49 protein-coding genes and 1 riboswitch (2 of these 50 cut by a window edge) are annotated in these 57,671 nt (G+C 53.1%); of the genes, 36 read left to right on the top strand and 13 right to left on the bottom strand.

From position 1 onward, the window contains the following. From ACLD72_RS02720 to ACLD72_RS02730, 3 genes are all read left to right on the top strand, one after another. Positions 1-136, top strand: partial view of a GNAT family N-acetyltransferase gene (locus tag ACLD72_RS02720; RefSeq protein ID WP_458475519.1) — the 3' portion only. It extends 341 nt beyond the left edge of the window; the window shows 136 of its 477 coding nt (coding positions 342-477); its start codon lies off the left edge, out of view; its stop codon occupies positions 134-136. A gap of 71 nt (positions 137-207) precedes the next feature. Further along, entirely contained in the window at positions 208-714 is a 507-nt protein-coding gene (locus tag ACLD72_RS02725; protein ID WP_410998056.1) for a GNAT family N-acetyltransferase, read from the top strand. Between the two features lie 470 nt (positions 715-1,184). Next, on the top strand, positions 1,185-1,607 hold the full coding sequence (locus tag ACLD72_RS02730) for an NUDIX hydrolase (protein WP_410998054.1): 423 nt from the start codon (positions 1,185-1,187) through the stop codon (positions 1,605-1,607). 72 nt (positions 1,608-1,679) lie between these two features. Here ACLD72_RS02730 and ACLD72_RS02735 read toward each other — a convergent pair whose 3' ends face one another. Then, on the bottom strand, positions 1,680-2,975 hold the full coding sequence (locus ACLD72_RS02735) for an APC family permease (protein ID WP_410998052.1): 1,296 nt from the start codon (positions 2,973-2,975) through the stop codon (positions 1,680-1,682). A gap of 108 nt (positions 2,976-3,083) precedes the next feature. On the opposite strand from ACLD72_RS02735, the gene ACLD72_RS02740 reads away from it, so the two are divergent. The 13 genes from ACLD72_RS02740 to ACLD72_RS02800 all read left to right on the top strand — a co-directional run bounded on the left by ACLD72_RS02740 (position 3,084) and on the right by ACLD72_RS02800 (position 16,724). Then, a complete protein-coding gene (locus ACLD72_RS02740) occupies positions 3,084-4,019 on the top strand; it encodes a LysR family transcriptional regulator (RefSeq protein ID WP_410998050.1) in 936 nt (311 codons plus the stop codon). 86 nt (positions 4,020-4,105) lie between these two features. Further along, positions 4,106-5,587, top strand: coding sequence for an amino acid permease (locus ACLD72_RS02745; protein WP_410998048.1), 1,482 nt, complete (start codon positions 4,106-4,108; stop codon positions 5,585-5,587). 130 nt (positions 5,588-5,717) lie between these two features. Continuing rightward, positions 5,718-6,236 (top strand): HXXEE domain-containing protein, encoded by a 519-nt coding sequence (locus tag ACLD72_RS02750; RefSeq protein WP_410998047.1) that lies wholly within the window; start codon positions 5,718-5,720, stop codon positions 6,234-6,236. 31 nt (positions 6,237-6,267) lie between these two features. Beyond that, complete coding sequence (locus ACLD72_RS02755) at positions 6,268-6,882, top strand: class I SAM-dependent methyltransferase (RefSeq protein ID WP_410998045.1); 615 nt, start codon at positions 6,268-6,270, stop codon at positions 6,880-6,882. 149 nt (positions 6,883-7,031) lie between these two features. Beyond that, positions 7,032-7,535: a GNAT family N-acetyltransferase gene (locus ACLD72_RS02760; protein WP_410998043.1), complete on the top strand. Its 504-nt coding sequence runs from the start codon at positions 7,032-7,034 to the stop codon at positions 7,533-7,535. Positions 7,536-7,574: 39 nt separating this feature from the next. Beyond that, the gene (locus ACLD72_RS02765; protein ID WP_410998041.1) at positions 7,575-8,204 is read left to right on the top strand and encodes an NUDIX hydrolase; all 630 of its coding nucleotides are present in this window, start codon (positions 7,575-7,577) and stop codon (positions 8,202-8,204) included. Positions 8,205-8,241: 37 nt separating this feature from the next. Continuing rightward, positions 8,242-8,553 (top strand): hypothetical protein, encoded by a 312-nt coding sequence (locus ACLD72_RS02770; protein WP_410998039.1) that lies wholly within the window; start codon positions 8,242-8,244, stop codon positions 8,551-8,553. Positions 8,554-8,580: 27 nt separating this feature from the next. After that, positions 8,581-9,114, top strand: coding sequence for a GNAT family N-acetyltransferase (locus ACLD72_RS02775; RefSeq protein WP_410998037.1), 534 nt, complete (start codon positions 8,581-8,583; stop codon positions 9,112-9,114). 385 nt (positions 9,115-9,499) lie between these two features. Then, complete coding sequence (locus ACLD72_RS02780; protein WP_410998036.1) at positions 9,500-10,471, top strand: ABC transporter permease; 972 nt, start codon at positions 9,500-9,502, stop codon at positions 10,469-10,471. A gap of 41 nt (positions 10,472-10,512) precedes the next feature. Beyond that, complete coding sequence (locus ACLD72_RS02785; protein WP_410998035.1) at positions 10,513-11,400, top strand: carbohydrate ABC transporter permease; 888 nt, start codon at positions 10,513-10,515, stop codon at positions 11,398-11,400. 95 nt (positions 11,401-11,495) lie between these two features. Continuing rightward, positions 11,496-13,166 (top strand): extracellular solute-binding protein, encoded by a 1,671-nt coding sequence (locus tag ACLD72_RS02790; RefSeq protein WP_410998033.1) that lies wholly within the window; start codon positions 11,496-11,498, stop codon positions 13,164-13,166. 95 nt (positions 13,167-13,261) lie between these two features. Then, positions 13,262-15,175: a sensor histidine kinase gene (locus ACLD72_RS02795; protein WP_410998031.1), complete on the top strand. Its 1,914-nt coding sequence runs from the start codon at positions 13,262-13,264 to the stop codon at positions 15,173-15,175. Beyond that, positions 15,150-16,724, top strand: a complete 1,575-nt coding sequence (locus ACLD72_RS02800) for a response regulator (RefSeq protein WP_458475521.1) — start codon at positions 15,150-15,152, stop codon at positions 16,722-16,724. Before ACLD72_RS02795 ends, ACLD72_RS02800 begins: the two co-directional genes overlap by 26 nt. A 48-nt stretch (positions 16,725-16,772) precedes the next feature. Here ACLD72_RS02800 and ACLD72_RS02805 read toward each other — a convergent pair whose 3' ends face one another. Next, positions 16,773-17,624: a helix-turn-helix transcriptional regulator gene (locus ACLD72_RS02805; RefSeq protein WP_410998029.1), complete on the bottom strand. Its 852-nt coding sequence runs from the start codon at positions 17,622-17,624 to the stop codon at positions 16,773-16,775. A gap of 126 nt (positions 17,625-17,750) precedes the next feature. Between ACLD72_RS02805 and fabF the strand changes: the two genes are divergently transcribed. The 6 genes from fabF (at position 17,751) to splB (ending at position 24,638) form a co-directional block, all read left to right on the top strand. Beyond that, positions 17,751-18,998, top strand: a complete 1,248-nt coding sequence (fabF, locus tag ACLD72_RS02810; protein ID WP_410998022.1) for a beta-ketoacyl-ACP synthase II — start codon at positions 17,751-17,753, stop codon at positions 18,996-18,998. A gap of 258 nt (positions 18,999-19,256) precedes the next feature. Further along, positions 19,257-20,159, top strand: a complete 903-nt coding sequence (locus tag ACLD72_RS02815; RefSeq protein ID WP_410998011.1) for a transposase — start codon at positions 19,257-19,259, stop codon at positions 20,157-20,159. A 514-nt stretch (positions 20,160-20,673) separates the two neighbouring features. After that, the gene (locus ACLD72_RS02820; protein ID WP_410998009.1) at positions 20,674-21,951 is read left to right on the top strand and encodes a DUF4349 domain-containing protein; all 1,278 of its coding nucleotides are present in this window, start codon (positions 20,674-20,676) and stop codon (positions 21,949-21,951) included. A 175-nt stretch (positions 21,952-22,126) separates the two neighbouring features. After that, positions 22,127-23,251: a VanZ family protein gene (locus ACLD72_RS02825; RefSeq protein WP_410998007.1), complete on the top strand. Its 1,125-nt coding sequence runs from the start codon at positions 22,127-22,129 to the stop codon at positions 23,249-23,251. A gap of 101 nt (positions 23,252-23,352) precedes the next feature. After that, the gene (locus ACLD72_RS02830; protein ID WP_410998005.1) at positions 23,353-23,616 is read left to right on the top strand and encodes a transcriptional regulator SplA domain-containing protein; all 264 of its coding nucleotides are present in this window, start codon (positions 23,353-23,355) and stop codon (positions 23,614-23,616) included. Continuing rightward, a complete protein-coding gene (gene splB / locus ACLD72_RS02835) occupies positions 23,613-24,638 on the top strand; it encodes a spore photoproduct lyase (protein ID WP_410998003.1) in 1,026 nt (341 codons plus the stop codon). Before ACLD72_RS02830 ends, splB begins: the two co-directional genes overlap by 4 nt. Positions 24,639-24,668: 30 nt before the next feature. Here splB and ACLD72_RS02840 read toward each other — a convergent pair whose 3' ends face one another. Further along, entirely contained in the window at positions 24,669-25,559 is an 891-nt protein-coding gene (locus ACLD72_RS02840) for a LysR family transcriptional regulator (RefSeq protein ID WP_410998350.1), read from the bottom strand. Positions 25,560-25,685: 126 nt separating this feature from the next. On the opposite strand from ACLD72_RS02840, the gene ACLD72_RS02845 reads away from it, so the two are divergent. From ACLD72_RS02845 to ACLD72_RS02875, 7 genes are all read left to right on the top strand, one after another. Continuing rightward, on the top strand, positions 25,686-27,050 hold the full coding sequence (locus ACLD72_RS02845) for an MFS transporter (protein WP_410998001.1): 1,365 nt from the start codon (positions 25,686-25,688) through the stop codon (positions 27,048-27,050). An 81-nt stretch (positions 27,051-27,131) separates the two neighbouring features. Then, a riboswitch (cyclic di-GMP riboswitch) is annotated at positions 27,132-27,213 on the top strand. A 16-nt stretch (positions 27,214-27,229) separates the two neighbouring features. Continuing rightward, positions 27,230-28,036 carry a transglutaminase-like domain-containing protein gene (locus ACLD72_RS02850; RefSeq protein WP_410997999.1) on the top strand — a complete coding sequence of 269 codons (807 nt, stop codon included), beginning with the start codon at positions 27,230-27,232 and terminating at the stop codon, positions 28,034-28,036. Between the two features lie 126 nt (positions 28,037-28,162). After that, a complete protein-coding gene (locus ACLD72_RS02855; protein WP_410997997.1) occupies positions 28,163-29,302 on the top strand; it encodes a response regulator in 1,140 nt (379 codons plus the stop codon). A 277-nt stretch (positions 29,303-29,579) separates the two neighbouring features. Then, complete coding sequence (locus ACLD72_RS02860; protein WP_410997995.1) at positions 29,580-33,404, top strand: collagen binding domain-containing protein; 3,825 nt, start codon at positions 29,580-29,582, stop codon at positions 33,402-33,404. A gap of 162 nt (positions 33,405-33,566) precedes the next feature. Then, positions 33,567-34,223: a class D sortase gene (locus ACLD72_RS02865; protein ID WP_410997993.1), complete on the top strand. Its 657-nt coding sequence runs from the start codon at positions 33,567-33,569 to the stop codon at positions 34,221-34,223. Between the two features lie 36 nt (positions 34,224-34,259). Next, complete coding sequence (locus ACLD72_RS02870) at positions 34,260-34,925, top strand: GGDEF domain-containing protein (RefSeq protein ID WP_410997991.1); 666 nt, start codon at positions 34,260-34,262, stop codon at positions 34,923-34,925. Positions 34,926-35,048: 123 nt separating this feature from the next. Further along, positions 35,049-37,241 (top strand): alpha-galactosidase, encoded by a 2,193-nt coding sequence (locus tag ACLD72_RS02875; RefSeq protein WP_410997989.1) that lies wholly within the window; start codon positions 35,049-35,051, stop codon positions 37,239-37,241. A 517-nt stretch (positions 37,242-37,758) separates the two neighbouring features. Here the strand turns inward: ACLD72_RS02875 and ACLD72_RS02880 are convergent. The 3 genes from ACLD72_RS02880 to ACLD72_RS02890 form a co-directional block, all read right to left on the bottom strand. Continuing rightward, positions 37,759-38,205: a carboxymuconolactone decarboxylase family protein gene (locus ACLD72_RS02880; protein ID WP_251588724.1), complete on the bottom strand. Its 447-nt coding sequence runs from the start codon at positions 38,203-38,205 to the stop codon at positions 37,759-37,761. Positions 38,206-38,303: 98 nt separating this feature from the next. Next, positions 38,304-39,182 (bottom strand): sigma-70 family RNA polymerase sigma factor, encoded by an 879-nt coding sequence (locus ACLD72_RS02885; protein ID WP_458475522.1) that lies wholly within the window; start codon positions 39,180-39,182, stop codon positions 38,304-38,306. Between the two features lie 94 nt (positions 39,183-39,276). Then, on the bottom strand, positions 39,277-40,527 hold the full coding sequence (locus ACLD72_RS02890; protein ID WP_410997985.1) for a methyl-accepting chemotaxis protein: 1,251 nt from the start codon (positions 40,525-40,527) through the stop codon (positions 39,277-39,279). Between the two features lie 168 nt (positions 40,528-40,695). Here ACLD72_RS02890 and ACLD72_RS02895 point away from each other — a divergent pair, with 168 nt between their 5' ends. Beyond that, on the top strand, positions 40,696-42,213 hold the full coding sequence (locus tag ACLD72_RS02895) for a DHA2 family efflux MFS transporter permease subunit (RefSeq protein ID WP_458475523.1): 1,518 nt from the start codon (positions 40,696-40,698) through the stop codon (positions 42,211-42,213). 177 nt (positions 42,214-42,390) lie between these two features. Next, positions 42,391-43,857: an N-acetylmuramoyl-L-alanine amidase gene (locus ACLD72_RS02900; RefSeq protein ID WP_410997981.1), complete on the top strand. Its 1,467-nt coding sequence runs from the start codon at positions 42,391-42,393 to the stop codon at positions 43,855-43,857. Positions 43,858-43,899: 42 nt separating this feature from the next. On the opposite strand, the gene ACLD72_RS02905 is transcribed toward ACLD72_RS02900, so the two are convergent. The 3 genes from ACLD72_RS02905 to ACLD72_RS02915 all read right to left on the bottom strand — a co-directional run bounded on the left by ACLD72_RS02905 (position 43,900) and on the right by ACLD72_RS02915 (position 48,721). After that, positions 43,900-46,344 carry a GH36-type glycosyl hydrolase domain-containing protein gene (locus tag ACLD72_RS02905; RefSeq protein WP_410997979.1) on the bottom strand — a complete coding sequence of 815 codons (2,445 nt, stop codon included), beginning with the start codon at positions 46,342-46,344 and terminating at the stop codon, positions 43,900-43,902. Between the two features lie 120 nt (positions 46,345-46,464). Continuing rightward, entirely contained in the window at positions 46,465-47,517 is a 1,053-nt protein-coding gene (locus ACLD72_RS02910) for a LacI family DNA-binding transcriptional regulator (protein WP_410997977.1), read from the bottom strand. A gap of 298 nt (positions 47,518-47,815) precedes the next feature. Further along, positions 47,816-48,721, bottom strand: a complete 906-nt coding sequence (locus tag ACLD72_RS02915; protein ID WP_410997975.1) for a molecular chaperone DnaJ — start codon at positions 48,719-48,721, stop codon at positions 47,816-47,818. A gap of 158 nt (positions 48,722-48,879) precedes the next feature. On the opposite strand from ACLD72_RS02915, the gene ACLD72_RS02920 reads away from it, so the two are divergent. Together ACLD72_RS02920 and ACLD72_RS02925 are read left to right on the top strand one after the other, a co-directional pair. After that, positions 48,880-50,145 (top strand): MFS transporter, encoded by a 1,266-nt coding sequence (locus ACLD72_RS02920; protein ID WP_410997973.1) that lies wholly within the window; start codon positions 48,880-48,882, stop codon positions 50,143-50,145. A 106-nt stretch (positions 50,146-50,251) separates the two neighbouring features. Next, positions 50,252-51,244, top strand: a complete 993-nt coding sequence (locus ACLD72_RS02925) for an aldose 1-epimerase (protein ID WP_410998348.1) — start codon at positions 50,252-50,254, stop codon at positions 51,242-51,244. Between the two features lie 103 nt (positions 51,245-51,347). Here the strand turns inward: ACLD72_RS02925 and ACLD72_RS02930 are convergent, their stop codons facing one another. Continuing rightward, positions 51,348-51,704 carry a LytTR family transcriptional regulator DNA-binding domain-containing protein gene (locus ACLD72_RS02930; RefSeq protein WP_410997971.1) on the bottom strand — a complete coding sequence of 119 codons (357 nt, stop codon included), beginning with the start codon at positions 51,702-51,704 and terminating at the stop codon, positions 51,348-51,350. Positions 51,705-51,931: 227 nt separating this feature from the next. Here ACLD72_RS02930 and ACLD72_RS02935 point away from each other — a divergent pair, with 227 nt between their 5' ends. Beyond that, positions 51,932-53,014, top strand: a complete 1,083-nt coding sequence (locus tag ACLD72_RS02935; protein WP_410997969.1) for a lactonase family protein — start codon at positions 51,932-51,934, stop codon at positions 53,012-53,014. A gap of 246 nt (positions 53,015-53,260) precedes the next feature. Here ACLD72_RS02935 and ACLD72_RS02940 read toward each other — a convergent pair whose 3' ends face one another. Both ACLD72_RS02940 and ACLD72_RS02945 read right to left on the bottom strand, forming a co-directional pair. Continuing rightward, on the bottom strand, positions 53,261-53,545 hold the full coding sequence (locus tag ACLD72_RS02940) for a hypothetical protein (protein WP_458475525.1): 285 nt from the start codon (positions 53,543-53,545) through the stop codon (positions 53,261-53,263). A gap of 167 nt (positions 53,546-53,712) precedes the next feature. Further along, the gene (locus ACLD72_RS02945) at positions 53,713-54,786 is read right to left on the bottom strand and encodes a bifunctional 3-deoxy-7-phosphoheptulonate synthase/chorismate mutase (RefSeq protein ID WP_410997967.1); all 1,074 of its coding nucleotides are present in this window, start codon (positions 54,784-54,786) and stop codon (positions 53,713-53,715) included. A 546-nt stretch (positions 54,787-55,332) separates the two neighbouring features. On the opposite strand from ACLD72_RS02945, the gene ACLD72_RS02950 reads away from it, so the two are divergent. Next, a complete protein-coding gene (locus tag ACLD72_RS02950; protein WP_410997965.1) occupies positions 55,333-56,397 on the top strand; it encodes an AI-2E family transporter in 1,065 nt (354 codons plus the stop codon). Positions 56,398-56,465: 68 nt separating this feature from the next. Here ACLD72_RS02950 and ACLD72_RS02955 read toward each other — a convergent pair whose 3' ends face one another. Then, a complete protein-coding gene (locus ACLD72_RS02955) occupies positions 56,466-56,990 on the bottom strand; it encodes a hypothetical protein (RefSeq protein WP_410997963.1) in 525 nt (174 codons plus the stop codon). Positions 56,991-57,142: 152 nt separating this feature from the next. On the opposite strand from ACLD72_RS02955, the gene ACLD72_RS02960 reads away from it, so the two are divergent. Beyond that, a protein-coding gene (locus ACLD72_RS02960) for an FUSC family protein (protein WP_410997961.1) crosses the window boundary here: on the top strand, positions 57,143-57,671 show its 5' portion. 500 nt of this gene lie beyond the right edge of the window; the window shows 529 of its 1,029 coding nt (coding positions 1-529); its start codon is at positions 57,143-57,145; its stop codon lies beyond the right edge, outside the window.

Here is a 57,671-nt window from a genome sequence, read left to right on the forward strand (position 1 = left end):
TGAGATCGTGCTGGCCGTCAACCATCAAAACTACGCCGCGCAGAGGCTCTACGCTAAAGCGGGCTTTGAAGATCGCGGCTTAACTAAAATGGGCCCCAAAGGACTGCAGCATATTTATCATTACCGGATCGGGTGAACGACGACTGGCGGGAGCGGAAATCCGGGCGCCAGCCGCAGGCGAACAGTCATAAATGGAGGATTAACAAATTGATTACATATCGGGAAATCAAGGAAGAGGATGCCGAGCGGCATTTGAAATTATGTTTGAAGTTGGATCAGGAAACGAAATTTATGCTGTTGGAGCCGGACGAACGCAAAACATCCGACAAGGCGCATCAAGAACGGATTCGTGCAATCACCGGATCGCCCAATTCCACGATCATCGTGGCAGAAGATAACGATGAGTTGGTCGGCTATCTGGCAGTGAACGGTGGAGGGGCCAATAAGATAAAGCACCTGGGCCACATCGTAATCGGCATTTTGAAGGACTACACCGGGAAAGGCGTCGGGACGGCTCTTTTTCAAGCTGCCGAGGCTTGGCGAACTCAATCCGGTTCCGGCATCACGAAGTTCGAACTTACGGTCATGGTGCCGAATGAGGCTGCCATTGCGCTGTATAAAAAAATGGGGTTTGAAATCGAAGGGACGAAGAAAAATTCCATTCGGATGGACGGAAAATACGTCGACGAGTATTATATGGGCAAGATGTTTTAGCTGATTCCCCGTAAGGAGGCTCCCATGATTTAATGTCCGTGATGTGGAGCGCGGGTGGTACTGATTGACAATGTTTGCCCCTAGTACAAGTATGAGGTCTTGCCGGGGACCAGGCTGCCTGAGAAACTCCAACGAAAAAAATAAGGACAAAAAAGGGCGTTATTCCATGATCCCTCCCATTCCAAGAGAGATAGAGGAAATTTATGTCGCTATTTTCCCCAATTGCAAGAAAATGCCCATATTCTGGACCATTTATAGGAAAATAATGACAAAAAATGCCGCTAATGGGGATGAACATGCCTGGCTCCGGATAATAAGTCCATAAAGTGTCGCTATTTTGATGGCCGACGGTTGGTCGTTCCGGTAGCCGATGGTTTTCGTTCCGCTGGCCTACGGTTCGTATTCCAACAGCCGGCGGTCAAGCACCGATTTCCAGGTTGAGCCATAAATTCGAGGAAAGTTGGCCTGTTATGAAACGAACGGATGTTGTGTACCTGCTGATCACAAACGAGGCGAAGACGCAGGTGCTGATGGTGAAAAACGAAAATGAAGCCTGGACGCTGCCGGGAGGCGCGGTGGAAGCGGGCGAAACGCTCCAGACGGCGGCGGTCCGGGAAGCAAAGGAAGAAACCGGGTTGGATGTTGACGTGTTTGGCGTTGTCGCCGTCAATGAATTCGTGCAAACGGAAAAAATGGAGCATGTCGTGCTGCTGACCTTCCGCGCTGAAATTAAGGGCGGCAGACAGGAAATTACCCGGCCGGAGGAAATATTGGACATCGCCTGGGTCGACGTGAAGCAGGCTGATGAACTGATGCCTTATTATCCGGAAGGAATCAGTTCCATTGTCGCCAAAGGCGTGGAGGTTACTTATTTTGATGAAGGAAAAATTTAAGCAAGCCTGACGAGAAAAAGAGGCCTGCCGGGATGGGATGATGACCATCACCGGAAGGCCTTTTTTCAATTTCTAGTGCTCCAATGTAGTTTCTTTGCGCCGGCCGAAGCGCTGCCCGATCGCCAGGAACAGCAACGCGATCAGCAGCGGATACAGCATTGCCCAACCGGTGAACGGAAAGACAACGGCCGTGGCGATAAAGGAAATCCAGCTGATGATAACGCCGGCACGGCTGCCTTTGAGAAGCTTGATGCCGGCCGCGCACCCGCCCATATACGTCAAAATGAACGTGGCATTCGGGAACTGGATTAACGTAGCCAATGAAAGCGCGCCGCTGCCATAGAGCAGGATCACCACCGCAAAGCAGAAGGCGAGGAAGAACAGCGCCCCAACCGGCGTATGAAACCGGGGCGAAAGGCCGCGCCACCATTTGGGCGCGTTCCCTTCCCGCGCCATCGCATAAGCGACGCGGGCGGCCGCACCGGTGTATGCGATCATGCCGGCCATGCAAATGAACAACCCGGTCACCCCGGCGACAATTCCGCCCCAAGCGCCAAGCGGCTGGCTGATGATCCACACCATCGAGGAATCCGAACCGCCCTTTAAATAGCTTTGCGTGCCGACCGTGGCCAACGCGGAGAGGAAATACAAAATCCCCACAATGATCGCAGCGGTGGTCACACCTTTGATCGCCGCTTTTTGCGGATCCTTAAACTCTTCGGACATATGCGACACGGCCTCCCAGCCGATAAAGCACCAGAACAGCATAGAAGCCGCTTGACCGACGCTAAGCCAGCCGTGCGGCAGAAACGGAGTAAAGTGGGCGCTCTCCATCCGCGGCATTGCCGCCGCAAAGGAAAAAATCAACACGGCCGCGATCGCGATCACGACGGCGATTTGGATTTTGCCGGCAAGCTGCATGCCGATCCAGTTGGTGAACAGCGCAGCGGCCAGCATGGCCGCGGCTATGGCGATTTTGGCTCCTTCGCCCCAGCCCAGCGCGGCGGTCAGATAACCGGCTCCCGTCAGGGCCGCCACGGGCGCTCCAATCGGCACCGACATCAGAAAAAACCAGCCGACCAGCGTTCCGGCCCGCTTGCCGTATGCAAGCGTAACGAAGTGGGAGACGCCTCCGGCATTCGGATATTTGGCGGACAGCAAACCCATGGACAAAGCCATCGGCAAAATCAGCAAGACCATAAAGCCCCACGCGAGCAATGAGGCCGGTCCGGCCAGTTCGGCCGCCAGTCCGGGAACGATCAGCACACCCGAGCCCAGCACGGAGCCGATATAAAGGGCGATGGCCTGCGGCAGGCCGATGCCCTGCTTGAGTTTAGGTGAGTTTGAGTTTTCGTGCATTGATGTCATCCTGCTTTCCTTGCGTTTTTTATAAGCGTATCAGATAATTGATCCATAGGAAAAACAGAATTATTGAATATTATCTATTCGATTTTTCGATGGAAGGAGATTTGGGCGATGGAATCCCGCCATTTATTTACGTTTTTGACCGTGGTGGAAGCCGGCAGCTTTACCCGCGCCGCGCAAAAGCTGGACTACGCGCAATCCAGCATTACGGCGCAAATCCAGGCGCTGGAGTCCGAGTTGGGCTTGCCTTTGTTCGACCGGATCGGCAAAAAAATCATTCTGACCGATGCCGGGCGCCGGCTGCTGCCGTATGCACAGGAGATCGCCAAAATCCACTCCATGGCCAAGGATGCCCTGCATGCGGAGGCGGAGGTGACCGGCTCGCTGAAAATTGGGGCCCCTGAATCGCTGGCCGCTTTTCGCTTGCCGGAGATTATTCGCGATTTCCGCCTCCGGTATCCGGAGGTGCAGATCGTTTTGCAGCCGGGACAATGCTTGGAGTTAAGGGAACGGGTGCGCTCGGGGGAACTTGATGTCGCTTTTCTGCTGCAGCCGGAGGTGGAGGACCGGGACCTGCATATCGAGACGCTCGTCCAGGAGCCGATGGCCCTGGTGGCGCCAGCCGATCATCCGCTGCAAACGAAGAAGGAGGTCCAGCCTGCGGACCTAAATGATCAAACGATATTGCATACCGAAAGCGGCTGCTCCTATCGGACATTGTTTGAGCATTATTTGAATAGCCACGGCGTTTTTCCCGACCCAAACCTCGAGTTTTGGAGCATTGAAGCGATCAAGCAGTGCGTCATTTCGGGCTTGGGTTTGTCGTTCCTGCCGCTGATTGCCGTCCGCAGCGAGCTGCGTGAGGGAAAGTTGGTTAAGCTGAGCTGGGACGACGAATCGCAGCGCGTGGCCACGCAGCTTGCCTATCATCAAAAAAAGTGGAGATCCCCGGCGCTCGCGGAGTTTTTGGATTTAATCCAGACGTACGCAAAGCGGTGGCGGAGCGAAGGGGAAAAGGACGCTAAGACGGCCAAAAGAGGCGCGTAACATTTCGAGGCCAGGCACTAACATACTTTTGCGGCAATTCGCAAATACTTCCAGTGATCTTAAGTCAGATGCTGGAGGGAGTTATTATGGCAAAGACGGGTGAAGTTAAGGCCGGCATATCGACCTTTCATTTAACGATGATGGCGCTTGGCACGGTGGTCGGAGGTTCCTTTTTCCTCGGTTCCGGGGTAGGAATCAAAGCGGCGGGGCCTTCGATTCTCATATCTTATATCATCGGCGGAGCATTGGTTTATATTATTTTGTATGCTTTATCGGAAATGACGGTAGCCGATCCGGTCTCCGGCTCGTTCCGGACCTATGCCGAAAGAAGTTTTGGAGCTGGGGCCGGGTTCGTCACCGGCTGGGTGTACTGGATCGGGTTGATTTTTGCGATGTCCAGCGAATCGATTGCGGCGTCGACGTTTCTGCGGGTGTGGTTTCCGAAGCTTTCCCCAGGGTTTATCGGGACGGCGATCATTGTTGCCGTTACGCTCCTTAATTTGTTGGGCGCCAAATATTTAAGCAACCTGGAAAGCGGGCTGGCGGCGATCAAGCTGGTCGCTATTGCCGGTTTTATCGTGATCGGCCTCGCGATCATAGCGGGCCTGATGCCCGGCGTACCCGCTGTTGGAGCCGGCGAACTGCGCTACGAACCGTGGCTTCCCGGAGGGATCGCGGGAATTGCCGGGAGTATGATCACGGTCGTTCTTACCTATGCCGGTTTTGAAGTGATTGGGCTGGCTGCCTCAGAGGTGCGCAATCCGCGAAAAACGATCCCGCGCGCCATTAACCTGACATTAGTCAGCTTGATCGGGCTTTACATCGCGTCGATCACGGTGATTTTGCCGCTGTTTCCGACCGGGGGGATCACCGCCGACGAAAGCCCGCTTGTGCTTGCGTTAACCCGCTGGGGAATGGGCTGGGCCAGCACGCTGATGAACATCGTCATGATCACCGCGATCTTGTCCACCATGCTGGCCGCGATGTTCGGGCTCGGCCGGATGATTCGTTCTCTGGCGGCGGAAGGGCACGCTCCCAATTGGCTAAAAGACAGGACGGATGTTCCTTACCGGGGGATTCTTTTTTCGGGGGCGGCTATGCTGGCCGGTTTAGGTCTCGGCTACCTGCTGCCGCAGCAGGTCTATCTGTTTCTGCTCAGCTTGGGGGGATTTGCCCTCCTGTTTTCCTATTTCGTAATCCTTGCTTCCCACTACAAGTGGCGCCGGCACACCCCTTGTTCTCCGGAGGCCGCCTGCCAGCTTCCCGGATATCCCTATACTTCCTGGGCGGGGCTGATCGCCATGATCGCGATTATCGTCAGCATGCCGTTTATTCCGGGACAGGGCACGGGCCTCGTCATCGGCCTCGTCCTGGTTGCTTTGCTTTCGGGAACGTATTATCTGAAAACGAGACTGGCGGGACGGCGAGCGCTGAGGTTGAGGAAATACACCGGCAACACCGCGGGGCGAACAGGCCGAATTCGCAGGCCGCTGGCGCAAATGGAAGCCGCCGAAGAAGCCGCGCCCCCCGAGCAGTCCGCCGACAAACGTCCGGACGAACCGAAGTAACCAAGCGGCGGCCGGCTAATCGCCGGTTTCCTTTGCATCCAACAATCTCATAGAACAATCTAGCTGCAAATGATATAGTAAGTGTCGTGCTATGCTTTGCAGCTTTTTTGCGCCGGAAAGGAGTCCTCATATGGAGGCGATGAGTCTTCAGACATTGGTATGGTTGTTTATCGTCGCTTTTGTCATTCATGATTTGGAAGAAATTATTTGGGTGGAGCCGTGGATGAAAAGAAATGCACGCCAGGTTGCCCCTTTGCTTCCAGCCGGCATTAGGCCGACGTTCGAAAAAATGTCGCGGTTGACCAGCAGCCAATTTGCCGTGGCGGTACTTATGGAATTCATCATCTTTATTCCCTTTACGTACATGGCTGCGGAGAAGGGCCGCTTTTTTATGTTTTTGGCGTTTAACAACTTGTTCTTTTTGCATGTGTTTACGCACCTCGGACAGTCCCTTTATTTGAAAAGATACACGCCAGGCGTCGTAACCGCGGTGTTGGTCGTGCTGCCCTATACCACTCACCTCTTTTCTCGGCTGCTCGCCGAAAAATGGGTAACCTGGGGCGAGATTTTGTTAAGCGTCCCCGTCGGGTTCATCCTGGCCCCCTATGTTCTGCTTGGGCATGAGGTAGGGAGAAGGATAGTGAAATAAAAAAAGTCCATAAGGAGGCATTTTTGAAAAAATGCAGGATATTTTTAAACAAATTCCCTTATATCGATTTTTAATGTACTGTCAGGAAACGGAGATGCCAAGACGAATACTGGATTGCGGGGCAGGGGGCGATATGCCGCCTTTAAGTTTGTTCCGTTCCTATGGATACACAACTTACGGTATAGATGCTGACCCGAAGCAATGCGAAATTGCCGGCGAATATGCCAAACAAAGAGGGCAGGAGTTGAACATCCGCCAGGGGGATATAAGACGGTTGGATTTTGCGGATGATTCGATGGGGTTCGTTTATTCTTACAACACGATTTTTCATATGCGAAAAAAGGATGTTGAACAAGCTTTGAATGAAATGAAGCGCGTATTGATACCCGGGGGCCTTATGTTCGTTAACTTTCTCACCACCAATGATTTCCGCTGCGGTCAAGGTCCTCATCTGGGAAATCATGAATATGAGCAATTTGACGGTGACTTGCCGGTGATTCATTCCTATTACGATCCGCAGGAACCTGACAGTTTGCTTCATGATATGGAAGTTGTATACAAAGAAGACAGGGTGCTAGAACGTATTTATGAAGGTGAAAAAATCAGACAGGGCTTCGTGGATTACATTGTTAAAATGCCTAATTGATTTCATCGGATTGGGGTAGCGCTTACCGTAGGCGGCGGTGTATCATAGTTTTGTAAACATAGGTTAAAGCGTAAGGAGCAACGACCCGGCTGGAGATAGGCTTATCTGTTGGCTGGGTCAAGTTATTTACAGAGAAAGGATTGAAGCAGATGGAGGCATTGCAGATCCGTCCGGCAAGGTTTGACGATATCGACGGGATTCGCGAGGTTGCGGTCGAAACGTGGAACAGCACTTATGAAACGATTTATCCGGAGCATTTTATCGCCACTTTCCTGAATCACGCCTATTCGAAAAGCAGTCTGGAGCACAGCATCACCCAGGATGAAGCCAGCCCGGAACGGAAGTTTCTGGTCGCTGAGTTGGCTGGGGAAATTGTCGGATTCGGGCAACTAGCTGATCCCGTGAACGGGGAAAGCGAGCTGACCCGATTGTATATTTTGAAGGAGCATCAGAGGAAAGGGATCGGCAAATTGTTGCTTGGTGAATTGATCCGGCTCAATTCTTCCTTAAAGGAGATATTTGCTTGGTGCGAACGGGAAAACGGAATCGGCACTTTATTTTATAAATCAAACGGGTTTGCATTTACCGAAGAAAGCGAAAAAGTGGAATTTGGCTACCGCATGACGCTAGCCAAATACGTGAAGAAAATTTGACCCGCCGGCGCGGGCCGGCCAGAAAGGAAGCGATGGACGATGGCGGAGCATGTTCCGCAGCCGTTATGGCTGGAGTGGGCGAAGCAGATCCAGGCGATCAGCCAAGCGGGGCTGGCCTACTCCAAAGATATGTACGACCTTGAGCGCTTTGAAATGCTGCGAGACCTCAGCGTGGACATCCTGAACCGGTACACCGAGGTGGAGACGGAGAAGATCCGGTCGCTGTTTGCCGCAGAAACCGGGTATGCGACCCCAAAGGTGGACGTCCGCGGTGTCGTGTTCCAGGACGATCGGATCCTGCTCGTTAAAGAACGGATCGACGGGGCTTGGGCCCTTCCCGGCGGGTGGGCCGACATCGGACTGTCGCCGAAAGAGATCGCCGTCAAGGAGGTCAAGGAGGAATCGGGACTGGAAGTCGTGCCGGTCCGCTTGATGGCGGTGTTGGACAAAAAATTCCATCAACATCCCCCGGAGCCTTGGCATGTCTATAAGCTGTTTATTTTATGCGGGATCGCCGGCGGTGAGGCGGAACCTGGCATGGAAACGCTGCAGGTTGGTTTTTTCGGGAAGGACGAACTGCCGCCGTTATCTGTCGAAAGGAACACGCTGCAGCAAATTCAAAAGCTGTTTGCCTTGCGGCATCAGCCCAATGAGGTATGGTTCGATTAGGTTGGCGGACAAGAAACCTTAGAAAGGGTGGCAAGAGATGGCCAAACGGAAAACGATGCTTTTTCTCATCTTGTCGCAGATCGTATATGTGTTGTTTTTGGCCGTTTGGCTCGTCGTGCTGGGCATTTCCGCGTTTCTGTCCGATTCGCCCGGCTCGGCTGGCGATAAGGGAATAAGGATCTTTTTATATTACCTTGAGGCTTATCCTGTCGGACTGCTGCTGGCGCTGATACTGAGCTGGATGTTTTTCGCCAAAGGCAAATGGAAGCGCTCGGTATGGTGGAATATGCTTCCCCTGCTGTGGGTGATCCCTTATATTGGAATTATGATCTATGCCAAGTTTTCTTAATGATCGGGAAGGAAGAAGGTTTGAAGTATGCCGCATATTCACGGAAACCGGATCACGTTAAGGGACTACCGGATGGAGGACCTGCCTTATATCCGGCAATGGGTGAACGATGAGGAAATTACCGGCACGCTGAGCGGTATTTTTACGTTTCCGCATACGCTTCACGAGAGCGAGTCTTTTCTGAAAATGACGATGGAAGGGAAGACCGGGAGCAAAGGCTTTGTCATTGCCGAAAAGGATACGCTAGAGTACATCGGTCAAATCGATCTGCACAAAATCGACTGGCAAAACCGTTCGGCGGTGCTCGGCATCGTCATCGGACGCAAGGAACTGCTTGGACAAGGGTATGGCCGGGAAGCGATCGAACTGATGAAACGGTTCGTGTTCGAACGGCTGAACCTGAACCGGCTGGAGCTGGAGGTTCTTGATTTTAACGAACGGGCTTACCGTTGTTATCTCAGCTGCGGCTTTAAGGAAGAAGGACGGCTAAGGCAAAAAGAGTTCAAAAACGGGAGATACAGCGATATCATTATCATGAGCGTGCTGGCGGAAGAACAATAGGTAAGCAAAGAATGACGACACGGAGAGAGTTCCGGTCGTCATTTTTTTTAAGAGCTAAGGGACACCAGAGCCGTTATTTTCGGAAAAACGAAGGTTTGCAAAATGTAAACGGACACAGATGGCCTTATTTACCTCAAATCGTCCAGGATGAACTGGTTTAGAGCAAAATAGGGTCGCCTGTGTCCGTTAGGCTGGGAAATATCCGGGAAATGGGCGGATAAGGTCGCTGGTGTCCGTTAGGGCGGCGATGTTTTTCCTAGCCGAAAAATGAGCCCCTGATACGAAATCTGAAACCTTACCCTTGCCCCTGCCCCAGTTTACAATGGATACAGGAAGTTGGAAGTGCTTACATAATTAGCTTATGAACAGCTTGGAGGTCAGAGGAATGGATATAGGGCAGATGACGGAACCGGCGGACGCTCCGGAAAGAAGCGCGCCGCCATCGGTATGGAGCAAACGTTTCAAGCGCCTGTTCGCGCAAAGACATATTCAAATCATGGCGCTGCTTGGCGTCGCCTGGATGATCGTCTTTAACTACGTGCCGATGTACGGCATTATCATCGCTTTTAAGGAGTACAACATCGTCAAATCGATCGCCGAGGCGCCGTGGGTGGGCTTTGACCATTTTAAGGAGTTTTTTCAGGACGACAATTTTGTCAATGTGATGAAAAATACGCTGGGCATCAGCTTGATCAAGCTGATCGTCGGTTTTCCGCTGCCGATCATCTTTGCGCTGTTTCTGAACGAGATGCGTTCGGTCCGGTTCAAAAAGGCGGTACAAACAATCTCGTACCTGCCGCACTTTCTGTCCTGGGTCGTCCTCGGCGGGATTTTGACCACCTGGCTGTCGGACGTCGGGATTATCAACGCTGTTTTGCTGGCTTTGCACCTGATACAAGAGCCGATCTCGTATCTGGCTGAGCCGAATTATTTCTGGGGCATCGTTATCGCTTCGGATGTCTGGAAGGAACTGGGCTGGTCTGCCATCATTTATTTGGCCGCCATCACGAGCATATCGCCGGAAATGTATGAGGCGGCCACGATCGACGGAGCCGGGAGATTTCAGAAAATGTGGTATATCACCCTGCCTTCCATCAAGGCGACGATTTCGATTTTGTTCATTCTTGCGGTGGGCGGCGTGCTGAACTCCAACTTCGATCAAATCCTGGTGCTGCGCAACGCGCTGAACGAAAGCGCCAGCAACGTCATCGACATCTACGTTTACCAAACCGGGATGTTGTCCGGGCGCTATTCCTATTCGACGGCGGTGGGGCTGTTCAAGTCGGTGATCGCGCTGATTCTGCTGCTGCTGGCCAACCGGGTGACGAAGAAGCTGAACGATACGTCCCTGTTTTAGCCGGTGAGTCCAAGTCCAATTCATGAAGGAGCCCTGAGAACATGCTTACCTTAAAAAGAAGAACCCGAGGAGAAGCGATCTTCGACCTGCTCAACAATCTCGGAATGCTGCTGATCTGCTTTGTGACGCTTTATCCGGTCTGGTACGTGCTGGTTAATTCCCTGAACGAAGGGATGGACGGAATGCGCGGCGGGATCTATTGGTGGCCCCGCGTGTTCAGCTTCGAAAACTACGGCGCCGTGTTCCAAAGCTCCGGCATCATGCTGGCGATGGGCATCACCGTGGCCAAAACGCTCATCGGGACGCTGCTGCACGTGCTGTTCACGGCAATGGTGGCGTACGCTTTCTCCCGCAAGGATTTGATCGGCGGCAAACTTTACATCCTGATCGGGACGGTCACGATGTTTTTCGGCGGCGGATTGATCCCGACGTACCTGCTGATGAGGGATTTGCACCTGTTGGATAATTTCCTGATCTACATCATCCCCGCGTTGTTCAGCTTTTTCGATCTGATCATCTTCATGACCTTTTTCCGCGAAATCCCGGACGGGCTTGAAGAAGCGGCGAAAATCGACGGCGCCAACGACTGGGCGATCTTTCTCCGCGTCGTGCTTCCGGTATCGCTGCCGGTGGTGGCGACGATCGCGTTATTCCATGGTGTATATCAATGGAACGACTATTTTACCGGGGTCATTTACCTCAACAATATGGACCTGCAGCCAATCCAAACCTACTTGTACCGGGTCGTGGCCCAGTCCAGCTCCAACCAGATGGCGGCCCAAGTGCCGGGAGGCATTTCCAAGACGGTCACCTCGCAGTCGATCAAGCTGGCGACGATGGTGGTCACGACGCTGCCGATCGTGTTCGTCTACCCGTTCCTGCAGCGTTATTTCGTCAAAGGCATGATGATCGGCTCGATCAAGGGATAACACGATTTGCCAAATAAGCAAGGTAGCTGCTTCTTGCCTATTCCGGCAAGGGTTCTATATAATCATATTTCTAAACGAGAAAAGGGGAAAAAGACATGAGCAAGATGCTTAAGCCAAAGAGCCTTCTGCTGTTAATGTTCGCACTGATTGTGGCTTTTACGACGGCATGCTCGTCCGGCGGGGCCAACAACGCACCCGCGAAGGGAGGGGAAGAGCAGCCTGCGGCGGAGGAAGTGAAGCTGACCCAGGACGATCCGGGCTGGAAGGTGGATACATCGCCGATCACGTTCGACTGGTACATCAACTTTGCCTGGTTTCCGAACAAATGGGGTGAGGACATTACCTCCCAATACGTGACGGAGAAAACCGGCGTGAACCTCAACCTAATCGTGCCTGCCGGCAACGAGACCGAAAAGATGAACGCGATGATCGCCTCGGGTTCGCTGCCGGATTTCATCACGATCGCCTGGAGCGAGGACGCGGTCAAAAAAATGATCGAAGGCGGCTTGGTCTTGCCGCTCAATGAGCTGGCAGATCAGTACGATCCGTATTTCTTTAAAGCGACCGACCCGGCCAAGGTATCGTGGTATACCCAAGAGGACGGCAACGTTTACGGCTATCCGAATGCGTCCTCTTCACCGAAGGATTACGAGAAATTCGGCGACAATTTCACGTCCACCCAGACGTTTCTCGTGCGCAAGGATATGTACGAAGCGCTTGGCAAGCCGGATATGCGCACGCCCGAAGGTTTCTTGAAAGCGCTTGAAGACGCGAAGAAAATGTTCCCTGACGTAAATGGGCAGCCGCTGATTCCGTTTGGGATGCACGATTTCCACGAGAAAGGCAACTACTCGCTCGAGGCCTACATCCAGAACTTCTTGGCGATTCCGTGGGAGAAGGACGGTAAGCTGTACGACCGCACCACCGATCCGGAATACGTCAAGTGGCTGAAGACGCTGCGCCAGGCCAATGAGAAAGGACTGCTGTCCAAAGATATCTTCGTGGATAAACGTCCGCAGATGGAAGAGAAAATTGCGCAAGGCCGCTACTTCGCGATGTTGTATCAGCGCAACGACATGGCCAACCAGCAAAACGTGCTGTACGCGAACGATCCGAACTCTGTCTACATTGCGGTTGATGGACCGGCAAACGCAGCTCTGGATCAACCGACGCTATCCGGACCGTCCATTTCCGGCTGGACGGTGACGTTGATCTCCAAGAACGTCAAGGACAAAGCGCGGGCGATCCGCTTCCTGAGCTATATGATCTCCGAGGAAGGACAACGCGACACGTACCTGGGCAAGCAAGGCGTCACCTGGGACACGATTGACGGCAAAGACCAGTTCCTTCCTGAAGTTGCGGAGCTGCTCAACAGCGACCGCGGCGCGTTCGACAAGAAGTACGGCGCGTCCCACACCTTCTGGATGCTGATGGATACGAACACTACCATGGCTTGGGCGCCTCCGGCCGTCGAACCGTTCAAGCAGACGGAAGATTGGACCCGCGGCAAGTCGCATAGCTTCTCGCAATTCGACCAAATCGATCCGCAAGGCAACTCCACGGAAGGCGTGATGAATACGAAAATTTTGCAGGAGTGGGGCAAAGTGGCGCCTAAGCTGCTGTTGGCCAAATCCGATGCCGAGTTCGATCAAGTCTGGAACGCTTACTTAAAGAAACGCGATGAGCTCGGATATGCCAAAGTATGGGAGTACAAACAGAAGAAATACGAGGAGCACATGGCGAAACTCGCCGAGTTCATCAAATAAACCATATTTCATGAGGACAAAACTGGGGTTCCTTGCGGCGGCTTGCCCGCCCGCGAGGTTCCCCTTTGTCCGCATTCCCGGGAGAAATAGCAGCGATGGAACGATGGATTCAGTCAACCGCGGATCATTTTCTATATTGGCTTGGACGCAGATCGATGCAAAGCCGTCTTGTGACGGCTTATATCGTTATTTTTTTTATTCCGAGTATTATTGTATCGAACTATCTGTTTAACCAGATTCATCAAAACTACACCGCCGATGCGCTCAAGAAAAGCCAATTCACGATCGAACTGGAAAGCATCCAAATCCAAAAGCAGATCGAGGCGATGGAGCTGGCGGCCCAAATCTCCATATCCCATCAGGATTTGATGAATTATTTGACCCTGGACCGGGAGCCGGAGACCAGCGAGCTGATCGACTGGAATATGGGGAAGTTCGCTGATTTCAGCCTGATTCAACTGAGCACGCCGCAAATCGTTCACTGGCGGATGTTCACGAACAATCCGCTGATTCATGAAATATGGCCAACCGTGTTCCGGGAGAGCCGGATCGCCGCTGAGCCGTGGTACCCTGAGGTCAATGAACTGGATGGCGGTCAACTTTGGGTGCTGCAGCAGACCGACCGCGATATCATGAAAAGGTACACGGCCGAGCCTGCGGAAAACCAGCCGAAAATTTCGCTGTTTCAAGAGATCAACTCGGGTGGAGCGCATGTCGGAATCATCGGGGTGGAAATGCTGCTGAAGGATTTTTCGCCCAGGGTGTATACGGGCATTGCGGACCATGAATCCCAGATGGCTTTGCTCGATGCTCATGGCGCGATGTATATGGATCGCGGGCAACCTGTGCTCGGCAGCAGCGAAATCATGCAGCAAAAGGTGCGGCAACTGCTCCGGGAACAGCGTGCGGACGGCGCCTTTCAAACTCAATTTGAACTGGAGGGGGCGAGGTTTTTGCTCATTTCCGCCCCCATCGAACGGATTGGCGCCCGCCTGCTGTACGTGGTGTCCCTTGAAGGCGTACTCGATGACATCTTGCGCTCCAAGCAGCAAATCATGGCCGCCAATATCCTGTTGATCGTGCTTTTGTCGATCATTACCTTTTTTCTGAACTCGATCATTCTGAAAAATCTGCGGCGTTTGACCGAAGCGACGAAAAAAATGCGCAAAGGCGATTTTCATATCGATATCCCGCGCATCAAGGGGGGAGGGGAAATCGGGGAGCTGGCGCATCATTTCAATAAGCTGATCCAAAAAATCAACGAGCTGATTGCCCAGGGAATCCGCAAACAGGCGACGACCAAAGAAGCCGAGCTGAGGACGCTGCACAGCCAGATCGACTCGCACTTCTTATATAACACGCTGGAGAACATCAAAATGATGGCTGAAATCGAGGGACAACGCGCAATTTCCGACGCACTGACCTCCCTGGGCGGCATGATGCGCTATAACTTCAAGTGGTCGGGGGAGTATGTCAAGCTGCGCGATGAAATCCGCCATATCGAAAACTATTTGGAGGTTATGAACATCCGGTTTGACGAGCCGATTGTGCTGATCACGGAGATTAGCAACGGTGATCTGGAGCTGGAGGTGCTGAAAATGTCCCTGCAGCCGATCGTGGAAAACGCGGTGAAACATGCCTGGCCGGGGGAGGCCGAGGGAAGGCGGGAGATTCGGATCAGCGTCGCCGCTTGGGAAGAAGACCGGATTCAGATTGCCGTAATGGATAATGGCTGCGGGATCGAAGCCGGACCGCTCGCCACATTAAATGCGGAATTGGCTGCGGTAGGGGTTAAAGAGAAGCTTCCGGGGGCTTTTGAGCCGGGATTCAAACCTCGCGGCATCGGGCTGCGGAACGTTCAGGAGCGGGTGAAACTGTTTTTCGGCGCGGCTCAGGGGCTTGAGGTATTCAGCGAACCCGGGCGTTATACCCGGGTCGTGATGACGATTCCGCGGATGTTATTGACAGAAGGGATGGGTGAACGTGCGAACACTCTTGATCGTAGATGATGAGAAAAATATCCGGTTGGGGTTAAAAACGATGATTGAGCGCGAGTTTCCAGGCCGGTACCGGCTGATCACTGCGGGCCAGGGCGAAGAAGCGCTAGAGCTTTACCGTTCCGAAGGGGCTGATATTGTCATCACGGACATCCGCATGCCGCGGATGGACGGGATCGCCTTGATCGGCAAATTGGCTGCGGAACCCCCGGATGTAGGGCAACCTGAACCTATGGTCATCATTCTAAGCGGATATGAGGATTTCGAATATGCCAAAGCGGCGATCCAGTATCAGGTGAAGGACTACTTGCTTAAACCGATCCGCCGGGACGAACTGTTTGCGGCTTTGCGGAAATGCGAAGCACATTTGGACCAGCTTGCCCGAATGGAGGAGCAGATGGTGATCTCGGAGATGTACCGTGCGGAACTGCAGTCGAGAAGTTTGCAGGAGCTGTTGCAAATTGGGGAAATAAGCGGGGAGGACGCCCGGAAGCTGGGGCAGGAGATCGGGTTTGACCGTTATGCCGTGCCGTTTTCGGTGGCGGTGCTACTGTACAAGTACGATGACGGACGGTGCATGAACAAGGAGGAGCTGAAATCGTTGGCGGTGCACATGCTGCTAAGCGTGAATGGCCGCCTGAACGCCGCGATTTTCGACCGCGAAGGCCGGGTGGTACTGATCGGGGGGCCGCAAGCCAAGTTTGCCGAGCTGTCGCAGCTTGCCGCGGAGAAGGGCCTGGAAGGCCTGCTGATAGGCGTCAGCCGGGAAGGCCGCCTTCCGGAGGATATCCCCCGCTGTTATGCGGAGGCCAAAAGGTCGCTGGAGCACACGTTTATCTATCCGGGAACGAGCTTGATTTGGTACAGTGAGCTGCATGACCGCAAACGTGTTTTTCCCGTACCGGAGGAGGAACTCCGCAAGCTGGGCAACATCCTCGGCACGAAGCGGGAAAAGGAAATCGGGGCGCTGCTTCGCGCGATCTTCCGTGTCGACGAACTGCCGGATGTCGATATTTCCTATCTGGAAACGGTTGGCCGGCGCATGAACGAACAGGTGCTGGACGAGGTGTTCCGGTTGTACGGCGAAGCTTCGGTGGAGGTGCTGAAGCTGTACCGTCAGGTGGGGACGATGAACAACTTCCGCCATTTTCACGACTATTTTCGCGCGTTGGAGCAACTGCTGCTTAATTTGGACGACTACATCGGGGGAATCCGCTCCGCCCACAGCGAGCACGGGGACATGAAGGATGCCATCGCCTACATCGAAGAGAACTATCACCGGCCGCTCAACATGGCGATGGTCAGCAATCATGTCTCGCTGAACTACTCGTATTTTAGCGAGGCCTTTAAGGCTTACACCGGGGAAAGCTTTGTGCTGTACTTAAAAAAGGTGCGCATCCGCATAGCGAAGCAGTTGATCGGCGGCGGAAGCCTGAAATTGTTCGAGGTCGGCGCGGCGGTCGGCTTCGAAAATACGAAGCAATTTTCCCGCGTCTTTAAGGAACTGGAAGGGATTTCCCCTGTGGAATACCGCGACAAGGTGTTTGCTGGCCAAAGATAAACATCGGGCCTAGCCGTTTTCATTTGGAGCTGCGGCTTGGCCCGATATTCAATGTTTCTGTGCCGTTCCCTCGAGCAGCTTCTTCAATTTGGTTTCCGTGGCCGTGCCTTCAATCGGTGTATAGATGCTGCAGCGCAAATCGCTCTCTCCCTGCACCTGCAATGAGGTGAGGTTAAACAGCATTTTTCCGGCTTTGGCGTGGCGGAATTCGATCAGGACTTCGGGAGCGGCCTTGACTTCGCTTTGCTCCCACAAATCATGAAAATCGGGGTAGCTTCGCGTCATTTCCTCGATAAACCCGGCATACCACGGATCGGCCACGTACTGGCCGTAATACGCGCGAAAAATCGCCAAAAATCCTTTCACGAAATGCGGCCAGTTGACCGCCAGGCTGCGCAGCTCTTTTTTGGCGAACACGAGGTAGATCAGATTCCGCTCTTCGCCTTTAAGATGCTCAAAGTCGACAAACACATGGGACGCGGCGGCGTTCCAGCCGACGATATGGCAATGGCGATCGGAAATGATCGTGGGGCAAAACTTCAGCTCCTGCAGGATTTTATGCAGCGAAGGGCTGATCGCGGTTTTTGGCTCCTGGGTGAAGGAAGGGTGCAAGCCGCTGTCCATCGCCAGATCAAACAAGTATTTGCGTTCATCGGCATTCAGCTTGAGCGCGCCGGCAATGGCGTCCAGGACCGAAGCGGACACCTTGATATCCCGGCCCTGTTCCAGCCAGGTATACCAGGTTGTGCTGACCCCGGCCAACTGGGCAACCTCTTCCCGCCGCAGTCCCGGCGTTCGGCGGCGCCCGCCCGCAGGCAAACCGACGGCCTGCGGATTCAGCTTGGCCCGCCGGGTTTTTAAAAATTCGGAGAGCGCTTTAAGCCTTGGTTCCGTACTCATGGGGACACTCCTTTGATGGTCGCTTATTGTATTACCTATTATACTAGGATAATTAAAAACTTGTAATAGGATAAAGAACGGATAAAATAGGGGACAACAGATGTTTTTTTGAAGGAGGATTTTGGTATGGAACGGGTTGTCATTACCGGTATGGGTATTTTGTCTCCGCTCGGCAACGATGTGGATACGTTTTGGAACGGACTTAAGGAAGGGAGATCGGGAATTTCCCGGATCGATCGTTTTGATGCGTCGGGATTCGGCGTCCAAATCGCCGGCCAAGTGCGGGATTTCGATGCGGAGGGGCTGTTTGGCCGGAAGGAAGCGCGCAAGATGGACCGCTTTTGCCAATATGCGATGTTTGCCGCCGAACAGGCGATACAGGATGCAGGGCTGCAGCCGGAACAGCTTGACCGGGAACGGTTTGGCGTTTACGTCGGCTCGGGCATCGGCGGGATTGAGACGTTGGCCGAAAACTTGAGGGTCCTGGATGCCCGCGGCCCAGGCCGGGTAAGCCCCAGCCTTGTCCCGATGATGATTACAAATATGGCCGCAGCGCAAATCAGCATCCGCTACGGCGCGCTTGGGCCTACCCTGTCGCCGGTGACGGCCTGTTCGATCGGCAACACGGCGATCGGCGAAGCATGTCGGCTGATTAAGAGCGGCGAGGCGGATGTGATGATCGCCGGCGGGACGGAGGCGGCGATTCATCCTTTGGCCCTGGCCAGCTTCGGCAACGCCACGGCGCTGTCGAAGCGCATTGGCGAGCCGGAGCAGGCCAGCCGTCCGTTTGACGCGGGCCGCGACGGCTTTGTGATGAGCGAAGGCGCCGGCATCGTCATCCTGGAATCGCTGGAACACGCGCTGCGCAGAGGCGCCCGGATTCATGGCGAGGTGATCGGGTACGGGGCCAGCTCGGACGCCTTTCACGTGGTCGCCTCCCATCCGGAAGGGGAAGGCGCCGCCCAGGCGATGAAGCGGGCGCTCCAGTCCGCTGGGGTGTCCCCGGAGCAGGTGGACGTGATCAGCGCTCATGCCACAAGCACGGGGGTGGGCGACCGCGGGGAGACCATGGGGATCAAAAAAATGTTTGGCGAACGCGCCGGCCAAATTCCGATCACGGCGAACAAATCGATGATCGGCCATATGTTTGGCGCGGCGGGCGGCGCGGAAGCGATCGCTTTGATGCAGACGCTGAACGAAGGGGTGATTCCGCCGACGATCAACCTGACGCATCCCGATCCCGAATGCGATCTGGATTACGTGCCGAACGCAGCGCGCAAGGCCGACCTGGACATCGGCTTGTCCAACTCGTTTGGGTTCGGCGGACATAACGCCGTCATTGTGCTGCGGAAATATCACGAATCATTTCATTAAACTTTAAAGAGACCCTGGCCGTATAGCAGGGTCTCTGTTGGTTTTACATACATATGTGATTGATCGTCCTTGCACGATTATCCCATTCGTTCAGGGGGCAGGAGGTGGGGCTATTGTACCAATAAAGAAAAAAAGAGATAAGAAAAAAATGAGGCGGTTCAGATAAGATTTTTGGCTTGATAGGAGAACGCTTGTTTGGTATAATAAAGTAAAGCGAACGTATGTACGTGAAATCTTAATTCGGGGGGACGAGCGAACATGGAGGTCAATGCGGGAACGGAACTTCAACCATTCAGCAGCCGTTATAACAGCGAGCAGGCCTGCATGGAGGCGCTGATCGCGATGAAGTGGCCAAACGGCTTCGTCTGCCCGCGCTGCGCTCACACCCGGTGCAGTCGTTTGACCTCTCGGCATATCCCCTTGTTCGAGTGCGGAAAGTGCAAGCATCAAACGTCGGCTTTGGTCGGCACGATTTTTGAACGGACGCATCTGCCCCTGCTCAAGTGGTTCGAGGCCCTGGATTTATTCCTGCTTGAGGACGGTATCTCGGCGATACGACTGAGCCAGGTGATCCGGGTCACCTACAAAACCGCCTGGTTGATGCTGCACAAAATACGCCATGCCGCCGGGGAGTTCGATGCCCGTGAACTGCTCAGCGGAGACGTGAAGGTGAACAGCGATCAGTATGGGCGTAACCCGTCCCGGTGTCAGTTTTCGCATCCGTATGCCTCGGCGGTAGTAGCGGGGTGCACAGTCACGGAGTCGGGCGAGCCGGAGCAGGTCAAAATCCGGCTGGTACCGCACAAGAGAGGAGACGGACAAAGGGCAAACCGTCACGAACTCGCCGCTTTCATCAACGAGCATGTGGATGTTCGTACATCGGTGGTACAGTCGTTTCCTCTAGCCTTTCGGCTGTATGCGCCCTTACGGAAAGTGGTGAGAGAGGCGTGGGAATCGCTGAAGAGTACATATATAGCCCTGGGTTTGAAGCATCTGCAGGCGTACCTGAACGAGTACACCGTACGCCGTTCGCTGCGCCGGCCCGGAGCGAAAGAAACGATACGGCAGAAGTTGCTGCGCATGTGTGTGGTAATTCCGGCGCTCCCTTACCACCGGCTGATCGCGCGCCAACCGAACCAGCCCCTTGCGGCTGCAGCATGATAGAAATGCTTGAACGGTACGGACGTTGCTGTAAACGGATTCAGGATTCAGCCTGATCACGGTCTTTTCATTTTTTTCGGTGTTTGGCCCCATCCCTCCCGTCAGGTCTTCTAAACCCGTCTAATAATCTCGAACATGTCTACTTCACCCAAATCTGTCTAATAATTTCGAATATGTATGCTTCTGCCTAAATATATCCATTTTCCCCAAAATATATCCCTTTCTCCTGAATATATCCGCTTCTCTAACCCATGATCAAACGGGATAATCATGCAAAGCGTCCGGCCAGCCATGTTGATCCTGCCGACCAACCCACCGGCCTTCCCTGTCCTGTCAAGCACTGATTATTAGGTTGAGTCCTCAATGTTTTGCACTGTTTTATTTTTCGAAGACGGCAACCTTCCAGACTTTGGATGCGTCAAGACAGGTAAGAGACGTTCCGCGGGTGAACAGATAGAACAGATATGATTAATGCGGATCGCTCAAGTCTGTTTATGACAAGGGGGGCATACTATTGGAGAAATGGGGTAAAAAGATTGCGGTATTAGGGGCGGTCGTTTTAGGGTTATGGCTGCTTGGAGGATGCGGGAGCGCAAGTGATTCGGGCGGCTCGTCCCTGTCCATGGAAAGCGCTTCGTCAGCGGCTGACATGGCCGTAGGCGATCAAGCTTCCAATGAAGCCGCCGACGGCGGAATGGGGTTGGGCGAATCCAGGAGTGCGGACAAATCGGTTGCGGAGAAGTCCGAGGCCGGAGGGCACGAAGAAGCCGAGTCCACCGGCGGAGGGGCCGGAACTTCGGCGGGAGCAGCGGGGGAAGGAGGAGGCGCCGCCGCTGTTGCCACGGGGCAAACATCCCCCGGGTTTCAAGGGGCCGCGGTGGATACCGGCTTCAACAAGAAGCTGATATACCGGGCCAACGTTGTGATGGAAGTGGAAGATTACGCCAAAGCGCAATCCGAAATCCGCAACCTCGTGGCGTTAACAGGCGGGTACATTGTCGAATTTTCCGAAAATCAGTCCCAGCATGAGCTTGGCGGGAATTTTATCCTGAAGGTGCCGGCCGCCGGATTTTCCTCCCTCCTGGACAAATTGGAGCAGCTTAAGCCCAAATCAATGCAGCGTACCATTCAGGGACAGGACGTTTCCGAGGAATACGTGGATTTGCAATCACGGCTTAAAGTCAAGGAAGCGATGGAAGCCCGGTATCTCAAATTCGTAGAGGAAGCGACCCAAACAAGCCAATTGGTTAAGTTCGTGAACGAACTGGAACGGATCCAGACGGAAATCGAGCAGATCAAAGGCCGGATGCGGTACATCGACAGCAACGTCGCCTACTCTACGGTCGAAATCCGTTTGTATCAACCGGAGCAGGGGGGCTCCACCTTGGCGGCAGGCGATGAGCCTCCGCTCTTGGAGCGTGCCAAACAGGCGCTGACAGGAAGCATTGAAGTGCTGTCGCTGATCCTGCAGTGGCTGATCGTCTTTTTGGCGGGGGCGCTGCCGGTGATCGCCATCGCGGCGGTTATTGTGGTGCCGCTAATGCTCGTGCACCGCCGCCGAGCGCAGAATAGAGCTGCACAGCGGGAGGCCTGGAAGGAAGCGAACTCGCTTGCTCCTCCGGCTCGCCCTAACGAGGAGAAGGTTCCGCAGGAACCAACCCCGCGGACACCAGCCACGCAGGCAGCAGCCTCACAGGCAGCAGCCTCACAGGCGCCGCCGTCACAAGAACCGGCCTCTCAGGAGCCGGCCGACCCAGACGTTCAGCCGAAAACGCCGGACAAACCGGAGTAAGTCATTATTTAGCGCAATACACCAAAAATGGCAAAAAGCTTTCCCGGCTCCGCCAGATGGAGCGACGGGGAAGCTTTTTTGCATAAATTCCCGGACTTTTTGGCTAACTAAAAAACGGCTTCATACGTCCTATGGTAAGATAATAAGATTTCATTACGCAGAAGGAGTTTGAACTTTGAAATTTGAAACGTATTTGTTCCCCATTTCCTATGCCTTTATGGCTTTTCCTTTCGCCGCGCTGCTGTTCACGATGCCGTTTCTCGTCGTCCAATACCGCCGGCATGGGTATATCAACAAAGTACGGGCGTTCGTCCTGTACCTGTTCCTGCTGTACCTAATGAACGCCGTGTTTCTGATCATGCTGCCCTTTCCTGCCACGCGGCACAACCCGCCGCTCGGCGAATCGGCCGTCCAACTTGTTCCGTTTCATTTCATTCAGGATATCCTAAAGGAGACCAGCGTTGTCAAAGGGGAACCTTCGTCGTATTGGCGGCTGCTAAAGGAGCGGGCTTTTTTACAGGTGGTCTTCAACGTGTTGTTAACGGTGCCGTTTGGGATGATCATGCGTTACTATTTCCGGTTTGGGCCGATTCGTTGCCTGCTGCTGTCCTTTTTGTTGTCCCTGTTTTTTGAAGTAACGCAGCTGACCGGCATATTCGGCTTTTTTGACAACGCCTACCGGGTGTTCGACATCGACGACTTGATGACAAACACGCTTGGCGGAATGATCGGCTTTCTCGCGGCCGAATGGTTGTCGCGTTTTTTGCCCAGGATCGAGCATCTGGACCGGGGCGTGGATTTGTCCGCAAAAAGGGTGAGCTACACCCGCCGCGGCTTGGCCTGGATGTTCGACATTGTCATTTGCGCCGTGCTGTTGGCTATCTGCCACGTGCTGCGGATTCCGGGAGCTTATTTTGTCGCGACAGGTCTTTACTTTATGCTGCTTCCCTACCTGAGCGGAGGATGTACGTTTGGCAAATGGCTCGTTCGCATCAGGCTTGAGGAAACTGAGCAAGGCGATCGAGTACGGCCAAGGGCCATATCGATCATCGTCCGTTACGGCCTTCTGTATTGGGGGATATTCGGCGTCAACCGCTTGGTTGTTTTTCCTCCCGGATCATTGCCAGAGGGGGCGAGGGCGTTATTGGCCATGTTGGTCCTGCTGATGGATATGGTGTTTTTCATTCATGTCGTCATCCAGGTGTTTCGCAAAAACTCCGTGCTGTTCTATGAGAAACTAAGCCGGACACAGCATAAAATATTGTGGAGGCGAACCGTTTTAGGTTCAGAGGAACACTAAGGTGTGTTTTTCCATAACGAGGAAAAATAATTGCTTCCGGTAAAGGAAATATTTTAAAGCAGAGGGACAGCTTCACCATTCCATAAAAAGAAGGGGATTCGATGGAAATGTTAGACGGAGCCCGAACCTTTGCGCCGGGAGATATCGTTTACGTGTTTTACCGCAACCCGCATACCCAGGACGTCGCCAACATCCAGGAGGCCGCGGTGGTCAACAACCCGGAGCGGCCGGGCGAACTCGCTGTGTTTTTGTATGAAAGCTATTACCCGTTGACGAGCGAAATGGCCGTATATGCCTCGGCGGACGAAGCGGAGCAGGCTTACAGCTACTATTTCGGGGACGCTGCCGAGGGGAGCCTGGAATGAAGCCGTTTGTTCCAAAGTTGGTTTACTTTGAGCCGGATGCGCTGGATTATCCATTGGGTCAAATTCTTTATGACAAATTTAAGGGCATGGATGTGGACATCCGCTATACGACCTCCCACAACCAGGTGAGAAATCTGCCGGGCGAAAGCGATCTGCAAAAATACCGGGTGGCCAAATCCACGCTGGTCGTCGGCATTCGCAAAACGCTGAAATTCGATACGTCCAAGCCTTCGGCGGAATACGCCATTCCATTTGCCACCGGATGCATGGGGCACTGCCATTACTGCTATTTGCAAACGACGATGGGGAGTAAGCCGTATATCCGCACTTATGTCAACGTGGAGGAGATTTTGGAGGCCGCCGACCGGTATATGGCCGAACGCGCCCCGGAGTACACCCGTTTCGAAGCTTCCTGCACCTCGGATATCGTCGGCATCGACCATCTGACCCATACACTCAAGCGGGCGATCGAACACTTTGGGCAGTCCGAGTACGGCAAGCTGCGTTTTGTTACAAAGTTTCATCATGTCGATCACTTGCTGGACGCGAAGCATAACGGAAAAACCCGCTTCCGCTTCAGCGTCAACGCTGATTACATCATAAAAAACTTCGAGCCGGGCACCTCGCCTTTGGAACAAAGAATCGAGGCCGCGGGCAAGGTGGCCCGGGCCGGGTATCCGCTGGGCTTTATCGTCGCGCCTATTTACATTCACGAAGGATGGGAGGACGGGTACCGCCAGATGTTCGAACGGCTTGATGCCGAACTGCCGGCCGAGGCGAAAGAGGACCTTACGTTCGAATTCATTCAGCACCGCTTCACGAAACCGGCCAAACGGGTGATCGAGAAAAATTACCCGATGACCAAGCTGGAACTGGACGAAGAAAAACGCAGGTACAAATGGGGTAAATACGGCATCGGCAAATATATTTATCCGAAAGAGGAAGAGGAGGATTTGAAAACCCATCTGTTTGAATATATGAAACAATTTTTTCCGAAAGCGAAGCTGGAGTACTTTACTTGATTGCTTGACGGCGGGGCATGGCGGCGCAGCTTACGGCGCCTGAAGCTCCGCATAATATTCGCTCAAAAACCGGCCGAAGCTGCGGGCCGCCTTCGGGAGATAGCGCCGCTCCAGCCAGGCGATCCGGAAGACGCGCCGGCATACTGGGCTTTCGATCCGCAGCATTTTATAAGGCGGCAGCTCGTCTTTGCGGCACGCGGGCACGAACGCCACGCCAAGCCCGGCCTGTACCAGGCTGCCCAAAGCGGACGGTTCGTCCACCTCGCAAACGATGTTCGGCGAAATGCCCGCTTCGCGGCAAAACGAGCTGTTTATTTTCCGGAACGGGTGGCCGGCTTTATATTCGATAAACGGCTCGTCCGCGACCTCCTCAAGGCGGATGCTGCTGCTTCGTTCCAAAGGATGCCCGGGCGGCACGGCCAAAAACACCTCGGCGTCCAACACCTTTTGTTCGCGGATGTCGGGATGATCGATGGAGGCAGCGGTAAAACACAGGTCCACCTCGCCATTTTCCAGCAAATCCACCAACTCCTCTGTGGAAGCTGGCGAAGTTTGCAAAATACGAAAATTCACTTCCGGGTGTTCCACGCGATAAGCGCTCAAAGCGGAAGTAATCCGGCCCAGGTTGTTCGTTGCCAGACGAATGCTCCCCCGCTCCGTCCCCGCCAGATCGGCGACTTCCTTGCGTCCTTCCTCAAGTACGTTCAGTGCGATTTCCACTTTCTTCAAAAACGTCCTGCCGAAGTGGTTGAGCCGGATTTGCCGGTTCTGCCGGTCAAACAGCGGCACGCCCAAATCTTGTTCCAGCCGGGCGATCGTTTTGCTCAGCGCGGGCTGGGCGATGTGAAGCTCCTGCGCGGCTTTCGTCATATGCTCCAAGCGGGCGACCGTCTGAAAATATTGCAGCTGCAGCAGTTCCATACTAGTCATTCCTTTTCATTAATATACTGTAGTATATGATTTTATAATTAAATATATATTTTTAATTATCAATATGCAATTATAAAATAACTCATAGCAAAGGTTTTTGAGGAGGCATGATTTGTTATGAGAAAGCAGACAGAGGGAGAATCGGCCGAAAAGCTGATTCGTATTTTGGCATTTACGATGGTGCTTTCGTCGATGAGCGCCACGATGTTTAATATCGTCCTGCCGGAAATTAAAAGCGAGTTCCAATTATCCGTGGCGCAGGTCAGCTGGGTAGCCACTATTTATATGCTGATCTATGCGATCGGATCGGTCATCTACGGGAAATTGGCCGACGTATTCAAGTTCAAAAATTTAATCACATTTGGTTTGGCCGTGTTTTGTCTGGGCTCGCTCGCCGGGCTTGCCGCCCAGGCGTTTTGGATGGTGCTGGCCGGGCGGGTTTTGCAGGCGGCGGGAGCGGCGGTCATTCCGGCGGCGGCGATGATCATTCCTGTCCGCCACTTTCCGCCCGAACGCCGCGGGTACGCGCTCGGAATCACGGCAACCGGACTGGCTGTCGGGGGGGCGATCGGACCGGTCGTTTCGGCGTTGATCGTCAGTCTGGTCGATTGGCGTTGGCTGTTTTGCATTCCGATGCTGATGCTTGTTACCTTGCCGTTTTACCGCCGTTATTTAAGCGAGCAGGCGCCCAAATACGCCAGAGTCGATTGGCTGGGGGCCGGTCTGCTGGGCGGCGCGGTAGCCTTGCTGCTGCTGGGCGTTACTTATGGCCGAATGATGTTTTATCTGGGCAGTTTGCTCTTATTCTTGCTGTTTGCCATCCGCAATCGGACGGCGGCTCATCCGTTCGTCGATCCGCAGCTTTTCCGCAACAGAAGTTATTCCCTGGGGCTGCTCATGTCCATACTGGCGATGGGGATTGGTTATGCACTCCCGTTCCTGTCTCCGCAGCTGTTGGCGGATGTCAACGGGCTGGACTCGGGCTGGATTGGCTTCGCTATGGTTCCGGGGGCGGCGGTGTCGGCTGTTCTGGGCAGAACTGGAGGCAAGCTGGCGGATGCCAAGGGCAACCCGTTTGTGTTTTGCACCGCGTCCATGTTGCTGCTGGTTTGCTTTACTCTGATCTCGATCTTCGCGGGAGCGGCGGTCCCTATGATTGCCGTATTATTAATCTTTGGCAACGTCGGTCAGATGTTTATGCAAATCGCCTTGACAGGCACGATTTCGCGGACGCTGACCAAGGAACAGACCGGGGTCGGCATGGGGCTGCTGTCGATGTCGAACTTTCTTTCCGGCGCGGTGGCGGCCAGCGTCTACAGCAAGGCTGTGGATCAAGGCGGAAGCGTGCGTTGGAACCCGCTAAACCCGTTTGTAAATTCCGGCGCGTACAGTAATATCTATCTCATTCTCGCCGCTTTGGTGGTGATGATGGTACTTTTTTATTATTTTTACTTTTCACAAAATGTCGCACAAAAAATATAAAAATTTTAGATTTTTTTGTCTTATAGGGCTAACAAATGACGCCTGTGCTTCCGATAGAGATAAAGAAAGATATAAAACTTTACACGAAAATGGCAAACCTGTCGAAAGGCAGGGACGCAAAGCTACAGGGCCTGTATTTTTTTGCTGGCAGCCAGTTACCGAAGGGGGTTTTATTTTTTATGCGTAAATTGAAGTTTGTAACGATAGCCCTTGTACTCTTGTTTGCCGGATTTGGCGGAGCGGAGGTGCGGGGAGCCGAACTTGAGGGCTGGCTGGGTAAGGACAACCTGTCCATGGGAGCGATCAGCATCCATTACGACGTGAAGCCGAAAATCAAGACCAAGCTGTTGATCGAGAACGGAAAAAACAAGTATACCTATAATCTGACGTACGGTGCCAAAGAGGAGACGTTTCCGCTGCAAATGGGCAACGGGGATTACACGATAAGCCTGTTGGAACAGATTAAAGGGACCACGTACCGCCTTGTGCACAAGGATACGGTGAAGCTCAGCTTGCAGGATGAGACGCCGGTTTATCTGAATTCGACGCAAAATGTGAATTGGGATATAGACGGCTTGGCGGTGAAGAAGGCGGCGGAGCTGACGAAAGACGCGGCTACCGATGAAGACAAGGTGAAGGCTATTTATAATTACATGATTAGCAATATCAAATATGACGACAGTCTGGCGTTCACCGCTTCTTCGGATTATTTGCCGGATATCGAACGCACTTTGACTGTCAAGAAAGACATCTGCTATGGCTTCTCCTCTCTGTTTGCGGGGATGCTGCGCAGTGTTGGGGTTCCGGCCAAGCTGGCGATGGGATCTTCCGATTATGTGAAGACGTATCACGCCTGGAATGAAGTTTTTGTGAACGGACGCTGGGTGGTCATCGACACGACGGCCGATGCCGGCTGGAAGGGGACAACGACCGCGTTTACTATGATCAAGGACGCCTCTAAATATAAGGCGGACAAGTATTACTAAGCCAAATCATGAACAGCCGAATAGAAAAAAGAGCCTTGAACGTTTGTTCAAGGCTTCTTTGTTTGGGTGGGATATGCTATCTTCTTATTGAAGGGAAGAGTATCCAAGCGGGGGAGTCTGGCTCTAATGAGAGTAATACTTGTGGATGATGAACGGCTGGCCTTGAATTATATGGAGCGGCTGCTGATGAAGCTGGCCGACGTGGAGATTATCGGGAAATTTACCGACCCCGTCAAGGGGATGAGCGAAATTCTCCGGGAGCGTGTGGATGTGCTGTTTTTGGACATCAGCCTGCCGGAAATCAACGGCATTGAATTGGCGGCACGGATTTTGGAATCGAAACCGGAGATACATATCGTTTTTGTCACGGCGTACAATGAATATGCCATCAAAGCTTTTGAGTTAAACGCACTGGATTATCTGCTCAAGCCGATCAGAGCCGAACGCCTGGCCAAAACCGTGGACCGGATTCAGGTGCGGTTGAAAGCGGGACAGGAGGACGTCACCGCTTCCGAACAGGTTGTAAAAATTTGCTTGTTCAAACAGGTTACGGTGGAGGCTCGGCAGGGGCAGCCGGCTCTTCTGCAGTGGCGCACGACAAAGGCACAGGAGTTGTTTCTTTATCTCCTGCAGCACCGGGGAAGGCTAGTCCGGAAGTCGACTTTGATCGATGTGTTGTGGCCGGAATACGAAACGGAAAAGGTTAACTCGCAATTATATACGGCCGTGTATCATATTCGGAAAACACTCAAGCCCTACGGAGATCATTTTCAAATTGTGAACGCGATGGAGGGTTACATCCTAAATACCCATCAAGTCCGCTTGGACATCGACGAATGGGAAGCCAAACTGGCTGCGCTGCCGCCCGTATCCGGCGCTTCGCTGGACGCTTACCTGGAGGCGATGAAAATCTACACCGGAGATTATCTGCAAGAATACGATTATTGGTGGACGGAGAGCGAGCGCCAGCGGCTCAAAGCCATCTGGCTTCACACTGCGCTGGCGATCGCCGATTGGTATCTCGGGCAAGAGCTTTGGGAGAAGGCGGGGGCCTTCTATCAAAACATCTGCACTCTTCATCCCCAGGAGGAGGCGCCTTATTTTGCCCTGATGAAAATATTCGCACTTCAGCAGAACTTTGCCATGGTGCACCGTCAGTACCGCGAGCTGGCAACCGTGCTGAAAGAGGAGCTGAATGTGGAGCCCAGCCATTACATAACGGAATGGTACAGACAGTTTGCAGAGGAAGCGGGACAGGTACGCTGATGCCGCCTGCTTGAATAGACAATATTGCCCGGCCGCTGGCCGGGTTCTTTTTTGAGCAGCGGATCGAACACGTTTTGTGATGGGGATACGGAATCTATTAAAAAAATCATAGTTCTACCGAGCATTTTTTATAATTTGTTGAGAATTTGTTCAGAACGGCAGATTAAGATGGGAGCGTCGCCCAATTATATGATATGGACGAGGAGGGAATTGGAAAAAAATCAAGATATATTTTAAAAGAAAAATTTTTGGTATAAGGAGGGAGTGCTCTCAAAGTATGAAGAAAAAATGGATGGCTTTACTCATGGCCGGCGCGCTGTTCTTGCAAGGCGTCTTTGGTATGGGGGCGGCGCAGGTCAGCGCAAATCCGGATGAAGCTTCAGGTGGAGAGGCTGCGTACAGTGCGACCGATGCAACGTATGGACTGGCTGCCCCTGCAGATGCGGCTGCGGCTGCGGCTGAAAATGTAGACAGCATCATTACGGGAGTTCTCGTTAAGGATGCGAAGGGGACGGTAATCGACGCGGTTTACAATCCCGACAATCAGCAGCGTTCCAAATTGGGAGACGCTGTCAGCATCGAATACGGATGGGAGCTGCCGGATGGGCATGGCTACACGGACGGCAGCACATTTGAATTCAAAATTCCCCAGAAATTTAAAATCTTCAACGAGGTAAAAGGCAAGTTGACGATTGACGACGGCAGTTCAATCGCCGATTTTACGGTTGGCACGAACGGCGATGTGAAGATCGTGTTCAACGAAAGCGTCGACAATTCGCGAGTCTGGGGCACTTTTAAGGTTAATACGGTGCTTAGCGAAGAGATCAAGGGCAGAGCAGATTTGCCGATTGCTTTCCCGATCCAGGGCGGAGAGCAGAATGTTATGATCAAGCTCGGGCCGAAGGACGGATCGCTCCTGAAAAAGACCGGGGTTGCCGATAAGGACAAATCCATCGCCTGGACGATCGACGTCAACACCTCGCTCGACAAGATCGACAATGCGGCCGTGTCCGACGTGATTCCGCCGGGCTTGAAGCTGGAAGAAAGCTCGATCAGGGTTTACGAGCTGCTTCCGAATGTCGACAGGGAACCGGATTTGGGGAACCTGGTCAATCCGGGCTCCGCAACTTACGAAACGGTAGTTGAACCGGACGGTTCGGGTTTTCGGGTCAAGTTTAAAGAGCCGAGCATCGCTTCGGCTTACCGCATCCAATACACGACTTTGGTAACGGGTGAGGAAGAGACCGTATTTACGAACAGCGCAAAGTTGACCGGGGACAATGGCGTTTCGAAGGCGGATGATGAGACGATTACGATTACCCGCACGCCGCTTTTCACCAAAAAGGACACCCACTACGATAAAGAGACTCAGACGGTGACCTGGAGAGTGCAATACAATTATGGTGAAAAGACGATTTCCCAAGCCGACGAAAGGCTGATTCATGACCGTTTTAACAACAGCATGGAACTGGTGGACGGTTCGGTCAAAGTGCTTAAGCCAGGAACGAACGTACCGGCTGACGACATCACGCACAAAGTAATTCCGGTGACCGATGACAACGGCAAAAACGGGTTCGATTTGCAATTTGAATCAGAGGTTACTACCGCCTATGACATTGAATATCAAACCAAAGCGATAGACCGCATTTATAAGGATACTGAGGTTACTAACGACATCTACGCAACGGTCGGCGGCAAAGAGAGAAACGGTTCCGATTCGTTCACCTTCAAGAGCGGAATTGGGGTTAAATCATTCGGCGGTGTCAATTACAGCACCAAGGAACTCACCTGGAAAATCGTCGTCAATGAGGATAAAGAGCCGATGACGGATCTGGTGATCGAGGATACATTTACGGGAGGCGGCCTGGAGTTTATTCCGGGCAGCGTTCAAGTAACCTCCTCGGGAACGGGTCCAGCTATTACTCCTACGGTAAAGGACGATAAGCCAGCTGAAGGGTTTTCCCTGACGTTTGCCGGAACATTCACGGATAAGTACACCATTACCTACAAGACGAAGTTTATTCCGGAGAAATCCCAGTACTTGAACAAGGCTACTCTGGATTGGACGGAAAAAACTCCGGGGGCTGAGTACCCGGTTCAGGCTCCATTTACGCCGAATACCGAAACACAGAAAAACGGCCGTAAAGAAGGAAAAAGCTATGATCCGAAAACCAAGCAACTCACCTGGGAGATTGTTGCGAACTATAACGGCAACTCCGTCAACAACGCGGTGTTGACCGACAAATTAGAAGCGGATCAAAAACTGTTGAAAGACGAAGTGAAAGTTTATAAGGCGACCATAGGGGCTAATGGTTCGGTAGCTCGGGGAGCCGAGGTAACGGATCCCGCCAAGATTACCGAGGCAGCGGATAATACGCTCCGCATCGAGCTGGGAGATATCAACGCGCCTTACGTAATTGTGTTCAAAACCAAGCTGGAAAACGTGCTGGTCGCCGATAAAGTGCCGAATACGGCGGTACTGACCGGAGACGGCGATAAACCTTGGAGTTGGTACGCCGACTTGCCGATCCCGCGCGGCGGCGAGTATGTCAACAAAAGCGGCACGCAAAACGGCGGCAAAATCGATTGGAAAATCGTGATCAACGGAAGCCAATCGTACGTCGAGAACGCAACCATCATCGATACGCCGAGCCCTAACCAGATTTTGCTTTCCGATTCCTTCGAACTATACGAAGCAGTCGTGAACACGGACAAGAGCGTGACTCCAGTCGGGCAGAAGCTGACGAAAGACCAGGATTACTTCCTGACGATCAAGACGGACCCGGAAAACGACAGCCAATCGTTTGAGCTTAAGTTTGCCGCAGAGTTCATAGAAAACGCCTACGTTCTGCAGTATTCGTCGGAAATCGCGGTCTCTGCCGACCGGGAAGAAGTAACGAATACGGCAAGCTTTGCGGGCGAAGGTATCAAAAATGTTTCTCAGGAGTCTTCGAACAAGATTCAGGTGCGCTTTACCGACGGTTCGGGCACCGGTTCCGGAATCCGCGGTTCTTTGGAGCTGACGAAGGTCGACAAGGCCGATCCGTCCCAAAAACTGGCCGGCGCTACCTTTGAACTGCTGGATAACGGCGGCAAGCTGCTTGGAGAGAAGACCACCGATGAGGAAGGCAAACTGACCTTCACCAAGCTGCGGTACGACCAAGTTTACAGCCTGGTGGAAACGGAAGCGCCTGCCGGGTATATTCTCAACGGTACGCCGTTGACCGTTAAGCTTGACGAAAAAGCCAAATCGACCGGCGGTATCACAAAGCTCACGGTAGAAAACGAGAAGCGGACCGCTCCACCGGTCGATCCGGTAGAGCCGAAGGGCAAGCTGATCGTCGTTAAGGTTGATGAAGGCGACCACACGAAAGTGCTGGCTGGCGCAACCTTCGAGCTTCAGGACGCAGCCCGGGCCCAAGCTCCGATTGCGGTGACGACAGATGTAAACGGAAAAGCGGTATTCTCCGAGCTTCCGTACGGCAATTACATCCTGAAAGAAACCGCAGCGCCAGCAGGTTATTTGGTTGAAGGCAAAGCTGAGCGGCTGATCACGATCGATGCTAGCCTTGAGCTGGCGGATAACACGCTTGTCGTTACGGTAGAGAACCGTAAGCAAACGACGAATCCGGGCAACCCGGGAAGTCCAAGCAAACCTAGCGAGCCAAGTAAACCGAGCAATCCAAGCAATCCGAGCACTCCAGGCACTCTAAACGATCCATCCGACTCGGGCTTACCAACCACCCAGGGGACGGTGATCAATCCGCCGGTTGACGATACGAACCAGGGCGGTAACGAAAATGCCGAAATTCCGGACGGTTCGATTCCGGCCGACGGAACGGGTGGCGACAAGCCGAAGGACGACAAGCCAAAGGGAGATAAACCGAAACCGGATCCAGAGAATCCGACGGACCTGGAGCTTGACGACGACGGGAATCCGCTGGGCGGAACCCGCGGCGATCGTCCATCCGGTGAGGAATTCCCGGGAGTTAGCGTCCTGCCGAAAACCGGGGAAGGAAGCACGTTGCCTTTCCAAGTGGCGGGGGGAGCCCTGATCTTACTGGGAATACTGCTGAGAAAAAAACATCTTGAGCGCAAATAGGATAAACGCCGAGGGGGGCATCTCCAAGGATCTGGGACGATCTTTTGGGGATGGCCCCCTTTGCCGTTCTGATGTTAAGAAATTGTTGAGATACCCCAGCTATAATATAATGCATTGCGTCAATTTGGAAGTAAATGTCTATGACAACAAGGAGCCGTTCATATGCGAAAGCTGTCTTATTTATTGATTTTGCTGGGCATAGCCGTGATCGCGGCGCCGATGTTGATGGAGTGGCAGGCGGACCGCGAGCAGCTAAGGCTGCTGGCGGAGGCGGAGCAAGCGCGAAAACAGCGGGAAGCCGCGGAGATGAACCGCGAGCTGGCCGCCGGTTTAGAGCGGGTCTCACATTTGCTGGAGGAAGAGTCTGCCGCCGGATCCGCATCGGCCGTCTCCTCGCAGCTTATGACGGTGGACGGGAAAACGTCGGTCGCTACGATTGAAATCGGGGCAATCGATGTAAAGCTCCCTGTCTTGGAAGGTGCCACGAAGGAAAATATGAAGCATGCGGCCGCGCATATGACCGAGACGGCGCCGCTCGGCGCGGAGGGGAACGCGGCGATCGCCGCTCACCGGGCGCGGACGAAAGGGCGCTTGTTTAACCGTTTGAACGAAGTGGAGTTAGGGGATAAGATCGTCGTTACTACCGAATCCGAACGTTACACCTATGAGGTTTATAAAATATCGGTGGTCGAACCGACGGAAGTCTCCGTCCTTAAGCCGAACGGGAAGGATAAAATTCTGACTTTGATCACATGCGATCCTCTGATAAATCCGACCCAGCGTCTCATCGTTCAAGCCAAAATGGAATATAGCAAATAGAGGCCACAAATAGTGCGATATGGTTGGTGATAAGGTATGAGTATTACGGTTTCTTATATTATATACGGGGTAGGATGCGTGCTGCTGGTCGGCGCCGCGCTCTACTTGCGGTCTTTGTATTCGGAGATCGCGGCGCTCCGGGTACTGGCTTACCGCGACGCGGTGACGGGTTTGTCGAACCGGAACGGGCTGGATCATTTTTGGGCTAAATATAAAGGCAAGGAAAACCTCGCCGTTCTAAGTCTCGATCTGGATTGCTTCAAAGAAATCAACGATACGTACGGCCATCAGGCGGGCGACCAGCTGCTGTGGGAAGTAAGCCGGTATCTGGAGCAGTTAACGAATAAGAATCAGCTGGCGTTTCGGATTGGGGGAGACGAGTTCCTGTTTATTGTGAAAAATTGCGATCCGAACCAGGTAAAGATTATGGCCGGGTTGCTGTTGAGCAAAATCTCCAGGCCCTATTATATTGCTGGAAGGGATCTATCCGTCACGGGAAGCATCGGGATCAGCATTTGCCAGGGGCACCGGGCCGAACGCACGCGCATGCTGCAGGAAGCCGATGCCGCAATGTATCATGCCAAACGGCTTGGCAAAAACCGTTATTGCGTATTCGGGGAGCGGGTGCTCCCGGAAGACCTCGTTCAATCGAACCCCAGCGCTAAAAAAACGTGGCCCCAAACACAGTTTAACCTCCAATAAATCTCACAAAAATCCATATAGAAGATCACTTTATTATCGTTACTCCTCCTGGATAAGATAGTAGAATGGAAAAAGAGCCATACAAGAAAAGTCAGATTAGCACATTCCCAGGAGGACCGTGAAATGCCTATTTTTTTCGATGAAGCCCAAGGCCTTTTCCATCTGCAATCCAGAAACACAAGCTACATTATTCAACTGGTTCGGGGATATGCCGCCCATGCATATTTCGGCGCCAAGCTGCGCCGGGACGGTAATCTCGACGAGTTGTTGACGTTTATGGAACGCGCTTCCTTCAGCCCGAATCCGCTTCCGGACGATAAATCGATCTCGCTCGATACGCTGCCGCAGGAATATCCGCAGTCCGGCACCGGCGATTTCCGCAGTCCGGCGTACCAGGTTCAGCTGGCGAACGGCGCCCGGGCGACCGAGCTCGCTTACAAGTCGCACCGGATCATTCCGGGCAAACCGGCGCTGGAAGGGCTGCCGTCTGTCTATGTCGAGCGCGAGAGCGAAGCCGAAACGCTGGAGCTCGAGCTGTTCGACGCAGTGTCCGGGCTGACCGTGTATTTAATCTATACTGTATTTGCGGATTTTGACGCGATCGCCAGATCGGCCAGATTCCGCAACGATAGCGGCGAAGCGATACAGATTGAACGTGCGCTGAGTGCATCGGTCGATTTTGCGGATGCGTCTTATGATGCTTTGTATTTGTCCGGCGCCTGGGCGAGAGAACGCCACGTGCAGCGCAGACGGCTGGCTCCCGGCGTCACTGGCATCAACAGCCGCCGGGGCTCGAGCTCGCATCAGCAAAATCCGTTTCTTGCGCTGCTGCGGCCGGATGCTAACGAACGGCAGGGTGAAGTATACGGCTTTAATTTGATCTACAGCGGCAATTTTACCGCCGAGGCCGAGGTGGAGCAGTTCGGGACGACCCGTGTGTCGATCGGAATTAATCCGTTTGAATTCACCTGGAAGCTGGCGCCGGGCGAAACGTTTCAGACCCCGGAGGCCGTGCTGGTGTACTCGGCAGAAGGGCTGGGCGGCATGTCGCGCACGTTCCACCGGTTGTATCGGGCAAGACTGTGCCGCGGGAAGTTTCGCGACCAGGAGCGGCCGATTCTCGTCAACAACTGGGAAGCGACCTACTTCGATTTCAACGCGGACAAAATCGAAGCAATCGCCAAGGCCGGCAGTGAGCTCGGCATCGAATTATTCGTACTGGATGACGGCTGGTTTGGCCGCCGGGATAGCGACAACAGCTCGCTCGGCGACTGGTTCGAGGACCGCCGCAAGCTGCCGGACGGGCTTGACGATTTGGCCCGCCGCGTGAAGGAAACCGGACTGCAGTTCGGATTGTGGGTCGAGCCGGAGATGGTGTCGCCGGACAGCGATTTATACCGGGCCCATCCGGACTGGTGTTTGCACGTGCCGGGACGGCGGCGGACCGAAGCCCGCGACCAGCTTGTGCTCGATATGTCGCGGGAAGATGTGCGGCAGTATTTGTACGAGCGGCTGAGCGGTATTTTCTCCAGCGTGCCGGTTTCCTACGTCAAATGGGACATGAACCGGAACATGACGGAGGTTGGTTCGGCAGCCAGCCCGGCCGAGCGGCAAGGGGAAATCGCCCACCGCTACATGCTGGGCCTGTATGAGCTGTTGGAGCGGCTGACGGGCGAGTTCCCGCACATTTTGTTCGAAAGCTGCTCCGGTGGCGGCGGCCGTTTCGATCCGGGCATGCTCTACTATATGCCGCAAACCTGGACGAGCGACGATACGGATGCCGTAGAGCGTCTGAAAATCCAATACGGCACCAGCATCGTTTACCCGGTATCGACGATGGGAGCGCATGTTTCCGCAGTCCCGAACCATCAGGTGGAACGCACGACGCCGCTTAAGTTCCGGGGAGACGTGGCGATGTCCGGCAATTTCGGCTACGAGCTCGACCTGACTAAATTCACGGACGAGGAGAAGGACACGGCCAAACGCCAAATCGCGCTGTATAAAGAAATCCGCGGGCTGGTGCAGCAGGGCGATCTGTACCGCCTGCAAAGCCCGTTCGAAGGCAACGAGACGTCGTGGATGTTCGTCAGCCCGGACAAAAACGAAGCGCTGCTTTTCTACTTCCGCGTGCTCGCCGAGCCGAACGGTCCGCTGCGCAGCGTCAAGCTGGAAGGGCTTGACCCCGCCAAGGACTACGCCGTGGTTGGCAACGGTAAAGTGTACGGTGGCGACCGCTTGATGTCGGCAGGATTGACCGTCGCGTCGGTACGCGGCGACTTCAGCAGCATGATGGTGCGCTTGAAAGCCGTGCACTAATTAAAAAACCTGAAGGAGGCGTAATGGCTTCCTTCAGGTTTTTTGAAAGTTTACATATTTCTAAGATCAACACTCGTTGTCCGAACGCTTTGCATGATTATCCCGTTTGATTAGGTAGCAGAGAAATAGACAAGCTCGTTGAATCCGCATCAATCAAGCTGATCTGCATTAAGCTAACCCTTACCGTTCAAAGCGCCACGATCAGGCCGTAGCCGCAAGGGGCTGATTCCGTATACAGCCGATAGGCTAGAGGAAACGACTGTACCGTAGTCCAGAACGCAGAACCCAGAACCCAGAACCCAGAACCCAGAACCCAGAACCCAGAACCCAGAACCCCTGCCCCCTGTCCCCTGAACGAAGGGGATAATCGTGCAAAGGCAGCATGCAGGGACACCAGGACACGAACCCTATAAACAGCCATCTCAGTTGACAAGGATTTTTTAATCTGGTGAGGTGATTGAATAGGAAAGAAAAAGCCCTGTTTTCCGTATGTGCGCGGAAAACAGGGTTATTTCGCTTAATCGCGGCAGCCCGGGAACATCCCCGTGGAAATAGCGATGCGGTTCCAGCAATTGATGACGTTGATCGCAAAAATCAGATCCATCGTTTCTTTTTCGCTGTAGTGGATGCGAACCCGATCATAAACGTCCTGCGGCACGCCGCGCTCGGCGATGAGCGTGACCGCTTCCGTCAATTCCAGCGCCGCTTGTTCCTTGTCCGTATAGCAGGGCGATTCCCGCCACACACTAACTAAATTAATGCGCTGTTCGGTTTCTCCAAGCTTGCGCAGCTCCTTCGTATGCATATCGAGGCAAAAAGCGCAGCCGTTGATTTGCGATGCCCGGATTTTCACCAGCTCGTAAATGACGCGGTCCAGCCCGCTTGCGGTCACCTGTTTCTCCAATTGGCTCATCGCCCGGTAAATGTCCGGATTAGCCGTGTAATGGTCAATTCTTACTTTCATATACATCAACCTCCAAATGATAGTGGATAACTAGTTATCACAAGTAAGACAATAGAGGAAAGGTTTTTGTGACCGAACGGGGAAAAAAGTTTTTAAATTTACGAAGCCGGCGCGTTTTTAATTTTTTCCGGATTCACTAGCAGATAAAAACGGGCAATGCGGCCCTGGGAATCCCCTTCGAACAGAAGGACTTTGACGGGGGTGCCGCGATCGTACAGAATCAACCCGATTTCGCCGTTCATCCGGACAGGCACCAATTCACCCCGCAGAGATCCTTTGCGGGTGATGCCCTCCCAAAATGCGGCGATGCGCGCTTTGGACACGATCGGACGCAAAGCAGCCCTTGCTTTGCCGCCGCCATCGGACACGAGAATGGCATCTTCCCGGATCAGCTCCAGCAGCGGCCCGAATTCGCCGGTCTGCGCCGCTTTGGTGAATACGCTGACCCATCTGGACACCACAGCGTTATTCAGAGGCGAAGCGGGAAGATCTGCTTTGACTTTTTGCCTTGCGCGGCTCAGCAGTTTCCGGCACGCCGCTTCACTTTTACCAAGAATATCGGCGATTTCCGGGTATCCCAGCGCAAAAGATTCCCGCAGCACAAACACGGCCCGTTCGTCGGCGGTCAGACGTTCGAGCATGACCATAAACGCATACGATAAATGTTCTTCCTTCAGCAGTAAATCCAGAAGCTTCTCGCCCGCCGTGTCAAAAACCGGCTCGGGCAGCCAAGAACCGACGTATTGCTCGCGGGAATAACGCGGGGATTTAAACACGTTCAGACTACGGTTGACGACCGCCTTCATAAAATACGACTTCAGCTGCCGGATTCCGTCCGCATCTCCGTTCCGGTGGAAATCAAGAAACAGCTCCTGAACGATATCCTCGGCTTCGGACCAGGAGCCCGTTAACCTGTAAGATAATGCGGTGAGCGAAAGCCGGTGCTCCTGATAAAATTGCTCCAGATTGGCTTGCACCATCCAGCCCCCTTTTCCGAAACTATTACTTTATATATCTTAACGAAAAGACCTTGTTTCGCAAGAGGAAACAAGGTCTTTTGATTTTCCGGACTTAAAATTTGAAAATATGTATCGTTTTCTGCAGCTGAAACACGGCGTTTTTCATCGCTTCAATCTCATCGGCCATCGCCTGGATGGAGGTGATCTGCTCGTTCATCGATGCGGAAACCTGTTCGGTTCCGGCAGCCGACTGCTGCGTAATGGCGGAGATGTTCTGAATGGCGGAGGAAATGTTTTGCGCACTTTCCAGCATCACTTCGCTTTCCCGGGCAAAGGCGGAAATTTCTGCGGAAATGTACTGGACACTTTGGACGATGTCCTGAAAAATTTGCTCAGCTTCCAGGAGGATGGCACTTTGCTGGCGTACGACCTCTTCGTTGATTTTAATGTTTTGTCCGGCTTGCTTCACATCCTGCTCAATGCTGCGGACAAGGTTAAATACCTCTTTGGTGGATGCGCTTGATTCTTCGGCCAACTTGCGCACTTCAAGGGCGACAACCGCAAACCCGGCCCCGTGCTCGCCGGCCCGTGCCGCTTCGATGGAGGCGTTCAGCGAAAGCAGATTGGTTTGCTCGGCGATTTCCGAAATCGCCCGGGTAATTTTCGTAATGCCTTGCGCATTTTGCGCCAGCGCGTCGATCGATTCGGCCACTTTTTCCGTGGCCTCGATATTTTTGCGCATACCTTCGGCCTGCCTCGACACCGATTCCCGGCCCCGTTCCACAAGCTGTAGCGTTTCCGCAGAACGCTGATTCATTTGCCGGGTCGAATTGGTGTAATTGCCGACCTTATCTTCAATTTCGCCGATCGCTTCCGTCATACCCCCGACATCCTCGCTGATGGCGCTTGCGCCAAGCGCCAATTCATTGGACGATTGCGTCACCTGAGTCATTACCTCAATAAGCCCTTGGTTCCGCTCGGAGATACTGCGGCTGGAATCCATCACTTTGCGGGTGATGTCCGAGGTTTCCTGCAAAATTTTGCGCAGCTTGTCCACCATGCCGTTAAACGACCGGCTGAGCTCATTCATGCCGCCGCTTTCATTCACTCGGGCGGTGAAATCTCCCTTGGCGATCTGCGCGGACGCACTGGAGATGTCGGAAAACGAATCCGTGAGCTGTCGCGCGATATAACGGGAGAGCGGGTAAGTAAGCGCTGCCAAAACGATGATCAAGGCTAATCCGGTGAAGATGTGGCCGAGCATAACGAATACGATCAGGGCGGGAACGGCGAACAGGGCGGCCACGAGATAGCAGGCGGCGTTAATTTTTCCGCTAAGGGGAAGTCTATTGAACCATGACATTGGATTCATTGCCTCCTTCGGAGTAGGTTATTTTTACCATGATTATAACATCGAAACAATGAAGGGTATAGGACGAAATATTCCGAGAAATGCTACCTTCAGGTTGAAAATTTTCCGGCGGATAAATTTGGTTGATAGCTTCATTAGAGAAAGTGAGAAAAGAAACCAATGAATAACACAGCTGCTGTACAGGGCGCCGATTTTAAAAGATGGCCGATCGTCATGGCGCTGATCATCGGGGCGTTCGTAGCGATCTTGAACCAAACCTTGATGAACGTGGCGCTTCCGCAAATGATGAGAGACCTTAACGTAGGGACTACGACGATTCAATGGCTGACCACCGGATTCATGCTGGTGAACGGGGTACTGATTCCGCTCAGCGCTTATTTAATGGAACGTTTTACGACGAGAACGCTGTTTATTTCCGCTATGGCGATTTTCGCTGTAGGAACAGTGATTTGCGGGATCGGGACCAGCTTCTCGATGGTGTTGATCGGCCGTTTATTCCAAGCGGGTGGCGCCGGGGTTTTGATGCCGCTGATGACCGTGGTGTTCCTGACGATATTCCCGATTGAAAAACGCGGGCAAGCGATGGGGATGATGGGGATTGCGATGGTTTTCGCTCCGGCGGTCGGACCTACGCTATCGGGATGGGTTATCCAGCATCAGTCCTGGCATGTCTTATTCTGGATTATTTTGCCTTTTGCCATCCTTTCCATACTCCTCGGGGTTATTTTCCTGCGGAACGTGACCGAAGTGGCACGGCCGAAGCTGGACATGTTGTCGGTCATTTTGTCGACGTTGGGCTTTGGCGGCGTGTTGTACGGCTTCAGCGAAGCGGGCAGCACTAGCTGGGGCGAACCCGAGGTCATCATCGGTCTGGTCGTCGGCGTCGTGGCGTTGGCGTTGTTCCTGTGGCGTCAGCTCAAAGCGGAAACGCCGATGCTGGAGTTCCGGGTGTTTAGATACGATATGTTTTCCCTGACTACGGTGATCAATGTCGTCGTTACGATGGCAATGTACGCGGCCATGATCCTGCTGCCGATTTACCTGCAAAATATCCGTGGCTTCTCGCCGCTGGAATCCGGGCTGCTGCTGATGCCGGGCGCGATTTTGATGGGGATTATGTCGCCGATTACCGGGATGATTTTCGATAAAATCGGCGCCCGCTGGCTGGCCGTTGTCGGGCTGGCGATTACGGCGGTCACGACTTGGGAATTCAGCAACCTGACCGACAGTACGACTTACGCTCACTTGATTCTCATGTACACGGTGCGCATGTTCGGGATGTCCATGCTGATGATGCCGATTCAGACCGCCGGTTTAAACCAGCTGCCCGCAAGCTTGAACGCCCATGGCACGGCCATGGCCAATACGCTGCGGACGATTTCCGGCGCGCTTGGCACCGCGTTGCTCGTCACGATCATGTCCAGCCGGACGAAGGATCGGGCAACGGAGATGATAATGTCTGCGGGCATCAATCCACAGGACCCGGCGAACGCGGAGCAGGTCGCGCTCATTACCAAAGAAGCGACGATCAACGGCATCGATTTCGCATTCGTGGTCGCTACGGGGATCACACTGGTGGCGTTTGTGCTGTCTTTCTTCATCCGGAAAGTGCAGGTTGGCCCAGACGGCCGGAATCAAAACAAAAAAGAGCCTGGCATGAAGCACGCCAAGGCTTGAGATACGGGACGTTAAGAGCCGGCGCCGATCGTGGCGCCGGCTCTTTTTAGTCTGGCCGAAAAATCGGAATTCGGAATATGGAAAAAAATGCAGTCTTAGAAGGAGATTTGTATATAAATGTAGAAATATAGCCATAGCGAACTCAGACAAGTTTTGAGACAATAATAGAGGTGTAAAATGAAAAGAGCAATTTTATTATTTTTTTTGAGTTTTATTTTCTCGTTCATTCTATTGCCGCATGAAACCGATGCGAAAGCCGCGCAATCCAAGATTGTGCTGGATGGCCAGGAAATCGCTCTTCCGGAGAATGTGGAAGTTGCCAATATAGATAATAATGTAATGATCCCTATAAGAGTTGTGGCTGAAAATCTAAAATTTAATGTCAAGTGGGACCAAAAGACTCAGAACGTTAGAATCCAAAACCATTCGAATACGATATCTTTAAAAGTAGGTCAAAAAGAAGCGGAAGTCTCCAGTGAACAGGTCATATTAAACGCAGCACCTTTGATGCAGAAAAATACGGTTCTAGTTCCTATACGTTTTGTTAGTGAACAAATGGGTCTCAAGGTAAGTTGGAATAATACCGACAAGATTGTTTATCTTACGAGTAATGGAGAAAATTCGATTCCGTCCGAAAAAAATACCGCTGACTCTTCGATACATATAAATGAAATCCATTTTAACGATAATCAGCTGGTTGTATCTATGGGCGGTCAAGTTACTCCAAACATATTTACACTACAGGATCCTGAGAGAATTGTAATCGATTTGCCGAACACTGCATTTGCGGACACTTTTCAGCCATTAAATGCCGGCTTAAACGGGAAACTGGATGTAAGCGGATCTTCCCAGATTGCCGACATCAGATATTCGCTGTTTAATCAGGAGCCGGAACAAGTCCGGATCGTCGTTGAGTTAAAGGAAAGTCAAGAAATGCTATATAATTATGAATTTAATGAAGGCAATCTTATTGTTCATCTAGGCCTTTCGGAGAATGCCTCCGATTTTACCGATCCTTCTGCTCCTTTTAATCCTGTAGGTCCTGTTGATCCGGTTGATCCTGTTGTTAACCCAGGACTTAAAACGGTGGTGATTGACCCGGGACATGGCGGCAGCGATCCGGGGACAACCAGCTTCAGCAATAGACATGAAAAGGAATTTAATCTGGCGTTAGCTTTGAAGGTCCAGGAACTCCTTTTAAAAGAGCCGGAAATTAATCTTGTTATGACACGTGAAAGCGATGTTTACCCCACCCGTACAGAGCGTGTGGAGTTGGCCAATGCATTAAATGCCGACATTTTTGTCTCGATTCATGGCAATAGCGTCCTCTCCTCACCGCAAACAACCGGGACGGAAACCTATTATTATCAGCGAAGCAGCAGCAAAGAATTAGCGGATGCCATTCATAAGCGGTTAGTGGAAGCCATGGGTTTAAAAGACCGCGGAGTGAAAAACGGTAATTTTCAAGTCATCAGAGAGACCCATATGGCAGCGGTTCTTTTAGAGGTCGGTTTTCTCAGCAACCCATCCGACGAGGAAGCGATGTTTTCCGATGAAATGCAATATAAGGCGGCTCAAGCTATTGTGGATGGCATAAAAGAATATTTGGAATCGTCCAGCGAGGCGCAGCATACTAGCTGGTGAAAAAAGCAGGGAAGGGGTATTGATTACCCCTTCCCTGCTTTTTTATTTGCCCAATACTACTTCAACCCGATGCACGCCGCCGTCGCCGGCCGGGGCGATAACGTTGCCCTGAATTGGCTGGCCGTCCACAGTGATGCTGGCCACGCCTTTTTCCACGTGATTCGGGTTGCTGATCCGGATCACGTAGGTGTCCCCGCGGAAGACGCGGGTGATTTCATACCCGTCCCAGGCGGACGGAATGCAAGGATCTACCTTGAGGCCGTTAAAATCGGCCTGAATGCCGAGGATCGCCTGCGTGATCGCAACGTAGTTCCAGGCGGCCGTGCCGGTCAGCCAGGAGTTTTTCGCTTCGCCGTGACGGACTGCATCTTTACCGGCGATCATTTGCGAGTATACGTAAGGCTCCATGCGGTGGATTTCGCTGATATCCTCCAGGTAAGCCGGAGCGATCTTCGCGTATACCTCAAACGCCCGGTTGCCGTGTCCGAGTACGGTTTCGGCGATCATGATCCACGGGTTGTTGTGGCAGAAAATCCCGGCGTTTTCTTTATAACCCGGCGGATAGGTCGAAATTTCTCCGAGGTTCAGATAGTATTTGGAATACGGCGGCTGTTGCAGCACGATACCGTATTTGGTATCGAGACGCTCGGCTACGGAAACGAGCGCTTTCTCGGCCAGACCTTCCCGGGCGCCCATCCCGGCCATGACGCACATGCCTTGCGGTTCAATGAAAATTTGTCCTTCCGCGTTCTCTTTGCTGCCGATCTTTTGGCCATAGTGGTCGTAGGCGCGCAGGAACCAATCGCCGTCGAAGCCGTGTTCCAGCGTAGTCTTCCGCATCGTTTCCACAAGTGCGTCCGCCTCGGCCGCTTCGGATTCAAGCCCGCGTATCCGGCACACCTCGGCGAAATCGGGGCCAACGAACACGAACAATCCGGCGATGAACACGGATTCGGCTACCCGGCCTTCGATATTGGCCGTCGTTTGGAACGATTCGCCCGGCTCTTTGGAGAAGCAGTTCAGGTTCAGGCAGTCGTTCCAGTCCGCGCGCCCGATCAGCGGCAGCCCGTGCGGCCCGAGGTTTTCCACGACATGGTAGAAGGAGCGCTTTAAATGCTCGAACAGGGTGGCGGTGTTGTCCGGGTTGCTGTCGAACGGAACCTGCTCGTCAAGGATGCTCAGATCGCCGGTTTCTTTAATGTAAGCGACCGTGCCGAGAATAAGCCAGAGCGGGTCGTCGTTAAAGCCGCTGCCGACTTCGTTGTTGCCCTTTTTGGTGAGCGGTTGATATTGGTGATAGGCGCTGCCGTCCTCGAATTGGGTGGCCGCGATGTCGAGAATCCGTTCGCGGGCCCGCTCCGGAATCTGGTGCACAAACCCGAGCAAATCCTGGTTTGAATCACGGAAGCCCATGCCGCGGCCGATCCCTGACTCAAAATAGGACGCCGAACGCGACATGTTGAACGTAACCATGCACTGGTACGGGTTCCAGATGTTGACCATCCGGTTCAGCTTGTCATCACCGCTCTGAATTTGGTATTTGGAGAGCAGGCCGTCCCAATAAGCCGCCAGCTCCGCCATCGCCTTATCCACGTCGGCATCGGTGGCGAAACGCTCAATCATTTCAAGCGCCGGTTTTTTGTTGATGACGCCGGGAGCTTCCCATTTCTCTTCCTCGGGAACTTCCACATAGCCGAGGATGAACACAAGGCTTTGCTCTTCGCCGGGCGCGAGCTTCAGCACTAATTCGTGTGAGCCGATCGGCGACCAGCCGCTGGCCACGGAGTTGGAAGCTTTGCCGGCCACGACAACCTGCGGTTCATGCAGGCCGTTGTACAGGCCGACAAACGCTTCGCGGTCGGTATCGAATCCGTCGATGTCCCGATTGACGGAGTAGAAGGCATAGTGGTTGCGGCGTTCGCGGTATTCCGTCTTGTGGTAAATGACCGAATCCAAAATTTCCACTTCGCCGGTGCTCAGGTTGCGCTGAAAGTTCGTCATGTCGTCCTGGGCGTTCCACAAGCAAAACTCGGCAAAAGAGAACAGGGATACCTTTTTTGCCTGGGAGCCGGTATTTTTCACCGTCAGCCGATGCACTTCGCCATTGTAGCCGAGCGGCACGAACGCCAGCTGGGTGACGGAAACGCCGCCGCGCTCGCCGGTGATCGAGGTGTAGCCAAGGCCGTGCCGGCATTCGTAAAAGTCCAGTTCGCGCTTCACTGGCATCCAGCCCGGCGTCCAAAAGTCGCCGTTGTCGTGGTCGCGGACATAATAGTAGCGGCCGCCGGTATCCAGCGGGATGTTGTTGTAACGGTAACGCGTCAAGCGGCGCAGACGGGCGTCCCGGTAAAACGAATAGCCGCCGGCCGTATTGGAAATAAGTCCGAAAAATTGCTCATTGCCGAGGTAGTTAATCCAAGGATAAGGGGTCTGCGGCGTGTTAATCACATATTCTTTACGCTTGTCGTCAAAAGCTCCGAATTTCATGGAAACAACACTCTCCTATCATTTGTGAACGCGCGTTTATTTTATTCGGCAAACCGCCCGGCGGATGGGCTGCTTCCCGTACACCGTACATGCAAGGGGAAGCAGTCCGCCGCAGCCGGATCAGCGGGCGGGCGGCTTGCAGGTGTCCCGGACCACCAGCCGGGTCGGGAAGCTGACCGTGCTGAACGCCGCCTCATCGGCTTCGCACAGCTCAATCACTTTTAATACTGCGGCTTTGGCCATTTCATCGACTGGGAGCCGGACGGAGGTCAGCTTGGGCGTAATCCGCGAAGCCAGCTGGGCATCGTCGAATCCGATGATCGACAGCTGGTCGGGAACGGCGATCCCGTGCTCGGCAAACGCTTCCATCGCGGCGATCGCCATGTCGTCGTTGGAGCAGAACAGGGCCGTCGGCAGTTCCTCTTGCTGCGCAAGTCGTTTCGCTTCGCGATAGGCGCTTTCCTTCAGAAATTCTCCCTCCAGAACAAAGTCATCGCGAAGCGGCAACCCGTGTTTTTGCAAGGTTCTCTCATAGGCCAAGTAGCGCTCGCGGCCAGAGTAGGTGTTCATGCTCCCTTTGATGATGCCGATGTCGCGGTGCCCCAGGCCGATCAGATATTCGATCGCTTCGGCCGTGCCTTCGTAGTCCATGGAGTTAATGACGGTGAGATGGTTTTTGTTCAGCCGCTCCGCCATAATTTCCGAAATGTCGTAATCGACCAGCACGAGCGGCGCTTTCTGATCGACCATTTCCCGCACCAGCTCGATGTCTTTTTGCGTGCCGACCAAAATGCCGCCGTCGATCCGCTTTTGCTGGAAAGCCTGCTTGACCTTTTGAAACTCGTCGCGCGAGTATACGGTATGTATCAGAACGTAAAACCCGCGGGCATTCGCCGTATCGACGACCATGTCGACGATGGGGGCGAAGTAGCTGTTTTGATAAATCCGGCTGGCATTTTCCTGTTCGGTCATGCTGATCGCAAACAAGCCGATCGTATCCGTACGTTTCCCGGCCAGCGCCCTGGCGAAGCTGTTCGGCTCGTACTGGTGCTGCTTAATGACCCGGAGCACCTTGGCCCGCGTCGTCTCGGGAACGTTCGGATAATTGTTGATCACCCGTGATACGGTGCTGCGGGACACCCCGGCCAGTTTGGCTATATCTTCACTGCGCATATTAGGTCCCCACTTTCATAAACGCGCGTTTATGAGGTTATTGTAAAGGATTGCCGCGAGATAATCAATGATGAAAAAAGGCGGTGGCCATAATAAGTTGAACGAATGATTGTACGGATAAAGGCAGCCGGGTGAAATGTTCTTACGATCGCTGTTGTTCGTGGATTTCTTTGATCTAGTAAATTCAAACAAGGTAGAAATCCGCTCACAAAGGCGACCACTGCCGTTTCTTCAGAATCATTTCACCCTCTTGCCTAACTCCGCTCTATTCTTTAGTTCAACTTATATAGTCCGCCGCCTAAGGGAGGTGTTCCAGGTATTCGCGGATCATCTTGAGCGCTTTGTCGGCGTTTGGCGTGTCCGCCCGCAGCGAGAAGATCATTTGCTGTTTCGCTAACGGCAGTTCGTCGGCCAAGGCGCTGCCCGTGACATCGATGCCGTATACATGCTCCTGACCGTCATCCTCGGATTTGGCTTTCAGGATCCGGTCATCGGTCAGCAGGGGCTTCAGTTCGGCCGCCTCCTTGTCAAGGCTGCGGAAGGCGCCGCCTCCGGAAAGCCAATCGAACGAGGCTTTGTCCGTAATATAAATATCCGGCGACGAGGTAGCAATGACGGCCAGCGCCTTTTGCTGATAGGCCATGTCCGCGCCGCCCATGCCCGAATCGCCTTGTCCCGGCAAGTACAACATCTCCAACTCCAAGCGTTTGAAATCCGGAATTTGGGCGGTCATCGCCTGCGCCAGTGCGTCCGTACCGCCATTCGCCTCATCGGTCAGGAAATTGCCGACCATAATGATGGACAAGTCGACAGGGGGGAGAGCGGCCAGTCTTTTTTGCTCCTCGCGGTGATCCAGGTATGCGTTAAGACCAAAAACGATAGCGATAATGGCTACGAGAGCGATAATGCAGTGCGTTTTGTAAACCCGGAAAAAATCGTCGATTTTCTCGGCGGTGCCGGCAAAATTCCCCCATTTCGCGTATCTTTGGCGGCTCATTTCCTCAACTTTGCTCCGCTCTTCCGCTTCGATAATCGTTTTGTAGGCTTTGATCTTGGCTTCGTATTCCTGCTCCAACCGGTCGTCCTGCTGGCGGGAGCGGGATTTCCGCAGCAGAATGTCGAACGCTTTCTCGACGTCTTCGCGCGAAGCGTTTTCGGGAAGGCCCAATTGCTCATATGCCTGTTTTAAAATGTCTTTCTCCATCGCCTATCTCCTCTGATTTTGCTCTGAAATCCTGTCATTTTATTATATGGAAAGTAACGCTTACATTTATTATACTTTGTATTTGTAATGAAGGGAAATGAAGCTATGTATCGTCGGTATAGATAACTAATCGAGTGGAGTAAGGGGTATCCGACATCATGTTAGGTTACGCGAAAAGCAAGCCGTCTGCGCGCCGCAAAACTTCGCAGCAGCGCCGCAATCTGGCGATCGCCACCTGGGAAGGCGTGCCGTCCACGATCTTTCAAACGCTGCTGGGCGGCCAGTTTTTGACGGGGTATTTGCTCTATTTGGGAGCGACTTCGGCCCAAATCGGCTTTGTTTTGGCCATCACGACCTTTGTCAATATCGCGCAAATCGCCGTGGCCTATCTGATCCAGCGGCTGGCGAGCCGCAAATGGGCGCTGGTGCTGTTTATTGCACTGCACCGGATTTTGTGGGGGTGTACGGGGCTGGTCCCCTTTTTGTTCCCGCAGCCGTATTGGTTCGCGGCGTTTATCGTTTTTTACGTGATCGCTTTTGTGTTCAATACGGTCGGGGGCATGCTCTGGAACTCGCTGATCAGCGATATCGTTCCGGCGCGGGTGCGGGGCAGGTATTTCGGAATCCGCAATACGTTCCTGAATGCGCTGGGGACGTTATTCATGTTTTTGGGCGGGATGCTGCTGGACCATTTTCCCGGGGCGCAAGGGTTTCTGTACTTGTATATCATCGTGTGGATCTGCATCACGGCCAATATCGTCATTTTTCTGTTTTATCCCGATGTAGCGTTCGAACGCTCGGCGGAAAGCAAGTTCCTGCCGATGTTTCGCAAGCCTTTGTCCGACGGGGCGTTCATGAAGTCGACGTTGTTTCTGGGCGGTTTTCTGTTTTTGCAAAACCTGGTGGTGCCGCTGTATTCTTACGTCATGCTCGAACTGCTGCACATCAATTACCAGACGATATCGCTGCTTAGCGTGACGCAAACGGTCTTTATGATGGCGAGCTTTTACGTCTGGGGAAATTTAAACGCCCGTTACACCAACCGGCGCCTGCTGTTCTGGACGCTGCCGCTGATCGCGTGTTCGATTCTGATTTGGGGCGGCTTATCGTTTTTGCCGATGCTTCCGGTGCTGTTTTTGGCCCATATGGTTTTTGGCGTCGGCGTCGGCGGCTTCAACCAGCTTGCATTTAACTTTATGATCGGTGATACACCGAAACCGGAACGGCCGATGTATATGGCGATGTATTCCGCGATCACCGGGGTGGCTTCCTTTTTTGGGCCGCTGCTCGGCGGTCAGGTGCTGGGATGGATTGCGCACTGGCCGAAATGGATTCAGGTGTTCGGTATGCAACTCGCCGTTGGGACGGGGATGATCCTGCTGGTCGTATTGCTTGGCCGCCGTATTTTGCGCGATGCTTCATAAATGCTGCAACATTCTGTGAGCAGGATAGATGACTTTTGTACGCGCTTTAGGTATATTACAATAAGGTGATCAGGAAAGGCTAATTATGGAAGGGAGAGTTGAAATGATGCCAGAAAAAACGGCTTATGAAGGAACTTATCAGGGAGAAAAAGCGGTGTGGCTTAAATATGGACGGTATGAGGCGGTTTTGCTGCCGGAAATCGGCGGCAATTTGATTGCGTTTCGCGATGTCGAAAGCGGTTACCGTTTTCTGCGCGAACCGGCGGAGGACGAAATGGAAGGCTTTAAAAGCAATCCCGGCGTACACGGAATCCCCGTGCTGTTCCCGCCGAACCGATACGAGGACGGCCTGTTCCCCTGGAAAGGCGAAGTGTATCGTTTTCCGGTAAACGAAGCTTCGACGGGCAATCATCTGCACGGCTTTTTACATACGACGCCTTGGCAGGTGGAGGACTTTGGGCACACGTCTTTGGAAAGCTATGTTACGGTCAAAGTGACCGTTGACGAGCAGCACGATGTGTACCGGTATTTGCCGTTCAAATTTACGGTAAGGCTGAAATATTCGCTCTCTGGCAACGGCTTGTCGCAGCAGTTGTTCGTACGCAACGACGGGGAGAAGGAGATGCCTTGCCTGCTCGCTTTCCACACGGCGGTGAACGCTCCGTTTGCGCCGGGAAGCAACGCTAAGGATTACCGCGTCAAGTTAACGCTCGGCGAGCGTTGGCAGCTTAACGATCGGATGCTCCCGACCGGTTCGTTCCAGCCGCTTACCGGCGAGGAGAAGCAGATGCAGGTGGAGGGCATTTATCCGTTTTTCGCGTCGATGGACAATCATTACACCGCCCTGCCGCAAAACGGCAGAAACCGGATGGAGCTAACCGACACAAAACTTGGCGTCACTTTGGTGTACGATGTCGGAACGTCCTACAAGCAGTGGATGATTTGGAACAACGGGGCGAAGGAAGGATTTTTCTGTCCTGAACCGCAAATTAACCTGGTCAACGCTCCAAATGTCAAGCTGCCGAGCGAGGAAATCTGCTTGTTCAGTTTGAATGCCGGAGAAATTTGGGAGGAAACCGCCCGTTTTTACGTGAAATAGAAAGCAAGCTAAACAGAGAAAAAGCAGCCCGCCGGCATCTGCAAAAGACGCCCAAACGAGGCTGCTTTTTCTTTGACCATTTGGCTCCGAAGGTATGCCGGCTTTAGTTGACCCCAGCGGTTACGTTACGCCTTGTGGATGGAATCAGCCGCTTCATTTGCCCCAGATTGCGTTTCGGCACATGGATCGTTTTGATGCCATGCCGCTCATCCCGAAAATAGACGACATTGTCCTGAATGTCCGAGACTTGGGATAAATTGACGTAACAGTTGGTGCTAATGCGGTAAAAGTTAGGGTCCGAGATCAGTTTCGAGGTCTGTTCGGCGGATAGTCTCTGTTTGATGCTGTAATTCCTGCCATGAAAGCAAACCAGTCCGTGAACTCCAATCTTGAAGAAATACGTGTCTTGGGGATCGAGGTCCTCATAGACGTTTCTTTCTTCCAGTCCGACATTCATCATACCAAATCCCCCTTTAGATGATGCTACGGAAGCGCTTACAGTATATCATGTTTTTTAAATTTTGGGTAGGGAAAAGGGCGAAATGATAAAAAATTTGGGCTTTTGCTGCCCTCATGCAGTTAAGCTGCCGATGTTGGGGGATGAGGGGGACTGGACTTTTATGGCAAAGTGGGAAACAATAAAGAGAACGACAACTTTAGATTTTAATTATCCAGGAGGTATGTGAATTGTCACAGACACAACGTTTGCTGTTATTTGTAGGATCCTACGCCGAGGCGGCGGATCCGGGAGTTTATGTATATGAACTGGACGCGTCCAGCGGTCAAATGAACCGGTTAAGCGCGGTTTCCGGACTAAAAAATCCCACATTTGTCAGCGTCGATGAAGCCGATGGCCGCTTGTACGCCATTTCGGAAACCGTTTCGGAAGGGGAACGCATCGGCGAGGCGGTTGCTTTTGCCATTGATCCCGCGAAAGGTGAGCTAAGCGAGTTGAACCGCACCCTGACGATTCGTCCGTCTTCTTCGCATATTCAGCTGGATCGGACAAACCGTTTTGCCGCAGTGTCGGGGTATCACGGAGGCAACATCGGCCTCATCGATGTTCAGCCGGACGGCCTTGTCGGCAAGCTGACCGATGAGCGGCAGCACGAAGGGAAGGGAGCCGATCCGTCGAGACAGGACCGGCCGCACCCGCATTCGGTCATCTTCAGCCCGGACAACCGGTTTGCGCTAGTTGCCGATTTGGGACTGGATCTCATTGTGGTATATGAGTTGGACGGTCAGGCCAAACGGCTGGTGCGCAAAGGTGAAACGCACACGCCGCCGGGAGCGGGACCGCGCCATATGGCTTTCCATCCAAACGGGCGTTTCCTGTATTCCATCAATGAGGTGAATTCCTCAATTTCCGCTTTTTCTTATGATCCGGAATCCGGACGGCTGGAGCTGCTGGATACGGTACCGACCCTGCCTGCCGGGTTTACCGCGGAGAACACGACGGCAGAGGTTGCCATTTCCAAGGACGGCCGTTATTTGTACGGCTCGAATCGCGGCCATGACAGCATCGTTCAGTTCGCCATCGATCCGTCCAGCGGTAAATTGACTTATGTGGAGCATGTATCCAGCGAAGGCGGACATCCTCGTCATTTTGCGCTGACGCCGGACGGTAAGCATCTGATCGCAGCCAACCGCGACTCCAACAACCTGGCTTTGTTTACGGTGGATGGGGAAACCGGCCAACTGAAGTTCACCGGCCACACCGCCGAGGTGTCCAAGCCGGTTTGCGTGAAGCCGGTGTTTTTTAACCGGTAGGGAGCTAGCGGGTAAGCGGCAAAAAATCCAATAGAAGCTCCTCACACCGAACACAGGCCCGGCCCTGCTCGTTACTAGCGAGCAGGGCCGGTTTTGTTATACTAGGACTCGACCCAATAATCAGTACTTGACAGTCAAGCCGGCAACCGATTGTGCAATGCCTGAAGGGCGTTGAAAGCTTGAGAAATGGGAAGGCCAGTGGGCTGGTCGGCAGATCAACATCCGCTGTCCGAGTGCTTTGCACGATTATCCCGTTTGATAAGGAAGCAGAGAAGAAGATAAATTCAGGAGAAGCAGATACGTTTGGAGGTGGCTTGTGGTCACCCCGATCATCTGGCTCAGCCGTATTGCCGAGATGCCGCCATGGAGCAGGAACAAATCCAGGGCCTCGAACCACTTCAACAGAGGCAGCCGGATTCCTTCAAAAATCGTGCCGAGTAAAAGTCCTTCTTTGATGCTTGAACCGTCCGCACTCGAATATGGGGATACTGCCCCCCACTGAACGAAAGGGATAATCGTGCAAAGCAGCATGCAGGGACACTAAGACACGAACGCTATAGACAGCCATCTCAGTCACGTAGTAGAACAGAAGAGGGAATGGGTATGGGGTGAAACCCCATACCCACCCCTCCAATCGCTCTAACGTAGAAGGCAGAGTCATAAAAGGACGCCATCAGGCGTTTTTCTTATCTGCCTGATCATTCCTTAAGCAGACCGGATTCGCGGATTCCGGACCAAAGCTGCTGGAACTGCGGAATATCGAGCTGCTGTGCGGCATCGGACAAAGCGGTCTGCGGGTCGGGGTGCACCTCGACCATGACGCCGTCCGCCCCGGCAGCCAGCGCCGCTTTGGCGCAAGGCAGCAGGATGTCCTTCCGCCCGGTGGAATGGCTGACGTCGACCAAAACCGGGAGGTGCGTTTCCTGCTTAAGCAGCGGAACCGCGGAGATGTCAAGCGTGTTGCGCGTCCACTTCTCGTACGTGCGGATGCCGCGTTCGATCAGCATGACGCGGGTGTTGCCGCTTACCGCGATATATTCCGCGGCATGCACGAATTCCTCCAGCGTCGCGGAAATCCCGCGCTTGAGCAGCACCGGGATGCGCGCTTCACCGGCGGCTTTGAGCAACTCGAAATTTTGCATATTTCTCGCGCCGATCTGGATCACGTCGATATATTGTTCGGCCAACTCAATATGGGACGGGTGGACGATTTCGCTGATCGTGGCCAGCCCGAATTCATCGGCGACTTCCTTCAGCATTTTCAGCCCGTCGACGCCGAGCCCTTGGAAGTCGTACGGGGAGGTTCGCGGCTTAAAAGCGCCGCCGCGCATGATTTTGACACCGGCGGCTTTCAAAGCGGCGGCGACCGTGCGCAGCTGCTCATATGACTCGACCGAGCACGGCCCGGCGATCATCACCTGCGTGCTTCCGCCAATGATATTGCCCTGGACGTCGATGACCGTATCCTCCGGCTGGTTTTTCCGGCTGACGATCAGTTGTCTGGTATGGTCCTCTTCCTGCAGGTTCAGCGAAGCTTTGAAAATTTCCTTGAAAATATGCTTGACCGCCGAATCCTTGAACGGACCGGGGTTGCGGCGTGTCAACTCCTCCAGCATCGCTCTTTCGCGGACAGGGTCAAATTTGGGGACGCCCTGTTTTTCTTTGATTTCGCCGATTTCGCGGGCGACGGCGGCACGTTCGTTCAGCAGGCGCAGCAGCTCATCGTTGATGATGTCCAGTTTTTGGCGCAGTTTGTTTAATGCTTCACTCACATCGATCTCTCCTTTTTAAGATAGTTCAAAAATAAGTGCCAAATAAACAAAAAAAGCCGTCCATCAAGGGACGGAATACAGTCGATTCCGCGGTACCACCCCTGTTAGACAACTTTTGTGTTGCTCAGCTTCAGGCACGGATAACGGTGTGCGGCCGGATCCTCCTACTGACCGGCAGCGCCGGATGTTCAGAGGCCGACTCGGGAGCGAACTTCGGCGGGGCGTCTCCTGCGGGGTGCTTTCAGTCTGTGGCACCGCCGTCCCTGACAGGGCGTCTTTCGCTTACTTTTCTCCTTCATTGTCGCTTTTGCGTTTTACGAAATTATATGCCGAACCGTGAAGAGATGCAATGAGACGGGGCAACGCATCAAAACTTTGAATCTGCGGCACGATAAAGCATAAAATCCGGACGTCCGAAAATTTTACAATGAATTTACCAAATTTTTAGGCATATACATTTGCAAAGTAGCATAGCCTCGCTTAAGATTAACGTCAGAGGTTTTTTTTAGTTTTCTATCCGAACGACGAAGGAGCAGGTAGCCGATAATGACGTTTTTTAGGGAGCTTTTTCAAATGGCGGGATTCCGCAGAGCGCTGGCTCTGCTGTTTGTCGTCCTTGTGCTGTATTTTGCCCGCAGCATGCTTAATATGCTTTTGATCACTTTTATCCTCACTTATTTGATCAATCGGCTGCACAATTTTATCAGCCGCAACGTGGCGAAGGTCATCCGCATCAATCGGGCCGTGACCCTGGTGTTCATTTATGTCGTCATGATCTCGCTTTTGGGCGTCGCGCTGTATTACTATTTGCCGGTATTTACCGTGGAACTGACCGATCTGGTCAACCAGGTCATGTCCTTTTATGCGAATCCGCCTGAATTTCCGGATAACACGATCCTGAATTACGTTGTGGAGTATTTGAAGGACTTCGATTTGACCGCTTACATCCATAACGGGGTTGATTTTCTGCTCAACACGTTGTCGGATATCGGCAAATGGAGCCTGAATTTATTTATCGCGATCATCCTCAGCTTATTCTTCCTGCTGGAGAAAGAAAAAGTGTTGAGATTTACGATAAAATTCAGGGGAAGCAAAATCGGAGGGCTGTTCAAGGAACTGGAGTATTTCGGCAAAAAATTCGTGCAGTCCTTCGGGAAAGTGATCGAAGTGCAATTTTTGATCGCCCTCGTCAATAGTATCCTGTCGACGATATTTTTGTGGATTTTCGGGTTCCCGAATTTGTTTGCCCTGGCGATTATGATTTTCCTGCTCGGTTTGGTCCCGGTTATGGGCGTGATCGTATCGCTGGTTCCGTTGTGCGCGATCGCCTTTAAAATCGGCGGGGTGGTCAAAATCATCTACGTGCTCGTGATGGTGGCCGTGGTGCATGCGGTGGAAACTTATTTCCTCAATCCGAAATTCATGTCCAGCAAAACGCATCTGCCGATTTTTTACACGTTTATGATTTTGCTCGTTTCCGAGCACTTTTTGGGCGTCTGGGGATTGATTGTCGGGGTGCCGATTTTCATGTTCCTGCTCGATATTATGGAGGTGCCGGTCGGAAAAACGCCGCGTAAGCCAAGGCTGCCGGAGCCGACCAAGGAGAAGTAATCCGCGCTGGGGAAATTGAGAACCGCTGGATGATGTGTCCAGCGGTTTTCTATCGCATTCCTTTAGGCTTAATTTTTCCACTTCACTTGGTTGTTCTGATAGTCTGCCGCGGGATGTCCCCCGGGCATCCGGTCTTTCCAGGAACGGTTGATCGCCTTCTTCAGCTTTTCCGGGAGCTGCGCTTTGATGCTGTCCGCTTTCTCCTGGTCAAGTTTGCCTTCGGCGACCGCTTGGTCAATGTTCCGGTTTGCGGTCTCCGTCAGCTTTTTCAGATACTCATCCTCGCTCCAGCCCTTTTGCGCTTGAACGATCTCGAGGAGCGTTTTGCCTTGTTTGAGCCGCTCCACCAGCACTTTCGGTTCCATGCCCAGCATCTCGGCCGTTTCCTTGACGATATGGCCTCCGCGCAAATGGCCGTGGTGGCGGTGGAACTTTGATTCGTTTTGCGCAGGGCTCGGGGTCTCCTGCGTTTGGCCCGCAGGGGCTGCGGTCCCTTCCGCATACACGGGGATGGCCGCCGCCGTGAGGCTGAAGCCCAACAGGATCGCAAGGGCACCTTTCATCACAAAAGGTTTTCGTTTTTGCTTAACCATAGACTTTCTTCACCTCTTCGTTTAGAATAATTTGGTCCTTGCCTCCATCAGTCTTGACCAAAAACGCGTCAAGTATCTTAATGGAAGCTTAATATTTCTTAAATTTCCGCTTAAAATATACGAAATGTTGTTGATCATGGGAGGAATCATCCGTGACATTTGGTCCAAGAATGCTCAAAACGGGCATCGCCGTAACGCTGGCTTTATATATCGGCGTGCTGCTTGATCTATCATCTCCCGTCATCGCGGCGATCGCGGCGATTTTTGCCATGCAGCCGACGATTTACCGCTCCTGGCGTTATTTGATCGACCAACTGCAAACGAATACGCTGGGCGCCGTTTTGGCGATGCTGGGCGGGATGCTGTTTTCCAATGAACCGATTGCCGTCGGATTAATCTGTATTCTGGTCATCATGATTTGTTTGAAGCTCAAAATGGGGGATACAATAGGCTTGACGCTGGTGACGGTAGTTTCGGTTATGGAAGCTTCAGGGCAGTGGGAGTTTGCGTTGAACCGTTTTGCGCTGAGCATGATCGGCATCCTGTCCGCGTTTATAATCAACATTCTCGTTCTTCCGCCCAAACCGAAAGTGCAGTTCGAACAGCAGGTCCGGCAAACATTCGACCAGTTGTCGCTGCTGCTCCGGACGGCGATTTCCGATGAAATGAAGGAGACGGTGT

It is taken from the genome of Paenibacillus lacisediminis (assembly GCF_046567315.2).

Coding starts and splice junctions, on each gene's coding strand:
- ACLD72_RS02955 (WP_410997963.1), bottom strand. CDS start 56,990: ATGGTTAAGCAAAAACGAAAACCTTTTGTGATGAAAGGTGCCCTTGCG.
- ACLD72_RS02780 (WP_410998036.1), top strand. CDS start 9,500: ATGGATATAGGGCAGATGACGGAACCGGCGGACGCTCCGGAAAGAAGC.
- ACLD72_RS02900 (WP_410997981.1), top strand. CDS start 42,391: ATGAAAAGAGCAATTTTATTATTTTTTTTGAGTTTTATTTTCTCGTTC.
- ACLD72_RS02790 (WP_410998033.1), top strand. CDS start 11,496: ATGAGCAAGATGCTTAAGCCAAAGAGCCTTCTGCTGTTAATGTTCGCA.
- ACLD72_RS02815 (WP_410998011.1), top strand. CDS start 19,257: ATGGAGGTCAATGCGGGAACGGAACTTCAACCATTCAGCAGCCGTTAT.
- ACLD72_RS02920 (WP_410997973.1), top strand. CDS start 48,880: ATGTTAGGTTACGCGAAAAGCAAGCCGTCTGCGCGCCGCAAAACTTCG.
- ACLD72_RS02925 (WP_410998348.1), top strand. CDS start 50,252: ATGCCAGAAAAAACGGCTTATGAAGGAACTTATCAGGGAGAAAAAGCG.
- ACLD72_RS02845 (WP_410998001.1), top strand. CDS start 25,686: ATGAGAAAGCAGACAGAGGGAGAATCGGCCGAAAAGCTGATTCGTATT.
- fabF (WP_410998022.1), top strand. CDS start 17,751: ATGGAACGGGTTGTCATTACCGGTATGGGTATTTTGTCTCCGCTCGGC.
- ACLD72_RS02860 (WP_410997995.1), top strand. CDS start 29,580: ATGAAGAAAAAATGGATGGCTTTACTCATGGCCGGCGCGCTGTTCTTG.
- ACLD72_RS02865 (WP_410997993.1), top strand. CDS start 33,567: ATGCGAAAGCTGTCTTATTTATTGATTTTGCTGGGCATAGCCGTGATC.
- ACLD72_RS02770 (WP_410998039.1), top strand. CDS start 8,242: ATGGCCAAACGGAAAACGATGCTTTTTCTCATCTTGTCGCAGATCGTA.
- ACLD72_RS02850 (WP_410997999.1), top strand. CDS start 27,230: ATGCGTAAATTGAAGTTTGTAACGATAGCCCTTGTACTCTTGTTTGCC.
- ACLD72_RS02735 (WP_410998052.1), bottom strand. CDS start 2,975: ATGACATCAATGCACGAAAACTCAAACTCACCTAAACTCAAGCAGGGC.
- ACLD72_RS02855 (WP_410997997.1), top strand. CDS start 28,163: ATGAGAGTAATACTTGTGGATGATGAACGGCTGGCCTTGAATTATATG.
- ACLD72_RS02785 (WP_410998035.1), top strand. CDS start 10,513: ATGCTTACCTTAAAAAGAAGAACCCGAGGAGAAGCGATCTTCGACCTG.
- ACLD72_RS02880 (WP_251588724.1), bottom strand. CDS start 38,205: ATGAAAGTAAGAATTGACCATTACACGGCTAATCCGGACATTTACCGG.
- ACLD72_RS02765 (WP_410998041.1), top strand. CDS start 7,575: ATGGCGGAGCATGTTCCGCAGCCGTTATGGCTGGAGTGGGCGAAGCAG.
- ACLD72_RS02745 (WP_410998048.1), top strand. CDS start 4,106: ATGGCAAAGACGGGTGAAGTTAAGGCCGGCATATCGACCTTTCATTTA.
- ACLD72_RS02870 (WP_410997991.1), top strand. CDS start 34,260: ATGAGTATTACGGTTTCTTATATTATATACGGGGTAGGATGCGTGCTG.
- ACLD72_RS02840 (WP_410998350.1), bottom strand. CDS start 25,559: ATGGAACTGCTGCAGCTGCAATATTTTCAGACGGTCGCCCGCTTGGAG.
- ACLD72_RS02930 (WP_410997971.1), bottom strand. CDS start 51,704: ATGATGAATGTCGGACTGGAAGAAAGAAACGTCTATGAGGACCTCGAT.
- splB (WP_410998003.1), top strand. CDS start 23,613: ATGAAGCCGTTTGTTCCAAAGTTGGTTTACTTTGAGCCGGATGCGCTG.
- ACLD72_RS02940 (WP_458475525.1), bottom strand. CDS start 53,545: ATGCTGCTTTGCACGATTATCCCTTTCGTTCAGTGGGGGGCAGTATCC.
- ACLD72_RS02915 (WP_410997975.1), bottom strand. CDS start 48,721: ATGGAGAAAGACATTTTAAAACAGGCATATGAGCAATTGGGCCTTCCC.
- ACLD72_RS02875 (WP_410997989.1), top strand. CDS start 35,049: ATGCCTATTTTTTTCGATGAAGCCCAAGGCCTTTTCCATCTGCAATCC.
- ACLD72_RS02740 (WP_410998050.1), top strand. CDS start 3,084: ATGGAATCCCGCCATTTATTTACGTTTTTGACCGTGGTGGAAGCCGGC.
- ACLD72_RS02775 (WP_410998037.1), top strand. CDS start 8,581: ATGCCGCATATTCACGGAAACCGGATCACGTTAAGGGACTACCGGATG.
- ACLD72_RS02830 (WP_410998005.1), top strand. CDS start 23,353: ATGGAAATGTTAGACGGAGCCCGAACCTTTGCGCCGGGAGATATCGTT.
- ACLD72_RS02905 (WP_410997979.1), bottom strand. CDS start 46,344: ATGAAATTCGGAGCTTTTGACGACAAGCGTAAAGAATATGTGATTAAC.
- ACLD72_RS02950 (WP_410997965.1), top strand. CDS start 55,333: ATGACGTTTTTTAGGGAGCTTTTTCAAATGGCGGGATTCCGCAGAGCG.
- ACLD72_RS02895 (WP_458475523.1), top strand. CDS start 40,696: ATGAATAACACAGCTGCTGTACAGGGCGCCGATTTTAAAAGATGGCCG.
- ACLD72_RS02750 (WP_410998047.1), top strand. CDS start 5,718: ATGGAGGCGATGAGTCTTCAGACATTGGTATGGTTGTTTATCGTCGCT.
- ACLD72_RS02795 (WP_410998031.1), top strand. CDS start 13,262: ATGGAACGATGGATTCAGTCAACCGCGGATCATTTTCTATATTGGCTT.
- ACLD72_RS02890 (WP_410997985.1), bottom strand. CDS start 40,527: ATGTCATGGTTCAATAGACTTCCCCTTAGCGGAAAAATTAACGCCGCC.
- ACLD72_RS02805 (WP_410998029.1), bottom strand. CDS start 17,624: ATGAGTACGGAACCAAGGCTTAAAGCGCTCTCCGAATTTTTAAAAACC.
- ACLD72_RS02910 (WP_410997977.1), bottom strand. CDS start 47,517: ATGCGCAGTGAAGATATAGCCAAACTGGCCGGGGTGTCCCGCAGCACC.
- ACLD72_RS02755 (WP_410998045.1), top strand. CDS start 6,268: ATGCAGGATATTTTTAAACAAATTCCCTTATATCGATTTTTAATGTAC.
- ACLD72_RS02730 (WP_410998054.1), top strand. CDS start 1,185: ATGAAACGAACGGATGTTGTGTACCTGCTGATCACAAACGAGGCGAAG.
- ACLD72_RS02760 (WP_410998043.1), top strand. CDS start 7,032: ATGGAGGCATTGCAGATCCGTCCGGCAAGGTTTGACGATATCGACGGG.